General features: G+C 68.9%; 64 protein-coding genes, 1 tRNA gene and 3 pseudogenes (2 of these 68 only partly in view). 27 read left to right on the forward strand and 41 right to left on the reverse strand.

Annotated features, from left to right (window positions below; all coding sequences use genetic code 11):
• Positions 1-79, reverse strand: a pseudogene (locus ACX9MN_RS19270) (Arm DNA-binding domain-containing protein); its annotated part reaches 185 nt to the left of the window's first position; the annotation flags it as partial.
• Positions 80-474: 395 nt separating this feature from the next.
• Between ACX9MN_RS19270 and ACX9MN_RS19275 the strand changes: the two are divergent.
• From ACX9MN_RS19275 to ACX9MN_RS19305, 7 genes are all read left to right on the forward strand, one after another.
• Complete coding sequence (locus ACX9MN_RS19275) at positions 475-1,161, forward strand: transporter substrate-binding domain-containing protein (RefSeq protein ID WP_091928754.1); 687 nt, start codon at positions 475-477, stop codon at positions 1,159-1,161.
• Positions 1,162-1,228: 67 nt separating this feature from the next.
• Positions 1,229-1,411, forward strand: coding sequence for a hypothetical protein (locus ACX9MN_RS19280; protein WP_100253048.1), 183 nt, complete (start codon positions 1,229-1,231; stop codon positions 1,409-1,411).
• 58 nt (positions 1,412-1,469) lie between these two features.
• On the forward strand, positions 1,470-1,703 hold the full coding sequence (locus tag ACX9MN_RS19285) for a hypothetical protein (protein ID WP_103985960.1): 234 nt from the start codon (positions 1,470-1,472) through the stop codon (positions 1,701-1,703).
• Positions 1,693-1,959 (forward strand): hypothetical protein, encoded by a 267-nt coding sequence (locus tag ACX9MN_RS19290; RefSeq protein WP_020094746.1) that lies wholly within the window; start codon positions 1,693-1,695, stop codon positions 1,957-1,959. The genes ACX9MN_RS19285 and ACX9MN_RS19290 overlap by 11 nt, the downstream gene beginning before the upstream one ends.
• Positions 1,960-2,027: 68 nt before the next feature.
• Positions 2,028-2,103 (forward strand) — tRNA-Ile (locus tag ACX9MN_RS19295).
• Positions 2,104-2,459: 356 nt separating this feature from the next.
• Positions 2,460-2,777 (forward strand): SH3 domain-containing protein, encoded by a 318-nt coding sequence (locus ACX9MN_RS19300; RefSeq protein WP_103985959.1) that lies wholly within the window; start codon positions 2,460-2,462, stop codon positions 2,775-2,777.
• 272 nt (positions 2,778-3,049) lie between these two features.
• A complete protein-coding gene (locus tag ACX9MN_RS19305) occupies positions 3,050-5,212 on the forward strand; it encodes an O-linked N-acetylglucosamine transferase family protein (protein ID WP_489725116.1) in 2,163 nt (720 codons plus the stop codon).
• Here ACX9MN_RS19305 and ACX9MN_RS19310 read toward each other — a convergent pair.
• The gene (locus ACX9MN_RS19310; protein ID WP_103985957.1) at positions 5,142-5,594 is read right to left on the reverse strand and encodes a hypothetical protein; all 453 of its coding nucleotides are present in this window, start codon (positions 5,592-5,594) and stop codon (positions 5,142-5,144) included. The genes ACX9MN_RS19305 and ACX9MN_RS19310 overlap by 71 nt on opposite strands.
• 192 nt (positions 5,595-5,786) lie before the next feature.
• On the opposite strand from ACX9MN_RS19310, the gene ACX9MN_RS19315 reads away from it, so the two are divergent.
• Entirely contained in the window at positions 5,787-6,017 is a 231-nt protein-coding gene (locus ACX9MN_RS19315) for a DUF6429 family protein (RefSeq protein ID WP_331327277.1), read from the forward strand.
• 21 nt (positions 6,018-6,038) lie between these two features.
• Here the strand turns inward: ACX9MN_RS19315 and tnpC are convergent, their stop codons facing one another.
• The 4 genes and pseudogenes from tnpC to ACX9MN_RS19335 all read right to left on the reverse strand — a co-directional run.
• Entirely contained in the window at positions 6,039-7,559 is a 1,521-nt protein-coding gene (gene tnpC / locus ACX9MN_RS19320; protein ID WP_331327278.1) for an IS66 family transposase, read from the reverse strand.
• Positions 7,560-7,627: 68 nt separating this feature from the next.
• A complete protein-coding gene (gene tnpB / locus ACX9MN_RS19325; protein ID WP_281807354.1) occupies positions 7,628-7,984 on the reverse strand; it encodes an IS66 family insertion sequence element accessory protein TnpB in 357 nt (118 codons plus the stop codon).
• A complete protein-coding gene (gene tnpA, locus ACX9MN_RS19330; RefSeq protein WP_281807355.1) occupies positions 7,981-8,412 on the reverse strand; it encodes an IS66-like element accessory protein TnpA in 432 nt (143 codons plus the stop codon). The genes tnpB and tnpA overlap by 4 nt, the downstream gene beginning before the upstream one ends.
• A gap of 608 nt (positions 8,413-9,020) precedes the next feature.
• Positions 9,021-9,312: pseudogene (locus tag ACX9MN_RS19335) on the reverse strand (transposase family protein); the annotation flags it as partial.
• A gap of 177 nt (positions 9,313-9,489) precedes the next feature.
• Here ACX9MN_RS19335 and ACX9MN_RS19340 point away from each other — a divergent pair.
• Positions 9,490-9,621 carry a hypothetical protein gene (locus ACX9MN_RS19340; RefSeq protein ID WP_280806663.1) on the forward strand — a complete coding sequence of 44 codons (132 nt, stop codon included), beginning with the start codon at positions 9,490-9,492 and terminating at the stop codon, positions 9,619-9,621.
• A gap of 153 nt (positions 9,622-9,774) precedes the next feature.
• Here the strand turns inward: ACX9MN_RS19340 and ACX9MN_RS19345 are convergent, their stop codons facing one another.
• The 3 genes and pseudogenes from ACX9MN_RS19345 to ACX9MN_RS19355 all read right to left on the reverse strand — a co-directional run.
• Positions 9,775-10,992 (reverse strand): hypothetical protein, encoded by a 1,218-nt coding sequence (locus ACX9MN_RS19345; protein ID WP_489725117.1) that lies wholly within the window; start codon positions 10,990-10,992, stop codon positions 9,775-9,777.
• A 65-nt stretch (positions 10,993-11,057) separates the two neighbouring features.
• Positions 11,058-11,732, reverse strand: a complete 675-nt coding sequence (cysC, locus tag ACX9MN_RS19350) for an adenylyl-sulfate kinase (protein ID WP_489725118.1) — start codon at positions 11,730-11,732, stop codon at positions 11,058-11,060.
• Between the two features lie 126 nt (positions 11,733-11,858).
• Positions 11,859-12,122 (reverse strand): annotated as a pseudogene (locus ACX9MN_RS19355) (IS66 family transposase); the annotation flags it as partial.
• 116 nt (positions 12,123-12,238) lie between these two features.
• On the opposite strand from ACX9MN_RS19355, the gene ACX9MN_RS19360 reads away from it, so the two are divergent.
• The 3 genes from ACX9MN_RS19360 to ACX9MN_RS19370 are packed head-to-tail and all read left to right on the forward strand — an operon-like array spanning position 12,239 to position 12,985.
• The gene (locus tag ACX9MN_RS19360; RefSeq protein WP_026605189.1) at positions 12,239-12,481 is read left to right on the forward strand and encodes a hypothetical protein; all 243 of its coding nucleotides are present in this window, start codon (positions 12,239-12,241) and stop codon (positions 12,479-12,481) included.
• A gap of 59 nt (positions 12,482-12,540) precedes the next feature.
• Positions 12,541-12,726 carry a hypothetical protein gene (locus ACX9MN_RS19365; RefSeq protein WP_081636512.1) on the forward strand — a complete coding sequence of 62 codons (186 nt, stop codon included), beginning with the start codon at positions 12,541-12,543 and terminating at the stop codon, positions 12,724-12,726.
• A 16-nt stretch (positions 12,727-12,742) separates the two neighbouring features.
• Complete coding sequence (locus ACX9MN_RS19370; RefSeq protein WP_103986274.1) at positions 12,743-12,985, forward strand: hypothetical protein; 243 nt, start codon at positions 12,743-12,745, stop codon at positions 12,983-12,985.
• Positions 12,986-13,297: 312 nt separating this feature from the next.
• Here ACX9MN_RS19370 and ACX9MN_RS19375 read toward each other — a convergent pair whose 3' ends face one another.
• The 3 genes from ACX9MN_RS19375 to ACX9MN_RS19385 form a co-directional block, all read right to left on the reverse strand.
• Positions 13,298-13,828, reverse strand: coding sequence for a hypothetical protein (locus ACX9MN_RS19375; RefSeq protein ID WP_489725119.1), 531 nt, complete (start codon positions 13,826-13,828; stop codon positions 13,298-13,300).
• A gap of 78 nt (positions 13,829-13,906) precedes the next feature.
• The gene (locus ACX9MN_RS19380) at positions 13,907-14,119 is read right to left on the reverse strand and encodes a hypothetical protein (RefSeq protein ID WP_103986272.1); all 213 of its coding nucleotides are present in this window, start codon (positions 14,117-14,119) and stop codon (positions 13,907-13,909) included.
• A gap of 414 nt (positions 14,120-14,533) precedes the next feature.
• On the reverse strand, positions 14,534-15,046 hold the full coding sequence (locus ACX9MN_RS19385) for a hypothetical protein (RefSeq protein ID WP_244603296.1): 513 nt from the start codon (positions 15,044-15,046) through the stop codon (positions 14,534-14,536).
• Between the two features lie 146 nt (positions 15,047-15,192).
• On the opposite strand from ACX9MN_RS19385, the gene ACX9MN_RS19390 reads away from it, so the two are divergent.
• Positions 15,193-15,705 (forward strand): hypothetical protein, encoded by a 513-nt coding sequence (locus ACX9MN_RS19390; RefSeq protein ID WP_103986270.1) that lies wholly within the window; start codon positions 15,193-15,195, stop codon positions 15,703-15,705.
• Between the two features lie 397 nt (positions 15,706-16,102).
• Here the strand turns inward: ACX9MN_RS19390 and ACX9MN_RS19395 are convergent, their stop codons facing one another.
• Positions 16,103-16,240, reverse strand: coding sequence for a hypothetical protein (locus tag ACX9MN_RS19395; protein ID WP_489725120.1), 138 nt, complete (start codon positions 16,238-16,240; stop codon positions 16,103-16,105).
• An 855-nt stretch (positions 16,241-17,095) separates the two neighbouring features.
• Between ACX9MN_RS19395 and ACX9MN_RS19400 the strand changes: the two genes are divergently transcribed.
• Positions 17,096-17,365 (forward strand): GCG_CRPN prefix-to-repeats domain-containing protein, encoded by a 270-nt coding sequence (locus ACX9MN_RS19400; protein ID WP_020094732.1) that lies wholly within the window; start codon positions 17,096-17,098, stop codon positions 17,363-17,365.
• Positions 17,366-17,609: 244 nt separating this feature from the next.
• On the opposite strand, the gene ACX9MN_RS19405 is transcribed toward ACX9MN_RS19400, so the two are convergent.
• The 6 genes from ACX9MN_RS19405 to ACX9MN_RS19430 form a co-directional block, all read right to left on the reverse strand.
• On the reverse strand, positions 17,610-18,476 hold the full coding sequence (locus tag ACX9MN_RS19405) for an outer membrane protein (protein WP_489725121.1): 867 nt from the start codon (positions 18,474-18,476) through the stop codon (positions 17,610-17,612).
• A 447-nt stretch (positions 18,477-18,923) separates the two neighbouring features.
• Positions 18,924-19,118: a hypothetical protein gene (locus tag ACX9MN_RS19410; RefSeq protein WP_020094731.1), complete on the reverse strand. Its 195-nt coding sequence runs from the start codon at positions 19,116-19,118 to the stop codon at positions 18,924-18,926.
• A gap of 414 nt (positions 19,119-19,532) precedes the next feature.
• Positions 19,533-19,742, reverse strand: coding sequence for a hypothetical protein (locus ACX9MN_RS19415; protein ID WP_026605187.1), 210 nt, complete (start codon positions 19,740-19,742; stop codon positions 19,533-19,535).
• Positions 19,743-19,848: 106 nt separating this feature from the next.
• Positions 19,849-20,169, reverse strand: a complete 321-nt coding sequence (locus ACX9MN_RS19420; RefSeq protein ID WP_020094729.1) for a polyhydroxyalkanoic acid system family protein — start codon at positions 20,167-20,169, stop codon at positions 19,849-19,851.
• 99 nt (positions 20,170-20,268) lie between these two features.
• A complete protein-coding gene (locus tag ACX9MN_RS19425; RefSeq protein WP_489725122.1) occupies positions 20,269-20,580 on the reverse strand; it encodes a hypothetical protein in 312 nt (103 codons plus the stop codon).
• 85 nt (positions 20,581-20,665) lie between these two features.
• The gene (locus tag ACX9MN_RS19430) at positions 20,666-20,896 is read right to left on the reverse strand and encodes a hypothetical protein (RefSeq protein ID WP_020094727.1); all 231 of its coding nucleotides are present in this window, start codon (positions 20,894-20,896) and stop codon (positions 20,666-20,668) included.
• 508 nt (positions 20,897-21,404) lie between these two features.
• On the opposite strand from ACX9MN_RS19430, the gene ACX9MN_RS19435 reads away from it, so the two are divergent.
• Complete coding sequence (locus tag ACX9MN_RS19435; RefSeq protein WP_489725123.1) at positions 21,405-21,719, forward strand: hypothetical protein; 315 nt, start codon at positions 21,405-21,407, stop codon at positions 21,717-21,719.
• A 400-nt stretch (positions 21,720-22,119) separates the two neighbouring features.
• The gene (locus ACX9MN_RS19440) at positions 22,120-22,350 is read left to right on the forward strand and encodes a hypothetical protein (protein WP_042673600.1); all 231 of its coding nucleotides are present in this window, start codon (positions 22,120-22,122) and stop codon (positions 22,348-22,350) included.
• Here the strand turns inward: ACX9MN_RS19440 and ACX9MN_RS19445 are convergent.
• Positions 22,347-22,589 carry a hypothetical protein gene (locus ACX9MN_RS19445; protein ID WP_020094724.1) on the reverse strand — a complete coding sequence of 81 codons (243 nt, stop codon included), beginning with the start codon at positions 22,587-22,589 and terminating at the stop codon, positions 22,347-22,349. The genes ACX9MN_RS19440 and ACX9MN_RS19445 overlap by 4 nt on opposite strands.
• Before the next feature lie 32 nt (positions 22,590-22,621).
• Positions 22,622-22,876 (reverse strand): hypothetical protein, encoded by a 255-nt coding sequence (locus tag ACX9MN_RS19450; protein ID WP_020094723.1) that lies wholly within the window; start codon positions 22,874-22,876, stop codon positions 22,622-22,624.
• Between the two features lie 421 nt (positions 22,877-23,297).
• On the opposite strand from ACX9MN_RS19450, the gene ACX9MN_RS19455 reads away from it, so the two are divergent.
• Positions 23,298-24,113: an SDR family NAD(P)-dependent oxidoreductase gene (locus ACX9MN_RS19455; RefSeq protein ID WP_020094722.1), complete on the forward strand. Its 816-nt coding sequence runs from the start codon at positions 23,298-23,300 to the stop codon at positions 24,111-24,113.
• 57 nt (positions 24,114-24,170) lie between these two features.
• Here ACX9MN_RS19455 and ACX9MN_RS19460 read toward each other — a convergent pair whose 3' ends face one another.
• The 3 genes from ACX9MN_RS19460 to ACX9MN_RS19470 all read right to left on the reverse strand — a co-directional run bounded on the left by ACX9MN_RS19460 (position 24,171) and on the right by ACX9MN_RS19470 (position 28,291).
• A complete protein-coding gene (locus ACX9MN_RS19460; protein WP_020094721.1) occupies positions 24,171-25,421 on the reverse strand; it encodes a sensor histidine kinase in 1,251 nt (416 codons plus the stop codon).
• A gap of 165 nt (positions 25,422-25,586) precedes the next feature.
• The gene (locus ACX9MN_RS19465) at positions 25,587-27,833 is read right to left on the reverse strand and encodes a xanthine dehydrogenase family protein molybdopterin-binding subunit (RefSeq protein WP_489725124.1); all 2,247 of its coding nucleotides are present in this window, start codon (positions 27,831-27,833) and stop codon (positions 25,587-25,589) included.
• An 11-nt stretch (positions 27,834-27,844) separates the two neighbouring features.
• Positions 27,845-28,291, reverse strand: a complete 447-nt coding sequence (locus ACX9MN_RS19470) for a (2Fe-2S)-binding protein (RefSeq protein WP_091981360.1) — start codon at positions 28,289-28,291, stop codon at positions 27,845-27,847.
• Positions 28,292-28,891: 600 nt separating this feature from the next.
• On the opposite strand from ACX9MN_RS19470, the gene ACX9MN_RS19475 reads away from it, so the two are divergent.
• Positions 28,892-30,274, forward strand: a complete 1,383-nt coding sequence (locus tag ACX9MN_RS19475) for a mercuric reductase (RefSeq protein ID WP_331299497.1) — start codon at positions 28,892-28,894, stop codon at positions 30,272-30,274.
• Positions 30,275-30,277: 3 nt separating this feature from the next.
• Here the strand turns inward: ACX9MN_RS19475 and ACX9MN_RS19480 are convergent, their stop codons facing one another.
• Positions 30,278-32,797, reverse strand: a complete 2,520-nt coding sequence (locus tag ACX9MN_RS19480) for an MFS transporter (RefSeq protein WP_489725125.1) — start codon at positions 32,795-32,797, stop codon at positions 30,278-30,280.
• A gap of 318 nt (positions 32,798-33,115) precedes the next feature.
• On the opposite strand from ACX9MN_RS19480, the gene ACX9MN_RS19485 reads away from it, so the two are divergent.
• From ACX9MN_RS19485 to ACX9MN_RS19505, 5 genes are all read left to right on the forward strand, one after another.
• Entirely contained in the window at positions 33,116-33,778 is a 663-nt protein-coding gene (locus ACX9MN_RS19485) for a response regulator transcription factor (protein ID WP_056526642.1), read from the forward strand.
• A gap of 331 nt (positions 33,779-34,109) precedes the next feature.
• Positions 34,110-34,481: a response regulator transcription factor gene (locus ACX9MN_RS19490; protein WP_205833493.1), complete on the forward strand. Its 372-nt coding sequence runs from the start codon at positions 34,110-34,112 to the stop codon at positions 34,479-34,481.
• Between the two features lie 224 nt (positions 34,482-34,705).
• The gene (locus ACX9MN_RS19495; protein ID WP_103986262.1) at positions 34,706-35,443 is read left to right on the forward strand and encodes a sensor histidine kinase; all 738 of its coding nucleotides are present in this window, start codon (positions 34,706-34,708) and stop codon (positions 35,441-35,443) included.
• 246 nt (positions 35,444-35,689) lie between these two features.
• Positions 35,690-35,983: a hypothetical protein gene (locus ACX9MN_RS19500; protein WP_020094713.1), complete on the forward strand. Its 294-nt coding sequence runs from the start codon at positions 35,690-35,692 to the stop codon at positions 35,981-35,983.
• A 62-nt stretch (positions 35,984-36,045) separates the two neighbouring features.
• Positions 36,046-36,330 (forward strand): hypothetical protein, encoded by a 285-nt coding sequence (locus ACX9MN_RS19505; protein ID WP_489725126.1) that lies wholly within the window; start codon positions 36,046-36,048, stop codon positions 36,328-36,330.
• A gap of 24 nt (positions 36,331-36,354) precedes the next feature.
• Here ACX9MN_RS19505 and ACX9MN_RS19510 read toward each other — a convergent pair whose 3' ends face one another.
• From ACX9MN_RS19510 to ACX9MN_RS19520, 3 genes are all read right to left on the reverse strand, one after another.
• Positions 36,355-36,567: a hypothetical protein gene (locus ACX9MN_RS19510; RefSeq protein WP_091981372.1), complete on the reverse strand. Its 213-nt coding sequence runs from the start codon at positions 36,565-36,567 to the stop codon at positions 36,355-36,357.
• A gap of 65 nt (positions 36,568-36,632) precedes the next feature.
• The gene (locus ACX9MN_RS19515) at positions 36,633-37,481 is read right to left on the reverse strand and encodes a methyltransferase domain-containing protein (protein ID WP_056526624.1); all 849 of its coding nucleotides are present in this window, start codon (positions 37,479-37,481) and stop codon (positions 36,633-36,635) included.
• A gap of 185 nt (positions 37,482-37,666) precedes the next feature.
• The gene (locus ACX9MN_RS19520) at positions 37,667-38,008 is read right to left on the reverse strand and encodes a hypothetical protein (protein WP_489725127.1); all 342 of its coding nucleotides are present in this window, start codon (positions 38,006-38,008) and stop codon (positions 37,667-37,669) included.
• 64 nt (positions 38,009-38,072) lie between these two features.
• Here ACX9MN_RS19520 and ACX9MN_RS19525 point away from each other — a divergent pair, with 64 nt between their 5' ends.
• Positions 38,073-38,405 carry a hypothetical protein gene (locus ACX9MN_RS19525; protein WP_205833488.1) on the forward strand — a complete coding sequence of 111 codons (333 nt, stop codon included), beginning with the start codon at positions 38,073-38,075 and terminating at the stop codon, positions 38,403-38,405.
• Here the strand turns inward: ACX9MN_RS19525 and ACX9MN_RS19530 are convergent.
• The 9 genes from ACX9MN_RS19530 to ACX9MN_RS19570 all read right to left on the reverse strand — a co-directional run bounded on the left by ACX9MN_RS19530 (position 38,390) and on the right by ACX9MN_RS19570 (position 46,152).
• A complete protein-coding gene (locus tag ACX9MN_RS19530) occupies positions 38,390-38,836 on the reverse strand; it encodes a hypothetical protein (protein WP_331326124.1) in 447 nt (148 codons plus the stop codon). The genes ACX9MN_RS19525 and ACX9MN_RS19530 overlap by 16 nt on opposite strands.
• Positions 38,837-38,962: 126 nt before the next feature.
• Entirely contained in the window at positions 38,963-39,295 is a 333-nt protein-coding gene (locus ACX9MN_RS19535) for a hydroxyisourate hydrolase (protein ID WP_489725128.1), read from the reverse strand.
• A complete protein-coding gene (locus tag ACX9MN_RS19540) occupies positions 39,292-40,725 on the reverse strand; it encodes an amidase (protein ID WP_489725129.1) in 1,434 nt (477 codons plus the stop codon). The genes ACX9MN_RS19535 and ACX9MN_RS19540 overlap by 4 nt, the downstream gene beginning before the upstream one ends.
• On the reverse strand, positions 40,722-41,474 hold the full coding sequence (locus ACX9MN_RS19545) for an aspartate/glutamate racemase family protein (RefSeq protein ID WP_489725130.1): 753 nt from the start codon (positions 41,472-41,474) through the stop codon (positions 40,722-40,724). Before ACX9MN_RS19545 ends, ACX9MN_RS19540 begins: the two co-directional genes overlap by 4 nt.
• 18 nt (positions 41,475-41,492) lie before the next feature.
• Positions 41,493-42,311, reverse strand: coding sequence for an ABC transporter permease (locus tag ACX9MN_RS19550; RefSeq protein WP_489725131.1), 819 nt, complete (start codon positions 42,309-42,311; stop codon positions 41,493-41,495).
• A gap of 17 nt (positions 42,312-42,328) precedes the next feature.
• Positions 42,329-43,228: an ABC transporter permease gene (locus ACX9MN_RS19555; RefSeq protein ID WP_489725132.1), complete on the reverse strand. Its 900-nt coding sequence runs from the start codon at positions 43,226-43,228 to the stop codon at positions 42,329-42,331.
• Positions 43,225-44,268, reverse strand: a complete 1,044-nt coding sequence (locus ACX9MN_RS19560; protein ID WP_489725133.1) for an ABC transporter substrate-binding protein — start codon at positions 44,266-44,268, stop codon at positions 43,225-43,227. Before ACX9MN_RS19560 ends, ACX9MN_RS19555 begins: the two co-directional genes overlap by 4 nt.
• A 37-nt stretch (positions 44,269-44,305) precedes the next feature.
• Positions 44,306-45,406 carry an ABC transporter ATP-binding protein gene (locus ACX9MN_RS19565; protein ID WP_489725134.1) on the reverse strand — a complete coding sequence of 367 codons (1,101 nt, stop codon included), beginning with the start codon at positions 45,404-45,406 and terminating at the stop codon, positions 44,306-44,308.
• A complete protein-coding gene (locus tag ACX9MN_RS19570) occupies positions 45,403-46,152 on the reverse strand; it encodes a maleate cis-trans isomerase family protein (protein WP_489725135.1) in 750 nt (249 codons plus the stop codon). The genes ACX9MN_RS19565 and ACX9MN_RS19570 overlap by 4 nt, the downstream gene beginning before the upstream one ends.
• A gap of 176 nt (positions 46,153-46,328) precedes the next feature.
• On the opposite strand from ACX9MN_RS19570, the gene ACX9MN_RS19575 reads away from it, so the two are divergent.
• Positions 46,329-47,057, forward strand: coding sequence for a GntR family transcriptional regulator (locus tag ACX9MN_RS19575; protein ID WP_489725136.1), 729 nt, complete (start codon positions 46,329-46,331; stop codon positions 47,055-47,057).
• A 114-nt stretch (positions 47,058-47,171) separates the two neighbouring features.
• On the opposite strand, the gene ACX9MN_RS19580 is transcribed toward ACX9MN_RS19575, so the two are convergent.
• Both ACX9MN_RS19580 and ACX9MN_RS19585 read right to left on the reverse strand, forming a co-directional pair.
• Positions 47,172-47,420: a PilZ domain-containing protein gene (locus tag ACX9MN_RS19580; protein ID WP_020094697.1), complete on the reverse strand. Its 249-nt coding sequence runs from the start codon at positions 47,418-47,420 to the stop codon at positions 47,172-47,174.
• A 205-nt stretch (positions 47,421-47,625) separates the two neighbouring features.
• Positions 47,626-49,158 carry a sensor domain-containing diguanylate cyclase gene (locus ACX9MN_RS19585; RefSeq protein WP_132369162.1) on the reverse strand — a complete coding sequence of 511 codons (1,533 nt, stop codon included), beginning with the start codon at positions 49,156-49,158 and terminating at the stop codon, positions 47,626-47,628.
• 487 nt (positions 49,159-49,645) lie between these two features.
• Here ACX9MN_RS19585 and ACX9MN_RS19590 point away from each other — a divergent pair, with 487 nt between their 5' ends.
• Positions 49,646-49,873 (forward strand): hypothetical protein, encoded by a 228-nt coding sequence (locus tag ACX9MN_RS19590; RefSeq protein ID WP_042675635.1) that lies wholly within the window; start codon positions 49,646-49,648, stop codon positions 49,871-49,873.
• 20 nt (positions 49,874-49,893) lie between these two features.
• Here the strand turns inward: ACX9MN_RS19590 and ACX9MN_RS19595 are convergent, their stop codons facing one another.
• Positions 49,894-50,166 (reverse strand): hypothetical protein, encoded by a 273-nt coding sequence (locus tag ACX9MN_RS19595; RefSeq protein WP_489725137.1) that lies wholly within the window; start codon positions 50,164-50,166, stop codon positions 49,894-49,896.
• 206 nt (positions 50,167-50,372) lie between these two features.
• On the opposite strand from ACX9MN_RS19595, the gene ACX9MN_RS19600 reads away from it, so the two are divergent.
• Positions 50,373-50,663 carry a hypothetical protein gene (locus ACX9MN_RS19600; RefSeq protein ID WP_020094692.1) on the forward strand — a complete coding sequence of 97 codons (291 nt, stop codon included), beginning with the start codon at positions 50,373-50,375 and terminating at the stop codon, positions 50,661-50,663.
• Positions 50,664-51,115: 452 nt separating this feature from the next.
• On the opposite strand, the gene ACX9MN_RS19605 is transcribed toward ACX9MN_RS19600, so the two are convergent.
• On the reverse strand, positions 51,116-51,693 hold the 3' end of the coding sequence (locus tag ACX9MN_RS19605) for a type II toxin-antitoxin system HipA family toxin (RefSeq protein WP_489725138.1). It continues 604 nt past the right edge of the window; the window shows 578 of its 1,182 coding nt (coding positions 605-1,182); its start codon lies off the right edge, out of view; the stop codon is at positions 51,116-51,118.

Below are 51,693 nucleotides of genomic sequence, written 5' to 3' on the forward strand. Positions count from 1 at the left end.
GGAGCTCATCGCACCAGAAGAAGTAGTCCCGGCCTTGCGACTCGGCCGCCTCGACCACGCGCTTGCTGAGCTTGGGCATGCCCTCCCCTCCGGTTCTGCCGAAGCACTGCGGAAGCACGCGGAAGCAAACCGAGCCCATCCGGCGGAGACGAGAGAAATGCCCGGCGCGCCAATTTCACAAGGGGCAGCAGCGGTTTGGCAATAACGAGTAAACTCTAGCAATCACGGGAAAACATGTTAGGCTAATCCTCCGAAGGCAAAGGTCACACGTTCGAATCGTGTCGGGTGCGCCAATATTATCAATGGCTTAGCAGGCGTCAGCGCTGATCTTGGAATGGTCGGTGTCACCAAGGTGTCACCGCTGCGATCCCAAAGCGCGCCACTTCTCTGCTCGCTTCTGCTCCTCTCGCCGGTATGACGATAGCTAGCCCCGTGCAGGATGCCTCCGTGAAAGCGGAACTCGCTCCGACCGGTATGCTCCGAGTCGGTCTCGTTGAGGCGCCGTCCGCTGGCCTAATCTTCGTCAGCCGTGCCGCCGACGGAGCGCTCGACGGCGTGACAGCCGATCTGAGCGCGGATCTCGCCCGGCAGGTCGGCCTGCCGCTGGCCGTCACGCTGTTCCCGAACTCGGGCGCCGCGGCCGCCGCCCTCGAGGCCGCGGCGATCGATGTCAGCTTCATGCCGGTCGACGTGGCCCGGCGGCAGGTGATCGATTTCGGGCCGGGCTACTACGACCTGGAGAGCACCTATCTGGTCAGCGTCGGGTCGGGCATCACCGACGTGGCGCAGGTGGATCGGCCGGGTCTCCGGGTCGTGGCGATCGACGGCACGACGACGTTCCGCGCCTCCGCCCGCACGCTGACCCGGACGCAACCCCTCCCCGTCCCGTCCGTGGCCGAGGCGGTCGCGCGCATGCGCGCTGGGCAGGCGGACGCCATTGCCCTCTCGCGCGACACGCTGCGGCCGGTGGTCCTGCAGGTTCCAGGTTCCCGGATCGTCGCGGGCGGCTTCCAGCAGACGCAGGTCGCCGTCGCCGTGCCTAAGGGGCGCCCCGCCGCCCTCGCCTGCGTTACGGCGTGGCTGGACGAGGCGAAGCGCACCGGTATCGTCCGGCGGATCTTCGACGCCCGCGGCTTCCGCGACGACGCGGTCGCGCATTAACTGGTGCTCCGGTCGCGTCGCGTGTGGTAGCGCGACGTTCCAGAGGGAGCGAATTGAGGATTGCCGTATGGCAGACAACCACAGCAAAGAGCGTATTCAGGCTGAGGCAGCTTTTGCGAAGATGCAGGACCGGTTTGGCAGCAAGGCCTTTGATGAGCCGGCAGTCAGTGCGGCGGACCAGAACACCGCACGCCTGAAGGCCGCGCGCCTTGAACGGGACGCCGCCAAAGCTGAGGCAAAAAAGCCGTGATGCACGACGCCATAGGCGAATCCCTTACCGAGCATCTGAAGGCGAAGGGCTACCTGAAGTGAGCGACACTGACGCCCAGCCCGATGAGATCCAAGAAATCCTTCGGCTCGCGACGGCGCTGGCAGAGCAATTCCTGCAGTCAGAGGCGGAGGAGTCCGCCCGTCCGGAGAGGCTTAAGGCCCTCATCAGCGCCGCCCAATTTCTCCACGACCATGATGTGGCTTGGCCGACCGTCTTGCGTGAGGCCGTGGGCAAGGCCGTAGAGCGAATGGAAGCGGTCAGTGGACGATGAGGACCGAGAATTCGAGCACTCTCCGCTGTCGGGCTCTTTCAGTCGCGATGGTGCGATCGTCGACGTCGAGATCTACCGCTACGCCGACACGCAGGACCCCTGGCAGTTAGTGGTGATCGATCTGTCGTCTGGCGGCTGCACCGCTTGGCAGGAGACCTTCACGACGGACCGTGAGGCTTACGAGGCCTTCACCGCGACGGTCGAAGCGGACGGCATGGCATCTTTCGCGGGCGTCGTGCCGACCGTGCGGCACTGACCCCATCCCTGCTTCGTGGCAGCGGCCCGAGTTGCACATGCTAAGCCGCAACGGCTATCCGGGCCTAGGGGGCTGTAGCTCAATGGTTAGAGCCGACCGCTCATAACGGTCTGGTTGCAGGTTCGAGTCCTGCCGGGCCCACCACGTCAGAGCAGTTGGCGTGACCTTCATTAAGGAGATCGGCGAGGGGCCCGGATTGCGGCTCCGGAAGGCGACATCCACCGCAACCGAGAGCCTTTCGGCTACTGACGTAGGCGAAACGCGCCCTAGGTTTTTCGCCTGTAGGTTGAGAGGAGCGTCGATGTCCGAGAATCCTAGCCACGTTCAAGGCTATCGGGAGACGAAGGCGGCGAAGGCTGCAGAGAGGCACAATCAAGCCAACGAGGTCTGGGCGGAGGTTGAGGCAGAGCGACAAGCGTTCGACGAGCAAACGGCAAAGCTGCGAGCGATGCGGCTCGCCCCAGAGAACGCCGAATCTTGATGTCGAAGGGCCACCTGAGATGAGGCGCCTACTCCTCGCCGGCCTCTTCGCAGCCGTCACCGGAGCGAGCGGTGCATATGCGCAGGCGACGCTGCGCGTTATCGACACCGCGCCGAACGACGTGCTGAACGTCCGCGAGTTTCCAACCTCGGACGCGCGGATCGTAGGCATGATTCCACCCGACGGGCGCGGCATCGTCCCGACTGGCGAGCGCAATGGCAACTGGGTGTTCGTCCGTTACCGGAGGGGCGAGGGCTGGGTTTCGCGGCGGTTCGTGTATCTCGGGGCGCCGCCGGTCCGGCGAGGCGGGAGCCTGGATCCGGACGTCAGCGAATAGCAACGCGGGGCTTCCGAGTACCTGAGCTCATTCCAGCCGCTCTCGGCCGGCTGTTCACGCCCGTAGCGCAGCACGCGACCCGTCAGCAACGGGCAGAGAAGGTCCAACAGGAGCTCGACGCCGAGTAGGCGAGTTTGAGGAGCTGACGGCCTCGCGGTCAGCGAGCTACACCGGAACGTCACCCGGTGGCGCTCCGCGATAGAAGCCTTAATTTAGTTTACACGTCATTAAGCATGTTGACCGATGGTGCCGTGACGTCGGAAGGACTTGCGATGAGCCGGGGCGAGCCCCTGCGGGAGCCGAAGGCTTTGGTGGGACCCATTCTCAATATGGCCACCGCCCATCATGCCGCCGGGCGCCTGCACGAAGCCGATCAGCATTACAGACGATGCCTTGATCTCGATCCGGGACACGCAGCGGCGCATTACAATCTTGGCCTCATCGCCACGCTCTTGAGCGATCATGCCCGTGCGGTCCTTCATCACACCGCGGCGCTTCGCTCGGCACCTGAGCAGGCCTCTCGCTGGGTGGCACTAATCGGGGCGCTCCTCGCCTGCGACCGGGTGACAGACGCCCGTAGCATCCTCGATCACTTTCTGGTGCACGGCTTCTCACCCCAGATCGTGTCCGAGCACTGCCAGCCGCTGGTTAAGGTGCTCGGCGCGAACGCTCGCCTCGCCTTCGCCGCTGGGCGGCTCGAGGACGCCGAGTGCCTCCTCGAACTCTTAATCTCTATCGACAAAGATAATGGTGACGCGGTGCATCTTGCCGGGCTCACCGCCTTGCGCACCGGGCGTGCACAGCACGCCATCGATTTGATCACCATCGCGATCTACCGCGACAGCGGCAACGCTACGTACTTCGCCGATCTCGGTCTCGCCTTCCAGGCAATCGGCAACCTGGTCGCTGCTGGCTCGGCCTTCGAGAAGGCGCTCGAACTCGACCCTGCCTTGGATGACACCCGCGCCAATCTCGCCATCGTGTATCAGGACACTGGGCGCCAGCAGGACGCCGCTGACTGTTGGCGCGATCTGATCGCTCGGGTTCCCGGCTCGGCCGAGTTTCACAACAATCTCGGCGCGGTGCTACACCGCCTTGGGCGCACCGAAGAGGCGATCGCCAATTTGGAGAAGGCGCTAGAAATCAATCCCGCCGCCGCTTTCGCGCTTTGCAACCTTGCACATGCGCAGCTCTTTGCCGAGCATAGTTCGGTGGAAAGCTTCTCGGAGAAGGCTAAGACCTACGGCCGCTGCCATGCTGACGCACTGCTGCGCATCCGGCCCTTCGCCAATGATCGCAATCTGGATCGGCGCCTGCGCATTGGCTTCGTCTCGGCGGATTTTCGCGATCACCCGGTGGTGCGGTTCCTCGAACCCTTCCTCCACTATGCCGATCGGGAACGCTTTGACCTCCTCGCTTATAGCAACACCAGTCGCGAAGACGCGGTGACGGAGACGCTGAAGGCCCGTTTCGACTCTTGGCGCCGAATCGATGTTCTCGACGACGAGGCCGCGGCGAACCTCATCGAGGCCGATCGCACCGACATCCTCATAGACCTAGCCGGCCATAGCGGCGGCAACCGCTTAATGGTTTTCGCGCGCAAGCCTGCGCCAGTTCAGGTGACTTGGATCGGACTGCCAGTCACCACGGGGCTGGCCGCCATAGACTACCGCCTTACCGACGCTGTCTATGATCCGATCGGCGAGACCGAGCACCTGCATTCCGAGGTTCTCTGGCGGATGCCTGGCACTGGCACCTGCTACCGGCCGTTCCTACCGGCGCCGGATGTCGCCGAGACAGCGCCCGTCACCAGAAACCGGCACGTCACCTTCGGCTGCTTCAACCGCTTCGAGAAGATGACCGACGCCGCAATCAAGGCCTGGGCCGCGATCCTAGCAGCGGTGCCCAACGCCCGGCTGAAGCTGATCGTAACCGATATCGACGATCCAAGGACGCGCGGGCCAGTGGAAGCACGTCTCGCGACCTGCGGCCTGCCACTCGACCGCGTCGACTTCGCGCCCCGCAATGCTGCCAATCGCTATGCGATGCACGGCAGTGTCGACATCGCGCTGGATGCGTTCCCCTTCAACGGCAACGTCACGACATTCGACACTCTTTACATGGGCGTCCCTGTAGTGACGCTTGCCGGACCCCAGACAATCTCGCGGGTGGGCGCCGCCATTCTCGGGATCCTAGGGCTGCCGGATCTCATCGCCCGCGATGTCGACAGCTATGTCGCCATCGCCTGCCGTCTCGCCAGCGATCCGGACGAATTTCTCAAATTGCGTAGCGGCCTGCGCGAGCGCTTGGTCGCCAGCCCCCACATGGATCACGCCGGCCATGCCAGGGAGGTTGGTCTGGCCCTTAGCGAGATGTGGCGGCTTTGGTGCGCCGAGACAGCGCCCAGCGCGGTGGCCTCTCCCGCCTCACGATGACCCGCGCGCGGTCCCGAAGGGTGACCTCGTGCGTCGGCCATTCCAGGCAGGCTGCATCGAACGCCGCCTCGGCCATCGACAGCGGGTAGATCGTCGCGAGGTGCAGCTCGACATTGCCGCTGGTCTCTCGCCAGATCTCGACCGTGTAGGGCACACCCGGCGGCACGGGCGGGATCTGCTTGGCGGCCGGCGGCAGCGTGATCGCGGCCAGACACAGGTGCTCGTACTTCCGCGTAAGCGGCACCCGGGCGCGCTGATAGCGGCACGCGGCCGTCAGGTGCCGGAGCAGGTCGAGCGTCGAGATGTCGGCCCCGTAGCGACCGATCAGGCTGACCACGGTATAGCGGCCCGAGCGCTTGCAGGTGGCGCAGTCGACGTACACCCGACTAGGCCCTGCATCCCCCAGGTGCCCCATTCTGGTGGCCCCCCCCCCCCACTCGCGAACGAAAACGGAACAAGCTCAGGCGCCCGCGCGCTTCGACCAGCCGCCGAGCCGCGCGAGATCGTAGTGGAGCAGTGTAACCGATCGGCTGGCACCACGCCCGGTCTGAGCGCGGCGTGCTAATCTGCTCGGATGGCGGTCGACGAGGAGCGCATCGACGAGGCGGTGCTCGCCCTTTTGTGGCTGACGCTCCACGACGGGCGTCGGGCCTGGAAGGGCTTCGACTGGGCTGTGCTTGGCCGTCTCCACGCCAAGGGGCTCATCGCCGATCCGGTCGGACGCGCCAAGTCGGTGGTGCTCACGGACGAGGGACTGCGCCAATCCGAAGCGCTGTTTCGGACCCTGTTCACGCGGCCCGACTGACGCGCCAGGGCTGCAGCGTTCTCAGGCCACGGCTTGGAGCGTGGGTGTGCTCGGGTAGGCCCAGGGCAGAAGCTCGTCGAGGCGCGGCTGCGGATGGCCGTCGACGATGCGGGTGATGACGTCGGCCAGGTAAGCCTGCGGCTCGACGCCGATGAGCTTACAGGTCTCGACCAACGAGGCGATCACCGCCCAGTGCTCGCCCCCGCCGTCCGAACCAGCAAATAGGGCATTCTTCCGATTCAAGGTCAGAGGCCGGATCGCCCGCTCGACGGTGTTGGAGTCGATCTCCACGCGCCCGTCGTCGAGGAACAGGCTCAGCCCCGCCCAGCGGCTCAGGGCGTAGCGGATCGCCTCCGCCAGATTGCTCTTGCGGCTCAAGAGGCCGAGCTTCTCCCGCAACCACGCCTCCAGCGCCTCGACCACGGGCCGGCTTCGTTCCTGACGGGCCGCTCGTCGCTCCTCAGCCGAGCGCCCGCGGATCTCGGCCTCGATCCGGTAGAGCGCGGCGATGCGCGACAGCGTCTCCGTCGCGATCGGCGAGGCGGCGGCGAGATCATAGAATTGCCGACGCACATGGCTCCAGCAGTAGGCCAGCCGCACCGCGCCGCTCTTGGCCAGCGTCTCGTAGGCCGCGTAGCCATCGACTTGGAGCACGCCTGCAAACCCGCAGAGATGCGCGATCGGTCGTCCAGCCTTGCGATCCGGGGCGTAGACGTAGGCGACGCCGGGCGGATCGGTCCCGCCCCAGGGCCGGTCGTCGCGCGCATACGCCCAAAGCTGGCCGGTCTTGGTGCGGCCGCGGCCCGGATCGAGCACCGGTGCCGTGGTCTCGTCGGCAAACAGCTTGCCCGAGCGCTTGAGCGTCTCCAGCAGCCGCTCGTGCACGGGCCGGAGCAGGAAGGCGGCGCGCCCGACCCAGTCGGCCAGCGTCGAGCGGTCGAGGCTGACGCCCTGGCGGGCGAAGATCTGCGCCTGTCGATAGAGCGGCAGGTGGTCGGCGTATTTGGAGACGAGCACCTGCGCGACGAGAGCGTCGGTCGGCAGGCCGCCCTCGATCAGCCGCGCCGGTGCCGGGGCCTGCACGACTGCGTCCCCGCAGGCGCGGCAGGCGTAGCGCGGGCGGCGGATCACCAGCACCCGGAACTGCACCGGCACCACGTCGAGGCGCTCGGAGACGTCCTCACCGATCCGGTGCAAGGCACCCGAGCAGCACGGACAGGCGGTGCTGTCGATATCGACGAGGTACTCGACCCGCGGCAGGTGGGCGGGCAGCGCCCCACGGTTCGTGCGCCGCTTGACCCTCCGGGCCTCCTTGGCGGGCTCCGTTTCCTCGGCGGCAAAGCCCGCGGCCTCGACCTGCTCGGCCTCCTCCAGCCCGAGCAGGAGCTGATCCTCCGGCAGGCTCTCGGCGCGGCGGCCGAAGCGGTGGCGCTGCATCGCCAGGATGATCTGGCGCAGCCGCTCGTTCTCGGCGCGCTCCTCGGCGAGCAGCGCCTTGAGCGTCTCGGGATCGTCGGACGAGGGCGAAGCAGGCGCGGCCACGAAGCGGATGAGAGCAGATCCGCCAGTGACTTACCACTGCGATGAAGCCCGTCCGCCGGTCTTTTTGCTCAGCCGGCAACCGCCGGCACGCCCACGGGACGCGCCGCATGGACGCGCTTCCAGTCCAAGCCTTCGACGAGCGCCGCGAGCTGCGCCGCGCTCAGCCGAACCACGCCGTCCTCGATCTTCGGCCAACAGAACTGGCCAGCCTCCAGACGCTTGGTCGCGAGGACCAGCCCGCTTCCATCCCAGACCAGGAGCTTCACCCGGTCGGCGCGTTTTGACCGGAACACGTAGACCGTGCCGGAGAACGGATCCGCGCCCATCGCGTCGCGCACCAGAGCGGCCAGTCCGTCCATGCCCTTGCGGAAGTCCACCGGCCGTGTGGCCAGCATCACGCGCACCGCGGCGGAGGGCCCGATCATGGGCAAGCCTTCAGCGCCCGGATCACCGCGGCGATCTGAGCCGCGCTCGCGCCCTGAGCGATGCGGACCGTGGCGCCTGCGATCTCGACTTCGATGCTGTGGCAGCCGCATCGCTCCCCCAGCTCTGGGCTCAGCTCGGCAGACGTCGGCTCCTGCGGGCCCACACTCAGAACGGCCGGCACGAACTGCAGTGCGCGCTCGCCGTCGTGCCCCCCAGCCTGACGCATCAGGCGGCGCCACGTGAACAGCTGCGAGGCGCTCAGTCCATGTCGGCGTGCCACCGCGCTGATCGAGGTGCCTGGCTCATCGCTCTCGGCCACGATGGTGGCCTTCTCCTCATTCGACCACGTCCGGCGCCGACCGGCCCCGGTAAACAGTTCCAGGCGCCGGATCGGCTCCGACATAGCCATACGCCCGGACATCGACATGTGACGGAGCTCCCATTCCGCTCCGTATGTCGCCTTCACACCGCTTGCCGGAAGGTGCCGCCCAGACAGCGCTTACGGAGCAGTGTGGACGACGTTCGGAAAGCCGCGACCCGTCAGGCGATTCGGCTGACCCAAGCCGCGAACTCCCAGACCGGCGGCCCCCCAGACTTGTGCGTCTCTGACTACAAAGAATCAGAGGAAGGATGAATCAGGCCGAACGCTTCAGCTCAGTTTGATCATCGTTCGTAACACTAGTAGCAGGTTGCTGTTGCGGTTTGAGGCTCTGCATAGGGGTGACAGAAGATGTGCGGCTGCTCGATGATGATGAGCGCCGCAGAGCGAACAACAAGGCAGCGCTTACAACACATGCTACGGCTGCCCCGACCGGTGCCAAAAAGATCGAAATCGCTCCCAGCGACGGCCATATAGCCACAATCGAAAGTCCTGCGCCTACGAAGGCCGATAGAACGAGGAAGATGAGGTTCACGAGCGCACCTTTCCGCGATAGGCGGCCCGACGTGTCGCCCTCGGGTTCGAAGAACGGGGAGGTTGTATGACGATCTCAATGGCCGATATGCGGCAACTTCTGAGCGAAAACCGGTAACGGTCAGCCGGCGCGCCAAGCGTGCTCGCGGCGGCATCAGCTGGGGGAGTGACTCAGCGAAGGTACGACGGCGGCAGGCAATCTCAAAGCAGTAGAAGCGTCGGACGCGTAGGCGCAGCGTCATGGGCTGCCCGATGCTCGGCAGATCGGCCGGACGGCGTTCATAGCGGCTGTGAACGACAGAGCTGGTCGTATCACAGGTTGGACACTGCCCGTGCGCACGCCGCACTTGGGCGAAGACGACCGTCGGTCCGGATGACGCGCCCGATGGTACAGCCCGCCAGGGATGAGGACAGGATCAAACGCTTGGTGAACCGGCCCGTGCCATCCTCGTCACCGCGACCGTTCCACGCAAAGTGCGGGAGAACCGCAAAGCCGAAGGAAGATCATACAGTACCGAGCCAACCATGCACTTCGAAATCCGCGTGGCCGGCCGCCACCTCTAGACTTGGGTGCTGCTCGACGCCTCCCACATGACGGTGAACGAATCGGACTGGACCTTCCCGTCCGAGGCGCAGGCTTTAGCTGCCGCGCTGGCCTTCTCGAAGCAGATGACCCGGGCCTGGAAGACGCTGACCGCGCCGATGTCGGACGGCCTGCTATGATGTGCTGCCGCGGATCCGCGATAGCGCCGCTCAGCCTAATCCCGGCTGCGCGCCATTCCTCGGCGGCGATTAGAAGGTCGCGGTAGGCAACGGCCCGAGGTCTGACAGGCTTGATTTGATCTGGACAACAATTGAAGACATGGAAAACAATAATTAACAATCATTTAAAAGTTTTTGAGCTTGATATAGATAGACTTCATGACGGTGTGCAGTCGCTCCGTCGCTGGGCGTCGACTTAGCTACATCAGTCAAAATTTTCTTGAATTTAGATCGATTGAGTCCGCGCCAGGTAATGCTGGAGACCAGTGTCGATATGACGATTTCTAACGCATGTGACCGCTCTGTCTCGTTAGCCAATTGACGTTCAAGCAGCTGTTCCCTCTGGCGCGCCGCAGCCAAAATAATTTCGATTTGGTTCCAGGCGTCCATATCCCTCTCGCACGATCTAAGATCACGTAGGATCGGTGATGTTGCCGAACTTTGGCTTTTTCGGCGAGCTGTGACTTCAGCAAAAGCGAACATGGCAGAAACAAGGTCGGGATTGGCGGTCCAAAAATCTGAATTGATGTACGAGTACGCTCGCTCCCGTAAAGCAAACAATTTTCCGCCAGTGAAACCCTCGATTCGATCTCCCCACCGAGCTATTAAGGTGCTCTCTATGCTAAGAAATTCCTCTATATCATAACCTATAGTCATATTTTCCATGAACCTATCTGCTCTTTCCGCCACTAACGTGCGTAAGAATTTAGATTCTTGTGCCTGGATTGCATCTATGCCAACGAAACCAAATGCATTCCACAGGCGGATCATCTCACATTCGATGTATTCGAAAGATTTGTTGTTGTCTGTTAGCTCGCCAGGGGGACTCGTCAAGCCGAGTAAATCGGAGGCGAACTGTTGTGTCACATCAGGAATTTGATCGTACAAGAAAATCTTAATCGCGTTTCTTCCAAAAACAGATGCCCAGTTACTCAACAATAAATCTGGAACCAGTAGATGTAGGCTGCCAGGAAGCGCAATTGCATCTTGAATAAACCTAGTAAAATCTTCGACCCCGCCATGTTTAATTAATTCTTGCCACCATGAAGGAAGAAGAGACAAGATATTCCTTTGGTAATAAACAATAGTAAATTCGGCAGATGGAAGAGCCGCGCGAATCTTTTGCAACGAGGCGACTGGAAGAAAGCTAAGCTCTTCACTCGAGAGAACACAGGTTTTCTCAAGGCCCGAAAGAATCTCCAGCAGGCCGCCAAGTTTGGAATGATCAGGGTCAGACGCTGTCCGAGCAAACTCGTGCTGCCCCGTCTGATTGGCATGAGCGAAGGGGTAAACAAAACTTGCGCCACTCTGCAAAGAGCGTGCGTAGAGCATGTTTTGGATCGATGTGGTTCCCGTTTTATGCGGGCCGATATGTATTATAAAATTTTGAGTCATAGTTAGATATTGCGCATTAGCTCCGGATTTTTAGGCAAAATCTGATCATAAAGTGGCTGTTCTGATGCTGCGCTCAGCTGTAAGAGCATGTCGATTAATGGCCGTGCTGTATCGGCAATGGACTGACCCACGGTTGCGAGCGTTAAGTCAGGCTTCGTCGGCTCTTCATAGGGCGCTGTGATGCCGGTAAAATTCGGGATTGTGCCGGCGCGCGCCCGAAAATATAATCCTTTTGGATCTCGTTCCTCACAAATTGGTAGAGGCGTATCTATAAAAACTTCAATAAATGCGACGTCTCCTGCGATAGCCCTTGCGGCCTTCCGTTCCGCTGAGAAGGGGGATATAAGCGAGACGATTGTTACAAGACCAGCATCAGCTACCAGTTTTGCTGTTTCGGCCACACGGCGGACGTTCTCAGCTCTGTCGCGGTCGGTAAATCCCAAGTCACTATTCAATCCATGACGTAGATTATCGCCGTCCAGCACCATTGTTGCGCGTCCTGAAGCGGTCAGGGCTTGATCCACGACGTTTGCGATCGTTGATTTCCCTGCGCCTGAAAGGCCAGTAAGCCAAGCAATGACTGGTCGCTGACCAAGAGCCTTCCATCGTTGCTCCCGTGGCTGCAGGGGCTGCCAAGTCAGGTTCCGATCCGACGTTGGGCCTCGTGATCGGTTCATGCTTCGCTCCTAAGTTGTCCTCCAGGTATGGATACACAAAAACGTGATCGGTTGTGTTGCTACAACGTCACGTTGATGCGCTTCGTAGCGGCGAAGGGTAATTACCCAGGCCTGTGATGGCAGGGGTCAGGCGCCGACGGTTTTGAGGATGAAGCCGAATGGATTGGCACCGCTCAGGCGCGCGGTGTCGACAACGGTGCGGATGGCGGCCTCGCCCTCAGCTGGCCACATGTCGCGATAGCCGTTGGTCGGTTTCCGCTGGACGACAGCCGGACGCAGGAGCCCCTCGGAGCTGTTGTTAGTCGGCTCGACCTTTCCAGGATAGGCGAGGAAGACGAGGGGCTGATCGCGGGAGCGGCTGAGCTTGGCCTGCAACTCGCGGGTCAGGTCACGGACGCAACACGGGTGCAATGCGCTTCATATACGGCCTTCCGTCATTCGCATGAGGAAAGCGATAATCCTTAGCGCTAGAACGCGCTCGGATGTCTGGGTGGAGGCCTTCTCCGATGAGGCTTAATCTCGATTTTCCCGGTAGCTGGATCGTTAATCCCGGGTATGTGGCGCAGCGTATCGGCGTGAGCGCAACGACGCTGAAGCGTTCCGTCATCGAGGGAAACGCCAGGGTCTTGATCGTCCCCGGAAGCTGGGCGGACGCGAGGGGCGCGCGCGTCACTGTTCATCACTACGACGGTGGGTGGCAGGGCACGTTCGATCAGAGCGGACAGCTCGTGGCTGAGCATGTCTGGTAACTGCGGCCGCACCAACCGGAGGCACGGTGAGTTGTATCTCCTACTGGCAGGAGACGCCCATGAGCGCGCACACCTATCCGGACGTGAACACCAGTTCTGCAAGCGGAGCGGCTGCCAACAAGTTGACTCACCGACTTGGCGTAGACGTCAACAGCGGCGATCAGCTTCCCAGCCCATACCTGCTCGGCATCGCGCTTTCGGGTGCAGCCGTGGCGTGCCTGCTGATCCGGCTAGTGATCGGGTGAGCGGCACGACCTGCCCATGAGGCACACCCTCGGCCAGCAAGGCGACTGGGTCGGTGATTCGTGTGAGTTGGCCCCACGCCTCGGTGTGGATGCCGATTACCTGAAGCGCATGGAGCGGCAGGGACACGTCGATGCCCGGATCAAGATCGACGATGACAGCGGCACGGGCCAGACACGTGTGACCGTCCGCCTGCTGAACCGAGGCTGGAGAGGCACCTTCCATGGAGGCGGCGCCCTCATTTACGAAGAGATGTGGTGAGGCCTTGCAGTTGCAGCCGGCCCTTCGGCACTGCATAGCTCGGCCATGACAGCTGACGTACCGCACCCCTACTCGGTGACCATCGAGCCCCTGAAGAAACCGGAGGGTCATTTCGGTTGGGCATTGCGCCGAAGTGGTAAACTAATCGAGCGCTCGGACAGGGCGTTCACCACCGAGGTTAGGGCTTTCGAGAACGCTTTGAGGGCGATTGAGATAGACACGAAGCCGAGCAGTGGCGGTCGCCGCTAGGTGAGCGGACGCGCCGGATATTTCGGACAAGCGTCTCGTTTGTCCGACGTCCGGTCGCGGTACTCATCCTGGCAACTCGATCAGCCAGAGGTGGTTGACGCCGTTGAGAGCGACCGGGACAATCAGGCTGCGGCCGAGGCGTGCTTCGACGGCTCGCTTAAACACCTTGATGGCGGCCTCCGTCCGCTTGGCCTCATCGTCGCCTTCGGCCAGGTAGATGACGAAGAATGCCGTCCTGGCGGCTTGCAGCGGGACGGCACGAACCTCGGAGCCCTCATTGCCGAACGGTGACGCGCGGATGCCATCGTCGGTGACGCTCGTCCGAAGTGCTTGTCGGAACACCTCTGCCGATGTCGCCCAGCGCTCCTTGCTAGCCGCGACGGCTACCGCGGAGGTGCCGTCCGTCTGCCACTTCACGACACAGGTAGTGATCGGCTCGCGGTCGTAGTTCTCGCCGAGTGTGATGACCTCCAGATCAAAAGAGATCTCGTACCCGCAACGGGTGCCCCGCACCTTCCGGATTGCCACGCGCGTGTTGTTGATGGCGCCGCCCTTATAGCGATCGGCGAGTACGGCGAGAGCCTCATCAGCCAATCAATCGGTCGTCGCCCGTTTGTTGTGGAGGAGAGAATTTTTAAGCCGCAGATTAGAAGCGGCGCAGGCCTTCCCGACTCAGACGGTGATGTCCACCACACGCTCCTGCGATGCGAGAAGTTTCGGGTCATTCTTTTGCCTTTGGATGCCTGCGTCGTTCGGCGGGGGCGCCGGCATTGAGACGGTATGCAGCCCCGCTTTGTGCTCGATCGCAGCTTCCGCCCTTGCCGACTGGATCATCTCCGTCGCCTTCACCAGTCCGATGGCATTTATAGTGGTGGTGATTGTCATGGCTCTGATCTCCTTATTGGGGATCAAAGCACGTATTCGGTATTTGAATTACTTTTCTAATGTGTTCAATTTGCCGTTCTGTCAGCGGTTTATTCTAAGCAGCCCTCATCCTTCTGTCTTGTCGGGCTAGTCCTGCTTGGCGCCTCCGTTGATGCCTGTGCTATGCTCACCGCTGACGGAGCCGCTGCCGTGCCCCTGCGGGTTGAGCCGAGGGCGATCCGACGTGAGATCTTCGGGCTTCGTCCTTTTGGTTTGGTCGGATATGAGGTTCCTTCTTACTGACGAACCTAAGACACGAGAAGAGTTCGCTCGTACCAGTGTGCGGGCTATGCGCCATCGGGCACGGCCAACTGCGCTGGAGCGTTCCAGATGTCTGGATGCAAGTTTTCCGAGGACGCGCGGGTTCGCCTCTCCTCAGCGGTCCGGCCGACTACGTCCGATCGCTTCCGCCAATGCAGGGAAGCCGCCGATGAGTTCGGCACCGCTGATCCAGTAGCAATGCCCGAGCATGATGTTCAGCCAAGATGTAAAGCGAGCCCGTCTCGTCCAATGAATCCGCGCAGCAGCTTCGGGATCAATCTCCAGCCGGTAGTAGCTGCTCATCCAGAATTGCAGAGGCTTGATGGCGCGGATCGTCTTCCACGGGATCCAATCCGTCGAGAGGCGTCGGTCATAAATCCCTTGAGGACCAATGGAGACGACCACGTCGGGCTGGAACAGCTTCAGGCCCCACACAAGTGCGCCAAGGCCGAAGATCACTACGCCAACGCGCATCTCATAATCCCGGAAGCTTTCAGGAATTATGGTATCAGTGCCGACATTAGGCTGAGTCAGAGCCAGCCAAAGGGCCACTGCGACGAACACACACGATCCCATAAAGCGCGTAAAAATGCGCGAATTGGATCGGTAGAGATCGATTGTGCTCATTGGAATACTCCCTCACTTGAGTATTCGGCCTACGTCTCGCTACGGGCTTCCGAGGTGCGGCGGAGCACTGATGCGACCGCTGCAAGCGGTGCCAGTCACTCCGTCCACTAACTCAGTTGCGCAGGCTTGCATTGTGGAGGTTGACGATGACCTCAGATCCCGGCCGCACCGCCTACTACGCGCGCTTCGCATACGCCCGGCCACGCGAGTTCGACTCGTGGGACAGCCTGACACCGGAGGTGCGTGCCATCTGGGCACAGGTGGAGGTCGCGGTCCTCACCGGCGCTAGCTCTGGCATTCACCCCGGCCAAGCTCGGGAGGTCGCCGACGATCCGGATCGGCCCTCCACCATCTCAACGGCGGCCATAGTCCCGTCCGTGGTGGCTGGTGAGACCTTCGTGGTTATCCAAGACGAGCACGTGCAACTGCTTCAGCGCATTGACCGCGGCCCGTTCTTCGTGCCGCTCCTCGAGCTCGCATACGTGAAGCTCATCCCATGGAACGGTGACACGCTCATCCCGCGTCTGGTGAGCTGCGGCTGGGCTGAGATGGCGCCGCGCGAGTCGCGCGCAGTCCGAATCACCGACGCTGGCCGGCAGGCATTGGCCGATCTCGACGAAGCTAGGCTGAAGGGGCAGGGAGGGGGCAGTGTCGCGTGAGCAGTTGGCCAGCGCCGCCGACTTGGTGCGCGTATTCGGCTTCACCGAACGGCACTGAATCCGCCAGGCTGCGGCCGGGCGAAACGCTGATGCTCGACAGCCGTTCGGCGCGCAGTCATCGTAGGTGTTCGACCAACGTGCCGTGCGTCAGTGGTGGGATGCTTCGACGAGGACGGTGCCGGAATGACCGACACCTACCTCCGCGGTAAGACGTGGTGGGTCCAAGTCCACGCTAGGACACGGGAAACGAGCGCGACCACGCCGAGATAGTTGCCCCAGGAATTCGCCTTGGCTGCGCCTGGATGGGGCGCCGAATGAGGCTTGGAGGTTCACCTTTCTGCCCACCTGAGATCCGGGGGACCTCCACCGAGGCTGCGTGAAAGGGCCCCGACTTGGCTCAGGCCAGCGTCGGAACCGGGCCGGTGAAGCCCGTGGCCGGCTTGTCGGCGTCGAAGTGATTGGCCAGCGCCACCACGAAGGCGAAGTTGGCGATGACGGCGAAGGGGAGAAGGGCGAGGGCAGTGAGGAGGGTCATCGGCGGCGTCCTTTTGTGCGGTGCGTGAGAAGCTATATCGCACTGCACGCGATTTCTTGGTATGCCACATGCCTCACGCCAGATATGCGGCGCATGCATGAAGGTGTCGGGAATAAGATCGACCCTTGCAACGATCGGGCTGTAGATCCTCGGCCCGCAGGCGAGCGGAGTGCGGGTCGTCGACGTGCGCGCCGCCGCCTGTTCGAGATGCCGAGTTCTCATCCTCTGCATCGAACCCCAACGCGCGGCAGTTGAGCCGCCGCACAATCGCAGCTGAGACATTCGGGCATTTCAACTGCGCTCTCCGAGAGCCGAATGTGCCGGATGGCCGACGAATGGCCACGTTGCGGCCGCAACGCCTCGGACACGTCGCGCTGTTCGGCGGATTGACTCTGGAGAGACGGGGCGCGGGCCGATCCAGTCCGGCACGCGGACTGCTCGCCGCAAGCCGAAAGGGAGGCCGTGTGGACGGATCCGGGGAAGTGGAAAAGCGCGACCTCAAAGCCCCTGGTAATCGCGCTCGTCGTCGTGGAACGCGTCTCCGCGGGTCCATCGCGGGCAACTGGATCTGGCAGGCCGGCAGCCGGCCGCATACTGCCCCGCAGCAGAGCGACGGATCGGCGACGGCTCTCCCGACGTGAGCGGGTGATCCGGGCCGCAGGTCCGGCGGACACTGTCGTCTTGGTCGAGGCGGAATCTTGGGCGGGTAGAGCGCCAGTATCGAGGCAGCGCTTAAAGAAAAGCTCCAGCGATGCGGGCAATCGAGACGGTCCGTAACACCCGGCCTTCAGCCGGGATCAGGTATTCGAGCGGTGCCGACGGAGATCGGCTCAGCCAAGACCTGGAGATCGGTTGATGCTCAAGTCCCTCGCCGCCGCGGCACTGCTCGCCGTCGGCATCGCCGCGCCGGCCTCGGCGCTGCCCGTCGCGGGTTCTCCGCTCCCCGCCGCGCAGGACGGGCTGATCCAGCACGTCTACGGCGGCTGCGGGCCCTATGGCCATCGCGGCCCTTATGGCGGCTGCCGCGCCGGCGGCCAGTGGGGCGGCTATGTCGGTCGGGCCTGTCCGCGCGGCTTCCACCTCGGTCGCGGCGGGCGGCGCTGCTGGCCGAACCGGTACTGGTAGCGGCGCTCCCGCTGTTCGGGGCGATCGGCTGACCGCCGTGGCGCACCGTGACGGAACGCAGGAACACCCTGGGAGCGTGCGCTCCCAGGGTGTTGCCGACCTCGCGGCCAGTTTGATCGGGCTGGGGATGCGAAGGCCAACCGGAAGGCTGCTCTTCGGCGGCGGAGGGCGATGAGGCGGACCTGCCCCCCTCGCCCGCCGCCGCGTCTCCCGGCACGGAGGCCGGGAGCGGCGCGACCCGATCTCAGTAGGAGCCGAACTTGTAGTTCAGGCCGGCGCGGACGACGGCGAACTCGGTCTTGGCGGCGGCGCCGTTGAGGTAGGCGGTGCCGTTCGGGGGCAGGAGGTTGCCGTAGAACACGCCGCCGGCGGAGTTCTTCTGGCGGTCGAGGCTGACGTAGAGGCCTTCGACCTTCAGCGTGACGGCCGAGGAGCGGAAGAAGTTCAGGAACGAGTCGGTGGGCAGGGCGTACTCGACGCCGCCGCCGGCGGCCCAGCCGGTGCGGAAGCTGTCGCGGAAGCGGTTGCCGGAGAAGTTCTGGTCGTCCTGGCCCGAGCCGTAGGCGAAGCCGCCGGTGCCGTACACGAGGGTGCGGTCGAAGGCGTAGCCGAGGCGGCCGCGCACGGTGCCGAAGTAGTCGAGGCCGTTGCCGCTGGTGGCGACGAAGGCCGGCGGGTTGGAGAAGGCGACGCCGGGGAAGCCGAGGAAGCTGTAGTTCTGGGTGCCGTTGGCGCGGCGGGCGAAGTCGACGTACTGGGCGTCGGCCTCAAAGCCGATCACGACGCCGGAGCCCGGGGTGAACTGATAGTTGTAACCGATCTGGGCGCCGCCCGAGAAGCCGTCGTTGTTGTTGCGGTTGTTGACGCTGACGACGCCGGCGGTGCCGGGGGAGTTGATCAGCGAGCCGCCGGGCAGGGCGTAGCTGGTGGTGTTGCGGCTGTTGGCGTCGAAGCCGTAGCCGGCGTTCACACCGATGTAGAAGCCGGTCCAGGTGAACACCGGCACCGGCGTGAACACCGGCGGCGGCGCGGCGCGGCGCGGAAGGTCGGCGGCGGACGCCGCGGCGGTCAGCGCAGTGAAGGCGGTCAGGGAGGCGAGGAGCTTGGTCATCAGGGTGATCCGGGTTTCGATCTGGTGATAAGACTACCAAGCTCTGAGCAGAATAGCTGTAGTTTTACGGACACACAGGCTCGCGACGTCGGAAAAAACATAGTAAACGGCCGATTAACTCCGGGCGGATCTGTTAAATACTGTTGAAGTTCTGGCGGTATGCTCGGGGCCTGCGCCCGAGGCGCATGCATCGGTCCGCGGCGAGGCCGCGCGGGCGGCCAGGGGGCGACGCGCCGACAGTCCTGCGGGCGGCGCTGCCGGCCGCCTGAGCGGGGAGGGTTCGTCATCACTGTGGGTGCGCCGCGGACGACCCTGGCGCCGCCCGCGCCGGATCCGTCCGGCGGTAACATGGGATCGAGAGCCGGCGCTTCGGCGCCGGCGGGGTGACACTGAGCCGGCGGACGGCGCGCGGGGACCTGTCCGGTGGTCCCCGCGTCCGCGGCCGCGCTAACCCGTCCGGTCGCGCCGGGTGATGTGCTTGACCAGTTCGGCCAGCTTCTCCTCGGCCTTCTTCAGCGCCACGCGCGAACTGTGTCCGGGCGGCGTTCCGTCGGCAGCCTCGCGAAGCTTCGCGATGGTGTCCTGGGTATCCTCTACCTCGGTATCGAGCGCGGCACGCTCACCGGATCTATCGATGGCCATATCGATCCTCCAGGTGTTCTGCCCCTGGCGGCCGCCAGGGCGCCACGCCCTGAGGTAAGGCGGCATCCCGACCGTGGCGAGCTTCGCGGGCCTCGCCGGAGGCCGTTTCCGACACGGATCCGGGTTCGGCGACCCCGTCGCCGCCTGTGCGCCACGGCACGCCGCAGCGTGATCCCGGCGCCCGCGGACGGCGTTCTACCGTCACACACACCGGAGACCGCCGCCATGCTGATCCTCAATCCCCTCACCGGCCAGACGGTCGACGTGCGCGTGCCCCGCCCGCAACCCGGGAAGGCGTGAGGAACGGCGTGAGCCCGCCCCCGTGCGGGCTCACGCCGATGCGCCCCGGGGCCCGAGTGCGCCCTCCCCGGTCGCGCCCGCCCGCAGGTTCGGCGCGCCGGGTGCTGCGAGCGCTCACAGGGAACGCGGGGGCCGGCGCGCCAAGCGCTCGGCCTCCGCCTGCCACGCGTCGCGCTCGGCCTGAAGCGCCTCGATGCGGGCGTGGAGATGACCGGCGTCGATGGCGGTCTCCATCAGCATGTCCTGCGCGGTGGCGAGCTGCTGGCGCAGCTCGGCGTTCTCGGTCGCGAGCGCGAGGAGCAGGGCCGCCACGTCATCGCTCATCCGGGCCCCTGCGCCGCCACCGAGCCGGCGCGTTTAGCCCCGGCACGACCGGGCCACAACCGCCCCGCGGGCACACCGGACCGATCGCCGCCCCGGGCCGCGCGCGTCAGGCGGCCTCGTCGGACAGGAGGCGCCCGACGTAGTGGCGCCCGACCGACTCGATGACGGGCGCGAACAGGCTGGCCATCCAGGGCACCAGCGCCTCGACCTCCAGCGCGTCATCCGCCACCTGGATGGCGACGTGCGCCGACTGCCCGTAGCCGCTACCCGAGAAGGAGCGGCGATTACCCAGCCAGTCCTCGGCCTCGACGCGGATCTTCTCCGCCTCCAGGCGGCGGAAAGCCCAGTCCATGTGCAGGTCGATGCGCCGGCGAACCTCGGCCGTCCCGAGGTCGTGCGGGACGGTGATTGTCAGGCGCTTCGGCATCGGCATCTCCTCGCGAGCGGGCCCCGTGAGGTGCGGCCGGAAGGTTAACGCCCGGTGATCGGCGCCACCCGATCGACGCGCCGGGCGAACCGCCGGCGGTCAGTACCGGACCGTGCGGACGCCGCCGGCCCCGCCGCTCACGACGCTCCGGATGACCTCCTTGGTCGACGGGCTGATCCCACCGTCACCGCGCAGCCGGCGCCCGTCCGCCCGGTCGAGGCGCGCGACGTCGTCGGAGCATCGGTCCAGGGCGCGGCGGACCTTGGACGACAGCGGCCCGCCGCGTTCCGCTGGGGCGCCGGCCATCTCGAACCGCAGGCAGGACGCCAGATAGCCTTTCAGGTCTTCGAAGGCGGCGGCCTGGGCCCCCGACGTCAGGACGATGAAGATCAGGGCGGATCGGGCGAGCATCACGCGCTCCAGGGAAAGCGGTCCGCGCGGACAACGCGCGAGCGGGGCGTTGGTCCCGGAGGCCGCGCCCTCGCGGCCGCCGCACTCAGCCGCTGCGGCGGGGCGCCTGGGCCGCGTCGCGCCGCTGGTCCTGGGTTCCCCGACACTGCACGTATTCCGGCGTTCCCGGCTCGGCGCCGTAGCCCCGGCAGATCGCGTCGTCCTTCGCGGCGACGTCGGCCTCGCTCATGAAGAGCTCGCCGCGGCCGGGCCGGTTCGCCGCGTTGCAGGCCGTCAGGGCCGTGGCCGCGATGGCCAGAACGATGATGTGCTTCATGGGACTCCTCGCCGCCGATCAGCACCACAGCGGCAGGACGCTGTCGATGACGCTGCCGCGGCGTCCACAAGCCGGCGGTCGACATGGTTATCCAAGGATGGCCGGACCTTCGGCGCCACGCCGCGGTCCCGGCCGTCCACCGCACGGGGCGGGGCCTGCTCGGCATGCAAGCCTGACGCCGCCGTGACCGGCGGTCCCTGCGGGGCCGACATGTCGTGTCGCCGGTGCAGCGGCGGCGCAACGCCGGCTAAGTATCTGCCTCTGCATCCTCCCAAGGCAGACCCACCTTCGGCCCCGCCGGCAGCGCCGCGCGGGGCCTTTTCGTGCGCCGATCCGGAGGGTTGGCGCGCCGCTCCCGGGCGAGACCCTGCGCGCCGGGCGCGGCCGGGCACGACGATCGGCGGCGCACGACGACGACGGGTGTCGGAAACCGTGTCCGCGCTCCCGCGTTCGGGCACGGAGGCCCGTGCGTGAGGCACAGTCGGGCCGAGATGCCAAGGAGCACATGATGCGTCATGCCCTCTTCGCCATCTTCGCGCTGGTCGCGGCATCGCCCGGTTCGGCGCAGACCAGCACCGGTCCCGCACCGATCCGGCAACCCGGACCAGCCCAGCCGGTGACGCCGGGCACCCCGGCCGGAACCGTCGTCGTTCCCGGCGGCAGCCAGAACAGCGGTCCGGGCAGCACCGCCGTCGTCGCGCCCACCGGGACGGGGGCGACGACCATCACGACGGATTCGGCCGCCGGCGGGAATGCCGGCCAGCCAGAGCGCGGCGTACCCCAGATCGGCAAGGGGAGCGGGGACGGCAGCGGCGGCAGCTGATCGCCGGACCCCGTCCTGAGGATCCGCCCCGTGCCGGATCGGGGTGGGACAGGTGGACCGTCCCACCGCCGGCATCGCAACGCGGCGGGCGGCGGCGCGCGGGCGCTGGACCATCACACCGTTGACCCGCAGCCCGGGACCGCCCGTCGCCGGGGAGGGATGATCCCGCGCCGCGTTCAATGCAGATGCCGAGCAAGTCTGTTGCGGGCCATCGAATTTTGATCGCTGTATCTAACTCAGGTTCTGCTGCCAATCTTAGATAATGATCGGCTGCCAAATAATTGGTATCAATGTACCGGTAAAATTTATTTCCGATTCATCGATGCGGTGTTCGCACTCTCACGTTATAAAGATACTGTAGATTTAAAGCGACGCCGCCGCGCGTCCGTCGGAGATTGATTTGGCGGATCCGGAATTTGAGGGTGGAAAGTTCGGGCCGAACGGCAAGAGATCGATGCTCCGGCAGATCGCGCACGCCCTCGGCGTGCCCGAAGACGCTTTCCTCGACGAATCCGAGGCGCTCGCCACGATCGACATGACGGGGGATTTGCTGCGCGTCTGGCACGCGCTCACCCTGTCGGACCGCCGCTTGCTGCTGCAGATGGCGCGCGGGATGATCTCCCGCGGCTAGAACGGCCACGGCTCCTCCTGCGGCCCCGGCGCCGTCCGCTCGCCCGGCGCCACGAGGTCCACGATCTCGTCGAGCGGCTGCGTCACCCGGATCGTTCGCCCCGCGGCGGTGATGAACGTCTCGTTGCGCATCAGGTCCGTGTCGCTCAGCGCCTGGACGCTCGTCACGCGCAGCAGGTGCCGGCAGCCGTCGCCGTCCTGCACCTGGAGGAAGTTCCCGACCCGCCGAACCGCCGACATGGCGCTCTCCCGCCCCGCTGGTGATCTGTGGCCTAGGCGCCCTGCAGGCTCTCGGCGAAGTCGTCGGGGATCTCGCCCCACTGGCCGAGGATCGTGACGCCCTCCAGTTCGCCGGTCTCGTCGTCGGCCACCACCTTCAGCGCCGCCGCGCCCGGCATCCGCCTGGCCATGTTCTCGGCCTTCTTCACCGCCCCGCTCTCGGTCTGCGCAGGCTCCTGCCGGGCCGGCCGCAGCCGCTTCCGGTGCAGCTCGAAGGGCTGCACCACGAACGCCGTCCTCATCGCCATCGTCGTCCTGCACCCCGGTTCGTCACAGGTTCTCCACAGATCGCACGGGCCGCCCAAGAGCGCGCCACGACAGGGGTTTTCGAGCCGTATCCACACGCGTCCACGGGGCTGGAAGAAAAGTCTCGCCCGCAGATTGTGCCCGGCCCGCCCGTATGATCTGTTCCGCTTTCGTTCTAGCATGGCGAGGCCGTGGGTGCACCTCTCCCGGATCGACGCGCGGCGAATCTCGAGCGCCGACGCCGTCAGCGCGCCGGCGCCGCACCGGCCTCCCCGCGCCTGTCCGACAGGCGTTGGGCAAGGCGGCCGGGTCATGCCACCGGGTCATACCAAGGTATGGCGCCGCCCCGCATCCGTATAAATGTAAGCCTCCGTCGCGATCGCTACACTTTCCGTCATTCAGCAGCACAGACGGAGATTTGTCATGACGGAACGTACCAAGGGAACTGCTCTGATCACCGGCGCTTCGGGCGGGATCGGCGCGATCTATGCCGAACAGCTCGCCGCGCGCGGCCACGATCTCATCCTGACCGCCCGGAACGCGGATCGCCTGGAGGCGGTCGCCGAGACGGTGCGCGGGGCCTCGGGCCGCACCGTCGAGGCGCTCGCGGCGGACGTCAACGACCGTGCCGGTCTCCGGCGCGTCGAGGACCGGCTGCGGAGCGACCCGGCGATCACCCTCTTGGTCAACAACGCCGGCTTCGGCTCCGCGGCCCCGCTGCTACAGGCGGATCCGGACGAGATGGAGCGCATGATCGGCGTGAACGTCACGGCCGTGACGCGCCTCGCCTACGCGGCGGCGCCGGCCTTCGTCGCGCGGGGGCACGGGGCGATCATCAACGTCGCCTCGACCGTCGCCCTCAATCCCGAACTGCTCAACGGCGTCTACGGGGCGAGCAAGGCCTACGTTCTCGCCTTCACGCAGGCGTTGCAGCACGAACTCGCCCCCAGGGGCGTCCGGATCCAGGCGGTCCTGCCCGGCGCGACGGCCACCGAGTTCTGGACCGTGGCCGGCGTCGGCGGCCACCGGAACCTCCCGGCCAGCATCGTCATGACGCCGTCCGACCTGGTCGCGGCCGCGCTCGCGGGGTTCGATGCCGGCGAGGTCGTCACGATCCCGCCCCTGGAGAACGGTGCGGCCTGGTCCGCGCTGGACGCCGCGCGCCTCGAACTCGCCGCCCAGCTCGGCGCGGCGACGCCGGCGAGCCGGTACCGGACCGCGCGCGCCGTCGCCGCCTGAGGCCCTCGCGGGGCGTCCCGGCCGGGGCGCCCCTGCCCGCTTCCCGCGGCCGCCCGGTCAGGACTGGGCGAGCGGAAGGCACACCGAGAAGCGGGCGCCCGGCGCTCTGTCGCGGGGGCTCGCGTCGATCGAGCCGCCATGGGCCGCCACGATGGTCCGGCAGATCCGGAGACCGAGGCCGAGCCCCTCGGCCCGCGTCGTGAAGAAGCCGTCGAACAGCCGGTCGAGGGTGCCGGGATCGAGGCCCGGCCCGTTATCGACGACGTCGACCGTGATCGACCCGTCCCGGCAGACGGTCTCGACCGCGATCTCGGGCCCGGGGGTCCGCGCCTGCCGATGGATCTGGATGGCGTTCATCAGCAGGTTGACGAAGACCTGTTGCAGCTGGATCCGGTCCGCGATGACCTGCGCGGCCGCGTCCGCCGGGGCGACGGTGAGCCTGATCTCGGTGCGGTTCAGATCGTGCGCCACGAACCGCGCGGCCTCGGCCAGGACCTCCGCCACGGAGACGGGCGCGCGGACGCTGTCCCGCTTGGCGGCCATGCGGCGTGTGCGATCGATGATGTCCCCGGCCCGCGTGACCTGATCGACGATGCGCTGGCATTGCCGCCGGAGCAGGTCGCGGTCGAGATCCGCGCGATCGAGCAGGCGCAGCATCGCCCCGGCGGTCATGCCGATCGACGATAGGGGCTGCCCGAGTTCATGCGCGATCGACGCCGAGAGCTCGCCCAGCGTCGAGATCCGGGAGACGTGGGCGAGCTCGTCGCGCAGCACCTCCAGCGACATCTGCCGCGCGACGTGCTCGGTGATGTCCACGAAGGAGGCGAGCCACAGGCCGGAGGTGGCGCCGTCCGCCCGCGGGACCACGCAGAACAGCGTCTCGAAGCGCGATCCGTCGAGCCGGACGCTGTGCGCCTGCTGCTGGAACGAGGTCGCGCCCGCCGCGAAGGCCCGGGCGGAATTGACCTGGGCGGTGCAGAGCGGGTCGAAGAAGCGCTGCGTGCGCTGCCCGATCATGTCCGCGCGGCCGCCCGCGCCGAACATCCGCACCGCCGCCTCGTTGACGTCGAGGATGACCATCCCGTGCCGCAGGCGGTCGGCCACGTCCGGATGGGCGTCGAGGTGGGCGGCGATGTCGGTGATTCCGGCCGCCCGCAGCGCGTCGAGGGTGGCGACCCGCTCGCGGGCATCGACGACGACGAAGCCGATCGTCGAGACCTTCATGCAGACGAGGTACCACGCGTCGTTCCAGTCGGCCTCGCTGGCCACGACGATCCGGTCGGCCGTCGGCGTCAGACCGTTGCTCATGTCGGCGGTTCCCGGGGCCGGCCCCGATTCAGGCCCGCCGCGCCCCCGCTATACGGCATCCGAAAATCCCGCTTCCAGTCGGGAAGCGGGACTTTCGGGGGCAGGCCCCGGGGTCATCGCCCGGGGTCATCGCCCGGGGTCATCGCCCGGGGTCATCGATCGGCGTCAGGTCCCCGAGAGGGTCTCCTTGGCCAGGGGCAGGCTGCGCAGGCGTCGGCCGGTCAGCGCCGCGACCGCGTTGACCACCGCCGGCGGCACGCCGGGCAGGCCGGGCTCGCCGATGCCGCCCATCGGCGCCCCGCTCTCGACGATTGCCACGTGCACCCGCGGCATCCGCTCCCGGTCGAGGATCGGGTAGGCGTCGAAGTTCCGCGCCTGCCGTTCCCCGTTCTCGTAGACGACCTGCTCCAGCAGCGTCGACGAGAGGCCGAGCGCCGCCGCGCTCTCGACCTGGCGCTTCACGATCGCCGGGTTGACCACGCGGCCCGGATCGATGGCGATCCAGAGATCGTGCACCCGCGCCTCGCCGTTCTCGAGCGACACCTCGGCGATCGTCGCCGTCTCCGAGCCGAACGGCGAGGCCATCGACACGCCCCGCGCCCGCCGCGTGCCGTCCTGTGCCCGGAACGGCCCGCGCGTCCAGCCGCCCGCGAGGTCGGCCACCGCCTGCAGCAGGGTGCGGTGGCGGGCGCTGTCCCTCAGGAGCGTCATCCGGAGGGCGAACGGATCCTGGCCGCCGGCCTGCGCGATCTCGTCGAGGAAGCTCTCGTAGAAGTAATCGTTCATCGAGTGCCCGACCGAGCGCCAGAACGCGATCGTCACCGGGTGCGGCACCTTCACGTAGGTGAGCCGCCGGTTCGGGATCGCGTAGGGCTTCCGGTCGAGGCCCTCCACCACCGAGGAATCCACCGGCCCCTTGAACAGCGCGCCGAACCAGCGCCCGATCGGGCCCTCTCCCACCGCGGTGGTCTCCAGCGCCACCGGCATCCCGTCCGGACCGAGCGCCGCCCTGAACCGCGCGAAGCTCAGGGGGCGGACGGCGTCCATGCCGAACTCCTCCTCCCGCGACCACAGCACCCGCACCGGCTTGCCCGTCGCCTTGGCGAGCAGGATCGCCTGCGGGAACGGGCTCGCCGGCCCGTAGTGGAAGTGGCGCCCGAAGAAGCCGCCGAGCATCGGCGAGTGGATCCGGACCTGATCCGGCTGCAGCCCGGCCGTCTTGGCGGCGACCTGCTGGAACAGCTCCGGCATCTGGTTCGGCACCCAGAGGTCGAGGCTGCCGTCGGGGGCGAAGCGCGCCACCGCCGAGGGCGGCTCGAGCTGCGCGTGGGCGAGGTAGGGCGCGTCGTACGCCGCCTCCACCACCTTGGCCGCGCCCGCGAAGGCGGCGCCCGGGTCGCCGGCCTGCTCGGCCGGGACGCCGGGGCCCGCCGCGTCCCGGAGGGCGGCCAGCATCGCCGCCGAGGAGAAGCCCGCCGAGACGGTGGCGACGCCGTCGGGCGCCGGCCGGGTCCAGGTCACCTGCAGGGCCTCGACGGCCCTGCGGGCCCGCCACCACGTGTCGGCCACCACCGCCACCGCGCCCGGCAGGCGCTCGACCGCCTGGACGCCCGGCATCGCCCGGACCTCCGCGGCGTTGGCGATCGCCTCCGGCTCGGTGCCGAGATGCGGCGCGTGCCGGATCGCGGCGTGGACCATGCCGTCGAGCCGGATATCGATGCTGTAGACGGCCCGGCCGGTGGACTTGTCGCGCATGTCGAGGCGCGCCACCGGCTTGCCGATCCAGCGGAAATCTTTGGGATCCTTCAGGGCGACGTCGTCCCGCGGCTGCAGCGCCAGCGCCGCGGCGGCCAGCGCGCCGTAGCCGAGGCTCCGGCCGGAGGCGGCGTGGATCACGCGCCCGTTCTCGGTGGTCAGACTGGCCTGCGGCACGGCGAGCTCGGCGGCCGCCGCCCGCAGGAGCATCTCGCGAGCGGTGGCGCCGAGGCGGCGCATGGCCTCGAAGCTGGAGCGGGTGGAGAAGGATCCGCCGGTCATGCGCAGGCCGTTGACGACCGCGTAGTCGGGACCGGGCGGGGCGCATTCCACCGCGAAGCGCGCCGGGTCGAGGTCGAGCTCCTCGCCGATCGTCTGGGCGAGGCCGGTGTTGATGCCCTGGCCGCCCTCCACGAAGGGGCTGAGCAGGCGCACGGTGTCGTCGGGGCGGATCTCCAGGAAGGCCGTCACGCGGGTCCCGGGTTTCGGCGCGACGGCCGCCGGGCCTTCGGCGCGGGTCTGGGCGGTGGCCGGCGCGAGCCGGAGGCCGACCCCGAGGAACAGCGCGCCCGAGGCGGCCCCCAGGAAGCCGCGGCGGGAGAGGTTGCGCACCGGTTCGCGACGGTCGGCGCGGTGGAGGGGCGTGAGGTCGGTCATCGTGCGCCTCCTCAGGCCGCGGCCTGCCGCACGGCGGCGGCGATGGCGTTGTAGGTTCCGCACCGGCACAGGTTGGTCATGGCGCCGGCGATGTCGGCCTCGGTCGGCTTCGGGGTCTGCTTGAGCAGGCTCGTGGCGGCCATGACCTGACCGGACTGGCAGTAGCCGCACTGGGGCACCTCGATGCCGACCCAGGCGGCCACGACCCGGGCACCGACCGGGTCCTGCTCGATCGCCTCGATCGTCGTGACGGCCTGGTCGCCGACGCTCTCCAGGGGGATCTGGCAGGAGCGGGTCGCCGCGCCGTCGAGGAGCACCGTGCAGGCGCCGCACTGCCCGATGCCGCAGCCGTACTTCGTGCCGGTCAGCCCGAGGCTGTCGCGCAGGACGAACAGCAGCGGCGTGTCCGGTTCCGCGTCCACCGTGTAGCGACGCGCATTGATCGTGAGCTGGACCATCGTTCGACCTCGTGGGATGGGGACGCCGCGACGTGTCTCGGCGTGCGAACCGGCCGGGCGACATGTCTTCGGGGACGGCCGAAGGCGCGGTCCGGATCGTGTGCCGTGTCGCGAGAGGTACCGCCGCCCCCGGCCGCGCGGAATCATACGAAGGTTAGGGGTCGTCACCCGAAACGGTGCCCCTCCGCGGCCCGCCCCCGGGATCAGGGCCGGCGGAGGACAGTCCATCGCCCTGGGTCTCGGCCCTGAAAGCTTCGCGGGGCGCTCGGGCGGCCGGTCACGCGCCCGGGCCGCGGCTGCGGCGAACCCGCGTGTTCCGGGATCCGATCTTTCGAAGCGGAGGGCGCGGGACTGCGGCAGGCCGGCCTGCAGAGGCGCCGACCGGAACGGGTGATCGCCCGTCAGCGACGGACGGAGCTGCGGTGATGGGCCGATCCGGCTCAATGATACCGAGGTTCGAGTCGGATCATCCGAGACTCGATGCGCACGAAACCTGCGCGCCGGACGGTCGGGACCGGTCTATCATACCGACGCATGATATCCGTCCGGTCGTGAGGCCTCTACGTTTTCCGCAGATCTCGGGATCGCGGAGGAAATACCATGGACGACCACTACGATGCCCTCATGATCGGCAGCGGCGAGGGCGGCAAGTTCCTGGCGTGGCACCTCGCCAAGGCCGGCCAGAGGGTCGCGGTGATCGAGCGCCGCTGGATCGGGGGCTCCTGCCCCAACACCAACTGCCTGCCGAGCAAGAACGAGATCTGGAGCGCCGAGATCGCCCACCGCGCCCGGCAGGCAGACCGGTACGGCATCGAGACCGGACCGGTCGCGGTGGATATGGGCCGGGTGGTCGCGCGCAAGCGGGCGATGGTTCGCGACCTCATCGACATGCACCTCGACCGCTACCGCGAGAGCGGCGCGGAGCTCGTCATGGGAACGGCCCGCTTCACGGGCCCCAGAGCGCTCACGGTCGCGCTGAACGCGGGCGGCTCGCGCGCGCTGACGGCGGAGCAGATCTTCCTGAATCTCGGCACCCGCGCGACCATCCCGGACGTCCCGGGCCTGCGCGAGGCCGGGCCGCTGACCCATATCGAGGCGCTCGAACTCGACGCCGTGCCCGCCCACCTCGTCGTCCTCGGCGGCGGCTACGTGGGCCTCGAACTGGCCCAGGCCTACCGCCGGTTCGGCAGCGCGGTGACGGTGATCGAGCACGGGCCCCAGATCGCGGGTCGCGAGGATCCGGACGTGGCGTCCGCCCTCGCGCAGTTCCTCGAGGCCGAGGGGTTGGCGATCCGCACCGGCACGGAGGTGGTGCGCGTGCGCGGCCGCTCGGGCGAGACCGTGGAGATCACGGTGCGCGGCGGTGCCGGTGAGGCGGTCATCGCCGCGAGCCACATCCTCGTCGCGGCGGGGCGCGCGCCGAACACCGACGGCATCGGTCTCGACCGCGCGGGCGTGGCGCTCACCGAGCGGGGCGTCATCGAGGTCGACGATCACCTCCGGACGAGCGCGCCGGGCGTCTGGGCCATCGGCGAGTGCGCGGGCAGCCCGGCCTTCACCCACGCCTCCGCGGACGATTTCCGCGTGATCCGCGACACGCTGGCGGGGATCCCGCGCTCGACCGCGGGCCGGCTGATGCCGTCCTGCCTGTTCACCGACCCGCCGCTTGCGCGGGTCGGGTCGACCGAGACGGAGGCGCGGGCCGACGGTCACGCCGTCCGGGTGGCGCGGCTGCCGATGGCGGCCGTGCTGCGCACGCGGACGACCGGGCAGACCGAGGGCTTCATGAAGGCCGTCATCGGTCCGGACGACCGCATCCTTGGCTTCACGATGCTCGGCGCGGAGGCCGGCGAGGTCATGGCCGCGGTCCAGGTCGCCATGCTCGCCAACCTGCCCTACACGGCGTTGCGCGACGCGATCCTCGCCCATCCGACCACCGCGGAGGGGCTGAACAGCCTGTTCGCGGCCGTCCCCGCCCGCTGAGGCTCAGCCGGCGGCGGGCTCGGCTGCGGCGCCGCCCGCCGCGTCCGGCTCGGCCGCCGGCAGCTCGACCGCGAAGGTCGCGCCCGGCCCGTCGTTGTTCCCGCCGGTCAGCGTGCCGCCATGGGACTCGACGATGGTCCGGCAGATCGCGAGGCCGATGCCCATCCCGTCGCGCTTCGTGGTGAAGAACGGGCTGAACAGCCTGGGCAGCTGCTCCGGATCGATGCCGGTGCCGCTGTCGACGACCGCGATCCGCAGCCGGCCCGGCGCGGGGGCGGTCAGCGCGATCCGCAACTCGCGGCGGGGCTCGGGCAGGTCGCGCACGGCGTGCAGGCCGTTCGTCACGAGGTTGACCACGACCTGCTGCAGCTCGACGCGGTCGGCCAGGACGCGCGCTTCGGTCGCGGCGATCACCGTCCGCACCGTCGCCCCGGCCGCCAGGATCTCCCGGTCGAGGAGGGCCGCGACCTCCGCCAGGAGGGAGCCCAGGTCGAGGATCTCGGGCTGGCTGCGGTCGCGGCGGAGCTGCTCGCGCGTCCGCTGCACGATCCGGCTCGCCCGCATGCCATCGCGGACGGCGCGCTCGGCCGCCCGCGCGGCCGCCTCGAGGTCCGGCGTCTCGCGCCGCAGCCAGCGCAGGCAGGCCTCGGCGCTCATCACCATGGCGCCGATCGGCTGGTTGACCTCGTGGGCGATGGAGGCGGAGATCGCCCCGACGGTCGAGACCCGGCCCGCGCGGGCGAGCTCGGCCTGGGCCGCGAGCAGGGCCTCCTTGGCGCGCTCCCGCTCGGTCACGTCGATCATCGCGCAGGCAACCCGGTCGAGGGCCGCCTCGTCGTCCGGCAGCGCCACGACGAGGATCGCGGTCACCTCCCGCCCGTCGGCGCGGATCAGGCGGCCCTGGGCCTCGAAGCGGCCGCCCGCCCGGTCGATCCGCTGCAGGAGCGGCAGGACGAGGTCGTTGCCCGGCGGGAGGAAGCGGCTCATCGAGCCGAGCACCGCCTCGCGGGAGCCGCAGCCGAGGAGCCGCACCGTCGCGTCGTTGACGTCGACCAGCGCGATCCGCCGGGCGCAGGCGGCGACGAGCGCGGCGTCGGCCTGCCCGCGGAGGTCGGGCCCGAGGGCGCCGGCGGCCCGCGCCTCGGCGAGGTGGGCCTGCGCCTCGGAGAGATCGACCTCGCACAGCGCGACGTGGCTCTGCTCGAACAGCGCGCGGTAGCGGCGCTCGCTCCGGGCGAGCGCGTCCAGCGCCCGCCGCCGGGCGCTCGTGTCGAAGGCGATGAGGCTGATCCCGCCGGTCAGCGCGAGGTAGAAGCCGACCGCGGTCAGGCCGCTCTGCGCGGCCAGCGCCTGGGCGATCATCGGCGAGAAGGCGCCGCCGATGATGCCGCCGACGTTGAACGCCACGGAAGTCCCCGTGTAGCGCACCTGCGGCGGGAACAGGCTCGGCAGCCACGCGCCGAGCGGCCCGTTGACGAAGCCCATCACCCACAGGGCGAAGGCCAGGAAGGCGAAGATGGTCGCGAGGGAGCCGCTGCCGAGCATCGGCGCCAGCAGGATCCCCGACACGATGGTCCCGGCGCAGCCGACGATCAGCACCCGGGCCGGGTCGAGCCGGTCCGACAGCCAGCTCGCGACGACGATGGCGGCGGCCATGAACAGGATCGCGCCGAGCTCGACCGTCAGGAACGAGGCCCGGGAGTAGCCGAGCGTCGTTGTGCCGTAGCCGAGCGCGAAGGCGGTGGCGGTCCAGAACAGGGAGAAGCACGCGACGACGCCGAACATCCCGGCGACGACCTGCCCGGCATGGTCGCGCATCAGCGCGACGAGGGGGACGCGCGGGGGCTGCGCGTCCTTCACGGCGGCGGCGAACTCCTCGGTCTCGCCGAGATTCGTGCGGACCCAGAGCCCGAGCCAGACCAGGGGCACGCTGAGCAGGAAGGGCACCCGCCAGCCCCAGTCCGCGAACTGCTCCGCGCTGAGGGTCAGGGTCAGGACGAGGAACAGGCCGTTGGCCACGAAGAAGCCGAGGGGCGCCCCGAGCGGCGCGAACATCGCGTAGCGCGCGCGCCAGCCCGGCGGGGCGTTCTCCAGAGCCAGCAGGGCGGCGCCGCTCCACTCGCCGCCGAGCGCCAAGCCCTGCCCGAACCGGAGGAGGCAGAGCAGGACGGGCGCGAGCCAGCCGGCCAGCGCGAAGGTGGGCAGCAGTCCGATGGCCGAGGTCGTGAGCCCCATCAGCAGGAGCGAGGCGACCAGCGTCGCCTTGCGCCCGATCCGGTCGCCGAAATGCCCGAAGACCGCGCCGCCGATCGGCCGGGCCACGAAGGCGAGGCCGAAGCTCGCGTAGGCGCTGATCAGCTCCGCCGATTGCAGCGCCGCCGGGAAGAACAGCGGCCCGAAGATCAGGCTCGCCGCCGTGGCGTAGATGTAGAAATCGTAGAACTCGACCGTCGTGCCGATCAGGCTCGCGAGGAGGACCCGCGCCGTCGTCTGCCTGGGACGCGCGTCGCCCACCGCACTCATCTCCGCGCCTCGCTGCACAGCCTGTCGGACGGGCGCGCGGCCGGAGGAGGCGGGCGGCCGCGAATCCTGGGCCGGGAGGCGCTGACCTCGCCGGAGGTTGAGCCAGTCCCGGGGACAGTGCAACCGCTCATAGCCACAAGCTTGGCCGCGAGTCGATAGGCGGGTCGGGAGCGGTCCGGCGAGCGGCCATTCGGGGCGATCCGTGCCGGCGGTCCGCGCCGTCCACAAAAGGGTCGGCTTGATCGGGCGCGGATACAACCTGTAAGCACTGCCCGTGCGGGCAGCCTGTCAGAGGCGCGCGGGGACTCGTCGATCACGATGTCAGGCAACGTCCGGGGTGGCGCGGCGAAGCCCGGCGCCGACACGGCCTCACCGCTGGTGGTCATCGTCGAGGATGACGAGGGCGTCCGCGAAGGTCTGCAGGACCTCCTGCACTCCGTCGGGCTCGACACCCTCGCCTACGGCGCGACGCGCGACCTCCTCGCGGCGACGCTGCCGGACCGCCCGGGCTGCCTGATCCTCGATGTGCGGCTGCCGGGATCCAGCGGCCTCGACCTGCAGGCGAAGCTCGCCGCGATGGGCAACCGCATGCCGATCATCTTCATGACCGGCCACGGCGACATCCCCATGACCGTCCAGGCCATGAAGGCGGGCGCGCTCGATTTCCTGACCAAGCCATTCCGCGATCAGGACATGCTCGACGCCATCGCGGTCGCGATCGAGCGAGACAGGACCCGGCGGGCGTCGAGCGCGGGGGTCGCCGAGCTCGAGGCGCTGGCCGCGACCCTGACGGCGCGGGAGGCCGAGGTGATGGCACAGGTCGTCAAGGGGCTGCTCAACAAGCAGATCGCCCACGCCCTCGGCATCAGCGAGATCACGGTCAAGATCCACCGGGGCAACGTCATGCGGAAGATGGCGGCCGGCTCCGTGGCCGACCTCGTGCGCAAGACCGAGCTGCTCAAGGCCCGGGCGGCCGTCTGAGCCGGACCATCTCCCCGTCTCTCCCGCAGACCCGTCCCGAGCCGATCGGCGCGGAACGATGCCGGACATCGCCGCGTTGGCACCCGCACTGGACAGATTCGTCGCGGCGATCGGATCGGAGATCGGCGAAGAAGTCCTGCCTCAACTTGTGAAATCCATGTCTACCGGGTCGCGTCGCGACGCCCCGGGTCCTGCGTTGCTGTGGCAGGACTCGGTTCATCGGGATGTGAGTCCGTCGCGCGCATCAAACCATCGTATAATTTCGTCGGAGCCGCCGCCGGCCCACAGAGGTGGGATCGATGCGCCTTCGAGAGGCTCTGGAGGGAGATTCGTGCCGGTCGGGAAGAAAGCGGTCGCGGTCGTGGACGACGACGAGGCGGTTCTGGACGCGACGTCCAGCTTCCTCGAGGCGTTGGGCTACGACGCGCGGGCCTTCAACTCGGGCGAGGCCTTCCTGGCCGCGATGGCCGGCAGCGACGTGTCGTGCCTGCTGACGGACGTGAACATGCCAGGGATCAGCGGCATCGAATTGCAGGACCGCGTCCGGGAGCAGCGCCCTGCCATGCCGGTCATCATGATGACTGCTCTGACCGACGACGCACTCCGGCGCCGGGCCCTCGCCGGGGGCGCCCGCGATCTCTTGCGCAAGCCGCTCGTGGCCGACGAGCTGATCCGCTGCCTGGAAGAGACGATCGGGGCCTGACTCCAGGGCCTGACTCCAGTGCCTGACTCCAGGTCCTTTCCATCCGTGACGGGATCGCCGGCCGGCTCCGGACCGGCATCGCGCGCGTGCGCCGCTGGCAAGCCGATCCGAGGCCGGTCCGGTTAGGACATCAAACCTCCGTATGATTCCGGCGCGAACGGCCACGGTCCAAGGTCGCGCCATGGAAGCGGCGCGCCGTCGGCGGGCCGGACGAGGAGGCGGGGATGGGACTGACGATGGCGAGCCCGGGTGCGGCGCCCGACGAGGCCCTGCTGCGCGCGGAGACCGCCCGCAGCGCCATGGCCCGGCTGCTCGCCGTGGCCGGACACGATCTGAAGCAACCCCTGCAGGTGGCCCTCATGGCCATCGACCGCGCGGTCTCGGACGGCGTCGGTCCCCGGGCCGCGGCCCGGCTCGGCCTCGCCAGCGACGCGCTGGTGCGGCTCGGCCGCGAGCTCGACGACCTGGCCCGCTCCTCCCAGGCCGGCAGCGTGGCGCCCCGGCTCGGTCCCGTCGCGGTCGCCCCGCTCTTGGAGGCGGTGGCGGCCGAATGGGCACCCTACGCCGACGCGGTCGGGGTGCGTGTCCGGGTCTGCGCCACGGCGCTGACGGTCACGAGCGAGGTCGCCATGCTGACGACCATCCTGCGCAACCTCGTCGGGAACGCCGTGAAGTATGCGGGCCCGGGCGGCCGCGTCGTCGTCGGATGCCGCCGCCGGCAGGGGCGCGTGGCGATCGAAGTGCACGACGGCGGTCCCGGCATCGCGCCCGAACGGCTGGCGGGCATCTTCGACGCCTTCGACCGCGCCGGACGCCGGGACGGGGCCGGTCTCGGGCTCGGCCTTCATATCGTCCGGCAAACCGCCGCGGCGCTCGATCACCCGGTCGCCGTGCGATCCCGGCGCGACCGGGGCTCGGTCTTCGGCGTGACCGCGCCCCGCCACCGTCCGGCATCCGCGTAGACGCCCTGGGACGATCCCGACGGCACCGCCGCCGCGGAGCAGGTCCGCCGTCCCGGTACCGCAGGCCGCGAAACGCCCGGACCGCGCGCGCAGGCCGCCGAAATCGGCGGCGTCCACGGCTACGCAGGCGAGCCGCGGCCACACGGCTTGCTCGCCAGGGTTGCTTGTGGAACCGTGTCGGCCTGAGACCCCGAAGAGGCGACGGATGCTCCGCACCGTGCTTTCGCAGACGGAGCGCGACCTGACATGACGGCTGGTGATCCGCCCAACAAGATGGCCGAAGTTGCCGGCCTTGCGGCCGCGATCGCCGATCACATCCTCGCGCAGCACGAGGCCGGGACCACGATCCCGCCGGACCAGTTCCGGATGCTGGTAAGCGCCGCCCGGATGCTCCTGGATAACGGCGTGGCTTGGCCGCCGTCGGTGACCTACCTCGTCATGGAAGTCGCCCGACGGGTCGAGGAGGCCGAGCCGCCGCCCAAGGGCGACGAGGTCGTGACGCACCTGGAGCAGGCGCTCGACGCGGCGAAACCCACCTGAGACACCTGAGACCGACCGTCACGCGGCGGGCGCGCCGACTTCCCGCGGGATCGGCGCCCTATATGGGCCCTATGCCCACACTAGGTCTCAAGCTCCCGCTCCGGATCTGCGTCCTCGAGAACGCCGCCTGCGTCGAGGATGCCGGCGGCCGGCGCACCGGCTACGTCTACTGGGACGAGGGCCGTTCGGGAGGTGGTGACAGGCCCTTCACCCGCGCCGAGGCCATCGAGCAGGTCCGGATCATCGCGGGCGCCTGGGCCGGCGCCCTGGTCCACAGCGGCACCCTCGACACCGGCCCGGCGCCCGAGCCGGGTGCCGCCGCCGCCGAGCCGTCTCCGGAAGGCTGACCGCGCCCGGCCGAGCGGGATCCGCTACAGGCCGGTGCCGCTCACGTACGAGACCGGCGCGCCCGGACCCGAACTCGTCGCGGAGGCCGCGACGGTGGCGGCGATCCAGTCGCCGTCGCTGGTCCCGGACACCCGGCACTCCCGCGCCATGGCCCGCACTCGGCGGCGCCAGAGCCAGAGGCGGAGGGTGTGGATGAGGTCGTACATGGTCGGCCCCGCGCTGTCGCTCCCGTCCATGTGGGGCGCGCGGGCGGACCGCTCAAGCCTGCGGCGCCCGACCGGTCGAGCTCGGAAGCCCCGCCTCAAGCGGAGCGGTGCTTCATCACGAAGTGGAAGCCGAGCTCGGGATTCTTGCTGAAATCGGCGTCGTAGAACGCGTTCTCGTTGCCGGAGCCTCGGCAGAAATCCTTGAACTGAAACATGGTCATCGGGACAAATTCCAGCCCGTGCTGCCGGACAAGCTCGCGCCACCACGTCTCCGGCTTGACCGTCGGATGGTAGCTCACGCCGTTGGCGACATCGTCGTAGGTCGCGGCGGAGCCCACGAAAAGACCGCCGTCCGCCAAGTGGGATTTCACGTTCGCGAACAGCTGAGGAAGCAGCGATTCCTCGATGTGCTCGAGGACCTCCCACATCGTGATGACGTCAAATTTCGCTTTCGTCCCTGACCTCTGATCCATCAGAGCGAACGGCTTGGTGATATCGCAGGTCTTCAGATAGTCCGGGATGATGGACCATTCGGCGCGCTGCGCGCGAAGAGAGTAATCGCTCCCCTCGATCCCGAAGGCCGCGTTGCCCCGGATGAGGAAATCGAAGACGAGGCCGCCCCCCGCGCAGCCGAGGTCCAGGGCCCTGACCTTTCGGCCGAAATGGCTCTCGATCGCGTGGCAGAACCGCTGATTGCGCGTATTATCATCCTTTGTGCCGCGCGGAACCGTGTGATCGTTGCTCTCGTAGGCGATCGGATGATCCGTCACGAGGCAGAAATCGTTCTTCGGCGCGAGCTGAACCACGGCGAGGCGCCGGACATCTTGCATCTGCGCCAACTGCTGCGCGTGAGCCGTCATGATCTTGCTGTCGAGGGCGGCATAGAGCTGGCGGCCGACGTCGAGGATCTGCTGCGTGATAAATTGCTTGTCCTGGTCGTCCATCACAAATTCCCGACGAGCGATCTCGAGCTGACGCGGTATGGCCAGCCCCGAATTTATCCGAGATCCTGTATCAAATCTTTACGCGGCGGCCCGAATTCGGATTGTGGCGCCTCGGCGCGCTGCCCCAACGGCGCACTGCGTTCCGGATCTGCCGCCAGCCCGATTCGGCGAGCCGGCAGGACGCCTCACGCCCCTCCCCCGGGCAGACCCGCCCAGGCCTCGCGGACGAGCGCGAGGCGCCGCTCGGCCCGGGCCGCGTCGGCGTCCGCGACTTGGTCGAGCACGGCCTCCAGCGCCTCGGATCCACCGAGCGCGGCGGCCGCCTCGCCCTGGCGGCGCATGGCGGAGCGGTGCGCCCGCATCGCCGGCCCGGCCTTCTGCCCGGCCTCGATCGCCTCCAGGGTGGCGATCAGGGCGGCCGCGAACGGGGCGACGTCGCGCCAAGTCGCCGCCGCGGGCGCCGGCTCGGGCGGGTGGGCACGCTCCGGCGGCGGTGCGGAGAAGTTGGTGGTGAGTGGGCGCTTCATGACGAACCTCCACGGGCGCGGTATCAGGGGGCCATCGGCCGGAGCGGAGCTGTACGAGGAGCGCATGGCCGAAAGGCGGAAGGGCACCGGGTCCGGCGAGGATAGCCTGTCGCGCCACATCCTCCCCAATGCCGGCACGATGGTCGGCGTCTGCACCACGCTGATCGGCCTCGTGAAGATCGCCGAGGGCTGGATCGGGCCGAGCCACGTCGACGAGGCCGCCGCCCTGACGGCGATCCTGTTCCTGGTCAGCGCGATCGCGTCCTACCTGTCGATCCGCCTGGACGACGGCGGCGATCTCTCGGTCACCCTGGAGCGCTGCGCCGACATCTGCTTCGTCATCGGGCTGGTCGGCCTGACGCTGATCTCGGTCCTGTTCGCCTACGAGACGATCTGACGGCGCGCGGCGCGGAGCCGGTCGGGCAGGGCCTCGCGGTCGGTCAGCGCCGCCGCCAGGACCGCGAACAGGCCGAGATGCAGGCCGAGCGCCGCCAGCCCGGGATCGCGCAGGGACCACAGGCCGGCCGCCCCGAGCGCCATGAGCGGCGGTCCGGCCACGTAGACGGCGCTCCGCCACCCGGCGGGCCGGCCGAGACGCCAGAAGCAGCCGGCCAGCGCCGCCAGGGCGAAGCCGCCCTTGAGCAGCGCCATGAAGCGGATCACCCGCACGAGGTCGGGATCGACGGGCGCCGCGGGGACCCGCGCGGCCGCGACGAAGACCAGCGGAAGCGCGAGGATCGTCAGCGCGGCGAGCAGCAGGCGCGCCCGTGGGGCGCCGCGCGTCGCGGCCCCGGCCGCCGCCGGGATCGTCATCGCCTGAACCCGCATCGGCTTCCTCCTGCGCGCGCCGCGATCGGGGGCGAGTCTAGGCTCTCCGGAGGCTCCGGTCACCTCGCGGGGGAGGGCGGCCGGGCCGCGCCGTCGCGGGCCGGGTCCGAGGGCGGCGCGTGCGGCTCAACAGCCGCGGAACAGCGCTACCCCGAAGGCGGTGAATTTCAGCGGCAGGTGGCAGTGGCGGTCGGGGTCGTAGATCCGGAAGCGGATCGCGGCCTCCTCCAGGAACCCCTCCCCCGCGGCCCCGACGAAGTCCCCGATGACGAACACGACCTCGTAGAGGCCGGCGGCGAGCCGCGTCCGCACGACCGGATGGTCGAGGGTCCCGTCCCCCCCGAGGCGGCCCTCGGCGATCACCCGCCGCTTTCCTCCGGCGCGCAGGACGCGCACGCGCATCCCCTCGGCCGGCCGGCCCGTGGCGGCGTCGACGGCGTGGAGCGACAGGCCGGTCACGGGGTCCCGTCCTCCCAGACTATCCGCCAGGGATGGGCCGCCTCGTAGGCGGCCGCCATCGCGACCAGGGTCTCGTCGCCGCCCCAGGGCGCCACGAGCTGGAACCCGATCGGCAGCCCGGCGCCCGAGGGTCGGCAGGGGATCGAGATCCCCGGGCAGCCGGCGGCGTTGACGAAGCCCGTGAAGGTGGCCGAGCCGCGGGGGCCCACCGGTACCCCGGCGATGCGCGGCGGATGGGTGTCCTCCGCCGGCCAGGGCAGCGCCGCGGCCGCGGGGGTCATGAGGAGGTCGTGGTCGGCGAACAGGGCGGCGAGGTCCCGGCGCAGCGCCAGGGCCATCCGCTGCACCTCGAACAGGTCGGCTGCCGACAGGGCCGCCCCGGCCTCCGCCAGGGCGCGGATGTCCGGGCCTAGGTCGCCGAGCCGGCCGGGATGCGCGCGCATCAGCCACGCGATGCCCGCCTGGCCGAGGACCGGCCACGCCTCCGTGATGGCCGTTGCCGCGTCGAAGCGGCCGGTCTCGACCCGGTGGCCGAGGCCGGCGAGGCGCACGGCCGCCTCGGCGACGCTGTCGGCGATCTCCGGATCCACCGGGGCCGTCCCGAAGGCCGGGACGTGCAGGATCCGCAGCGGGCGCTCCGGCATGACGGCGCTCCCGAACGGGCCGAAGCCGTGCGGCGCGACAAAACCGGGGTCGGCAGCCCCGAGGACTCGCATGGCCGCCGCGAGGTCCTCGACGGTGCGCGCCATCGGCCCGACCACCTCGAGGTCGAGCATGATCGGCGGCAGCCCGCCTGTCCGCGGCACCCGGCCGGCGGTCGGCTTCAGGCCGACGAGGCCGGTATGGGAGGCGGGGCGGCGGATCGAGCCGCCCGCGTCGGTCCCGAGGGCCAGGGGCCCGATCCCGGAGGCCACGGCCGCCACGGCGCCGCCGCTGGAGCCCCCCGGCGTCAGCGCCGGATCCCACGGGTTACGGGTGACCCCGTGGACCGGGTTGCCGGTGTAGCCCTGGACGGTCAGCTCCGGGACGTTGGTCTTGCCCAGGATCACCGCCCCGGCCGCGCGCAGGCGCGCCACCGGTGTCTCGTCGCGGTCGACGGCCTGCCCGGCCCCCTCCCCCGCGTAGAGCCGGCTGCCCCAGCCGGTCGCGAACCCGGCGACGTTCAGGCTGTCCTTGACGGTCAGCGGCACGCCGTCGAGGGGCCCGAGCGGTCGCCCCGCCCGCCAGCGCGCGGCGCTCGCCGCGGCGGCGCGCTCCGCGCCCTCGGGATCGACTTCGACGAGGGCGTTGAGCACCGGGTTCACGGCCTCGGCCCGCTCCAGGCAGGCGCGGGCGGCCGCGACCGGGCTCACCGTCCCGGCGGCGTAGCGGCGGCCCAGGGCCGCGGCCGAGAGGGTCCAGAGCGGGCCGTCCGCGTCGATCCGGGTCATGACTCCTCCTCGCGATGGGCGATCCAGCGGGCGAGCGGCCCGGCGAGGCCGGTGGCCGGCTTGGCGGGCGGGCGGGCGAAACGGCCGGCCCGCGGCGGCCGCGTCCCGAGCCGCACCAGGGCCTGCGCTTGGCCCAGGGCGGCCGCGAGCGGGTCGACGAGCGGCACCGGCACCGCGTCCCGCAGGGTCGTGGCGAGGCCGGCGAGCGGCGCGCCGGCCAGGATCACGACGTCGGCCCCCTCCCCCACCGCCCGCTCGGCCAGGGCCAGGATCTCGGGCCGCAGCTCGTCCTGCACCTCGGTCACGGCCTGGAACGGCCGGCGCACCGCGTGGAGGCCGGCGCAGCGGGCCGACAGGCCGGCCAGGGCCACCGCGTCCTCGTACCAGGGCAGCAGGGCGGGCGCGAAGGTGACGACCGCGAACCGCGCCCCGAGCTGGCAGGCGGTCAGCATCGCGGCCTCGGCCATGCCGACCACCGGCAGGTCGAACAGCTCCCGCGCGGCGACCAGACCGGGATCGCCGTAGGCGGCGATCACCGCGGCGTCGTGGCCGGAATGGTGGGCGGCGAGCGTCTCCAGCACGGCCGCCCCGGCGAGCTGCGCCTCGGCCCGGCTCGCGATGTAGGGCAGGCCCGTCGTGGCGGTGAGCGCGGTGATGTGCGCGTCGGGGGCGAGCGCCGCCTCGGCGGCCCGCGCCATGCGCGCGGTCATCGCCGCCGAGGTGTTGGGGTTGAGGAGCAGGATGCGCATGCGAGGGCTCCGGGCGCTTCAGCCCGCCATCCGGCGGGACAGGCCGGCGGCCCGCTCCATCACGGCAGCGAGCACCACGGTCACGAGGATCAGCAGGCTGGAGGCCGCCGCCACTGTGACGTCGAGGCGGCCCTCCAGGTCCTGCCACATGCGGATCGGCAGCATGTCGGTGGCGGCGTCGCGCAGGAACAGCGAGACCGGGACGTTGTCGAAGCTCGCCATGAAGGCGATGAAGCCCCCGGCCAGGATCCCGGGCCGGATCAGCGGCAGGGTCACCCGGCGGAACGTGTAGAGGCGCGAGGCGCCGAGGGAGGTCGAGCTCTCGAGGAGCACCGGATCCATCTGCGACAGGGCCGCCACGGTGGTGCGGACCACGTAGGGCACGCAGACCACGGTGTGGCCGAGGACGAGGGTCAGCGGCGAGACCGGGATGCCGGCGAGGCTGAACAGCATCAGCGCCGCGAGCCCGAAGGCCAGGGCCGGCAGGACCAGCGGCGACAGGAACAGGCTGTCGAGGAGCCGCGCGGAGAGCCGCGGCGACCGGGCGATGGCGAGCGCCGCCGCGGTGCCCAGAACCACCGACAGCAGGGTCGTCCAGCCCGCCACCACGAGGCTGTTCCAGGCGGCGGCCCGGAGCTGCTCGGCCTCCGCGAGCGCCGCGTACCAGCGCAGCGAGTAGCCCGGCGGCGGGAAGCGCAGGGAGAAGCCGCTGGTGAACGACACCACCACGACGATCACGGTGGGCGCCGCCAGCAGGACGAGGCAGAGCCCGGCCAGCAGAAGCACCGCGCCGTGGAAGCTGAACCAGTCGAGATCGCGCCGCAGGCTCGTCCGCATGGTGACTCCCGGTGGCTTCAGGCGCGCGCGCGGCCGCCCGACAGGCGGCCCGCGAGGTTGAGGAGCGTGACGCAGGCGAGCACCGCCACGAGGAAGACGATCGCGATCGCCGCCGCGAACGGCCAGTTGTTGAGCGAGGAGGCCTGCTGGTACAGGTACATGGGCATGAACAGCATCTGCCCGCCGCCGATCAGCGACTGGGTGATGAAGGCGGTGATCGCCGCCGCGAAGGTCAGCAGGCAGCCCGCCACGATGCCGGGCAGGCAGAGCGGCAGCGTCACCCGGAGGAAGGTGCGCCACGCCCCCGCCCCGAGCGCCGCCGAGGCGTCGGCGAGGTTCGGGTCGATCCGCGACAGGGCGGTGACCAGGGGCAGGACCATCAGCGGCAGTTGCACCTGCGCCAGCGCCAGGACGAGGCCGCCCTCGGTGTAGAGCAGCTTCAGGGGCGCGTCGGTGAGGCCGAGGCCGAGGAGCGCGGCGTTGACGATGCCCTGGCGCCCGAGGATCACGATCCACGCGAAGGTCCGCACCACCACGCTCGTGAGCAGCGGCAGCAGCACGATCAGGGTCAGCAGGCCGCGCAGCCGGCCGGGCGCCCAGGTCAGGAGCAGCGCCAGCGGCAGGCCGAGCAGGAGGGTCAGCGCCGTGACCTCGACGCCGAGCCACAGGGTCGCGCCGAGCACCCGCAGGGAGAACGGGTCGAGCAGGAACCGGGCGTACTGGTCGAGGCCGAACCGGGTCATGGCCGGATCGGCGTAGAAGCTCACGAGCAGCAGCAGCGCCAGCGGCGCCAGGAAGAAGACGAGGAAGAACGCCCCGAGCGGCAGCGCGAGGCGAATGTCGTAGGCCGCCGTCCAGGCGCGGCCCGGGCGGAGGGGCGCCGCGACCGGGCCCGCCGTGGCCGGGCCGGTGCTCACACCCGGATCTCGCGGTTGAAGCGCTCGATCCAGGCCGGCCGGCCGCGGTTGATCGCGGCCCAGTCCTGGAACACCGACTTGCGCTTCAGCTCGTCCGCGTCCTTCGCCAGGACCTTGGCGACCTCGCCCTCGATGACGACCTTCCGGTTGGTCGGCACGATCAGGTAGGGGCTCTGCATCAGCTTGGCCTGCACCTCCGGCGACAGCGCGGCCTCGATCAGCTTGAAGGCCAGCTCCTTCGACGGCGTGTTCTTGACGATGTGGATCGTCGTCTTGAAGGCGATGATGCCTTCCTTCGGCGCCGCGAACTCCACCGGCACGCCCCGGGCCTTCAGGATCTGGATCGCGTTGAAATTGCCCGGCCCGATGTCGACCTGCTCCTGCTGGTAGAGGGCCGCCAGGGCGCCCGGGTTGGCCGCGACGGCGGCGAGGTTCGGCTTGAGCGCCTCCAGCGCCTTGAAGCCCGGCTCGACGTCGGTCTCCGAGCCGCCGTGCATCCGGGCGATCTCCACGAGGAAGCCGGTGCCCAGCGTCGAGTTGAGGTTGGTGATGCCGACCCGGCCCTTGAATTCGGGCTTCCACAGGTCCGCCCAGGAGGTCGGCGGGGTCTTCACCTTCTCGGGGTTGTAGGTCAGCCCGACGATCTGGAAGAACGGCGCCGGACCCATCGGCTCCTGCGCGTCGGCGATCAGGTTGCCGTAATGGGCGGACTGGGCCACCGGGTAGGGCTCGACGAGGTCCTGGGCGATGGCCGTGAGGGCTGGCCCCGGATCGTGCAGCATCACGTCGATCGGCGGGTTGGCGCGGGCCGCCTGGACCTTGGCGATCTGGTCGACCGAGAGCATCGGATCGAGGATCACGTCGCCGCCCGAGCTCTTGCGGAAGGCCGGCACCAGCACGGCCCGGTGCGCCTCCTCCCAGCTGCCCGTGAAGGTCGCGAAGACGAGCTTGCGCGCCTGCGCGCGGGACAGGCCCGGGAAGGCCTGCGCGGCCCCGAGGGTCAGGGCGCCGGCGAGGAGGCTGCGGCGGTGCAGGGGCATGGTCGGTTCTCCTGGCTCGGTGTCGGGCGGCTCGGGCTCAGTGTCGGGGATCGGGAAAGACGCCGACCCGCTCGGGTGCTGTCGGGCGCAGGCGCACGCGGGTGCCAGGCGGCCGGGGCCGGGCGCCCGCCGCGCGCGGCTCGGCGGTCTTGAGACGGGCGCCGCCGTCGAGGCGGATCTCGTGGACCAGGGTGGCGCCCAGCGGCAGGCCGACCTCGACCGCGCCGTCGAGGCCGTCGGCGGCCCCTGCCCCGGCCCCCGGTCCCTCCTCCGCGAAGGCGACGTGCTCGGGCCGCAGGCAGGCGGCGACCCGGGTCCCGTCCGGCAGGGACGTGGCGGCGGGGAGCAGGCCGCCCGCCTCCAGGGCCACCACGCGGGCGCCGCCCGGCTCCGTCGCGAGCCGCCCGTGCAGGACGTTGGCCGTGCCCACGAAGGTGTTGACGAACAGCGTCTCGGGGCGGTCGTAGACGTCGGTCGGGGGGGCGAACTGCTCCAGGCGGCCGGCATTGAGCACGGCGACCCGGTCGGCCATCGACAGCGCCTCCTCCTGGTCGTGCGTGACGATCAGCGTGGTGGTGCCGGCGCTGCGCTGGATGCGCTTGATCTCGATCTGCATGTCGAGGCGCAGGTTCTTGTCGAGGGCCGCGAAGGGCTCGTCGAGGAGCAGGATCGAGGGGCGCACGGCCAGCGCCCGGGCCAGCGCCACCCGCTGCTGCTGGCCGCCCGACATCTCCCGCGGGAAGCGCCCGCCGAGGTGCTCGAGGCGCACCAGCGCCAGTATCTCGGCGACCCGCGCCCTCTGCTCGGCCCGGCCGACGCCCCGGGCCGCGAGGCCGTAGGCGACGTTGTCGGCGACGCTCATGTGCGGGAACAGGGCGTAGTTCTGGAACACGATGCCGACGGTGCGCCGGTTCGGCGGCAGGTGGTCTACCGCCTGACCGCCGATGATGACGCGCCCCTCCGTGGGCTTCAGGAAGCCCGCCACCGCGCGCAGCAGGGTGGTCTTGCCGCAGCCCGACGGTCCGAGCAGGGCGACGAGCTCCCCGCCCCTGATGTCGAGGGTCACGGTGTCGACCGCGAGCGCCGACCCGTAGCGCTGGGTGATCCCGTCGAGGATCAGGGTGGTCCCGGCGCTCACGGGCGGCCCTCCCCGCCCGCCGCGAAGGCGCGGCCGTGCGCGGCGAGATGCGCCGTCGGGCAGCCCGCCAGCTCCAGGCCCTTCCACAGGGTGACGGCCACCGAATCGATCACCGGCACGCCGAGTTCGGCCTCCAGGGCCGGGGCGAGCGCGGCGCCCGCGAGGTTCGTGCACACGATCGCCACTGCGTCGACGCCCTCGGCCGCCACCGCCCGGACCATGCCGGCGATGGCCTCCGGGCCGGTCTCGGCGAAGGCGAAGTTCTCCGACAGGCCGAGGTGGCGCTCGGCGGCGCAGTCGAAGCCGGCCGCGCCCCAGTTGGCCTGGATCCGGCGCTGCACGTCGCCGGTATAGGGCGTGACGAGGCCGATCCGCCGGAAATCCCGGGCGCGGAACAGGTCGCGGAAGGCGAGCGCGGCGGTGGAGGCCGGGCACCCGGTCCGGTCGGTGATCGCGGCGCTCAGGCGCTCGTCCGCGTCGAAGCCGATCCACGCGCCGGAGGTCCCGTTCCACAGGATCGCGGCGACGCGGGCATCGGCGAGCAGTTCGGCCGCCGCCAGGATCGGCTCGGGGTCGAACTGGTCCAGGGCCGCCGCCGACAGGCCGATCTCCGTCACGCGGAAGCGGGCGAAGTGGGCGCTCACGCCCGCGACGCCGGCCAGGAGATGCGCCGTGGCCGGCTCGAGGACGCTGTTCGACGAGGGCGTCAGCATGCCCAGACGCGTCGTGCCGTTCGCTCGTTCCATCGCATCCATCCTCGATCCATGAAGCATCCGACAGGCCTGGGCGGGCGACAAGGTATTTTCTGCATGCTGCATGCAATTTGCGCAAATGCATGATATGGCAGCGCAAGCGGCCGAAAAATGGGTCATCGATCGGGCGGCCGGACGCGCTAGGCTGGCGCGGGAGAACGGGAGGATCGATGGACGTCGTCGCACGCCGCCGGGGCCGGCCCCGCAAGGCCCCGGTCGTCCCGGCCGCGCAGCTGCCGCGGACCGGGCTGCACGAGCAGGCGGCGGCCCGGCTCAGGGACATGATCGTGCGCGGCGTGCTGCCGGCCGGCGCGTCCCTCGTGGAGACGGACCTGTCCGTCGCCCTCGGGGTCAGCCGGACACCGTTGCGGGAAGCGCTCAAGCTCCTGGCCGCGGAGGGGCTGGTCGAGCTGCACCAGAACCGCAGCGCCCGCGTCCCGGACTGGACGCCGGAGGAGATCCTCGAACTGTTCGAGGCGCTCGCCGGGATCGAGCGGCTGACCGCGGAACTCGCAGCGCCGCGGATCTCCGAAGCCCTGATGGACGCGCTGCGCGGCAAGCAGGCGCAGCTCGACCGGATGCACCGGGACCAAGTGCTCGACGCCTATTTCGCCCTGAACCAGGAGATCCACCGGACGATCGTCGAGGCCGCCCGGAACCGCCCGCTGGCGGAGGCCCATGCGGCGCTCCAGGCCCGGGCCCAGTGGGCGCGCCTGCGCGCGCTCTCCAGTGGCAGTCGCTGGGAGGAATCCGCCCGCGAGCACCGGGACCTGTTCGCGGCGCTCGCCGCGCGGGACGCCGCCGCGGCCGGGGCCGTCGCACATCGCCACGTGCTGCGGACCGGCGTGGTGATCGCCGAGACGCTCCAGGCCCGGCGCGCGGGCCCCGCGGCGCGGTAACGAAGTGTTAACCCTGTCGTCGCATCGGTGGGGCACCAGCCGGACGCTGGCCTTCCACGCCCATCCGATCCGCCCCTCAACACGGGTGGGCGTGGAAGCCTCGGCCGCCGCCCGTCAGGCGTCGCCGAACGCGACCCCGAGCTCGGTCTCCTGGCGCCACGTGACGCGCGCCGGCCGGCGCTGACCGCCGACCCCGTAGGCCAGCACGAACGCGTCGGGCACGCCGATCACGCTGACGACCTTCAGGCGGGCGCCCCCGTCCGACATGTTGCGGATCGTGCAGTCGATCACGCCGCCGCCGGCGAGTTCGATATGGCCCTCAAGCAGGGTCCGTCTGCGGGGCGCGGCGCGTCTGTCGTCCATCCTCGTTACCCTATGGTTGCGGGCCGGATCCCTCCGGATCCGCGCGCGCTCCGCCGGCCCGGGACACGGATGATCGATCCCGCCCGCCCCGTCCCGACGCGACGCCGTCGGGCCCGATCCGGGCCGTCCGCCATCGCGCCCAGGAGACCACGGCGTTCGTGTCGATTCCGTCAAGGCGCTCCGCGAAAGCGCGGCAGCGTGCCGGTCAGGACGTCCGCACGAGCTGCAGGGCGCCCCGCGGGGTCGGCGGCGCGACGCTGCGGGTCTGGTTGCGACCGCCGTTCTTGGCCTCGTACAGGGCGCCGTCCGCCAAGCGGTAGGGATCCGGCAGCGGCGCGCTCCGGTCGGCGCCCGGCCGGACGGCCGCGAGCCCGATGCTCACCGTCACGGCGCCGGCCCCGATCCCCGCCGACGGGACGGTCAGCTTGGCCACCTCGGCGTGGACCGTGTTGGCGACGCGCAGGGCGCCGGCCTCGTCCGTCTCGGGCAGGAGCAGGGTGAACTCCTCGCCGCCGATGCGGCTGACGAGATCCTGGGGGCGGTGCACGCTCGCCGCGAGGCAGCGGGCCAAGCCCCGCAGGATCTGGTCGCCCACCGGGTGCCCGTAGCGGTCGTTGAAGCGCTTGAAATGGTCCGCGTCGACGATGAGCAGCGACAGGGGCTGACCGTCGCGCCGGGCCGCGTCCAGATTCCGCCGGAGGGCGTCCTCGAAGCAGCGGCGGTTCGGCAGGCCGGTCAGGGCGTCGGTGCGCGACAGCGCCGCCATCTCGGCCCGCAGCGCCTCGCGGCGGCGCAGCTCCCGCCCGAACAGGAGCGACAGCGCGATCGTGAGGCCGCACAGCGCCAGCACGATGCCGCCGATGATCGTCGCCTTCGCGGCCCACTCCGCCTCCACGTCCTTGGTGGACAGGGCGACGTTCAGGATCAGCGGCAGATTTCCGATCCGCGTGAACGTGTAGTTCCGCTCGACGCCGTCGCGCACGGAGGTGCTGACGAAGTTGCCGCGGCCCTCGCGCAGGAACCGTTTGAAGATCGCGGTCTGCCCGATATTCGCCCCGAGATCCGCCTCCACGTAGGGGTAGCGCATCAGGCGGGTACCGTCGGTCAGGTACAGATTGATGGCCCCGCCCGGTCCAAGATCGATCTCGCTGAACAGGTGCGTGAAGTAGGACAGCTTCACGGTGCCCAGGACTACGCCGCCGAAGCTGCCGTCGGGCCGGTCGATGCGGCGGCTGAACGGGAGCATCCGCTCCCCGTTGAGCCGCGACACGATCGGGCGCCCGACATGGAGGCCGAGCCCGGTGCTTGCCCGGTGGACCTGGAAGTACTCGCGGTCCGCGTAGTTGCCCGGGCGCGGCGGCACGGCTGCGATGTCGCCGACGGCGTCGCCCCGCTCGTCCAGGATCAGCATCACGCCCATGTCGCGGGCGGTCGCGGCGCGGTCGAACAGGATGAGCTGGCGCAGGTGCGGGTCGGCCTCGGCCAAGCCCGGCACCTTCAGGTTGTCGACCGCCGCGTGGATCGAGAGATCGTACATCTCGATGTTGCGCGCGATGTCGCGCTCGAGGACCTGCAGGAGGTTCCAGGAGGTCTGCTCGGCGCTGGTCCAGGCGTCGCGGCGCAGGTCGGCCAGCATGAGACCGGACGTCACGACCATGCCCAGCGGGGCCAGGATCCCGAGGACGATCCAGGTGCGGGCCGAGCCGAGCCACGGGGCGACGCGTCGCCAGACGTTCATCGGCCCCCCGCGGACGGCGCTTCGTTGCCGCGCTCTGGCACGCCGAGCCTTAACCGCCGCTTTCACTGCGGCGGGCCGGTCTTACATCCCGGCGGCTCTGTCCACGATCCGAGAGACCGCGTTGATCGCGCCGCGCGGCCTTCCGGGTCCGCGCCGGCCGGCGGGACGTGCTGCGTGACGCGGGCAGTTGCCGGCCGCCTCCGCGATCGTGACGGCCGCGCCGTGGTGATCGGCGGCCTCGTCTCCGCAACCCCGCTCACCCTGGTGGTGCTGCCGACGGTCGATCCCGCCGTTGCCGGCCTGCACCCGCCCGTCGACCGGTTCCGGCCGACCTCCGGGATACGGGCCCGAAGCGCGGCGGCGCGCGGCGAGCGACCCGTGGACGCGACAAAGTATCCGCAATCGGTATGTGGATACGCAATTCTGTGCTGATGCCGGGACGATGCTCAGGCGACTATGCTGAACTGACACGGAGCGGGAGTCCGGCATGTTGGACGGCGACGCCTTTGCCCACGAGATCGCGGCGCTCCTGATCGCCGACATCAAGACCTCCGGCGCGCGCACGCGCGGCGAGATCGAGGAGGCCTGCCGGATCTCCCTCGAGAGCCTGCTCGGCGGCACCGCGGTGCCGCCGCAGATCGCCGTGCTGATGCCGATCGGCCTGGAGCGGTGGCCGCGGGTGGTCGTGAAGGGGCGGCCCCTGCCCGACGTGTAGGCCGGCGCCGCCCGCCTTCATCAGCGGCCGATGACGCCGGTGCCCCCGGTCGGGCCGATGGCGTTCGGCCCGGTATTCGGAGCGGGCGTCGCGGCCTGGTTCCTCTGGATGTCCATCCGCAGCGTATTGCTCTGGGTCGTCTGCTCCTGTCGCAGAGCGCGCAGCTGGCCGCTGGTCTCCATGGATTGGTTGGCGGCGTTGGGATTGTTCTGCTGCACCTGGGCCAGGGCGGGTGTCGCGGCCGCGGCCAGACCGAGGCTCGCGGCGGTGAGCGAGGCGATGAGGGGGCGCATTGAAAAGCTCTCGCGCTGAGGGATCCTGCGGAGTTGACACGCCGACCGCCCGCCAAGTTCCATCCCTGTCGCGTCAGGGGGCCGTCCTCGCCGTTCGGCGGGGTGGTTAGCCAATTCCTGCCGACCGACGGCGTTCTTCACGCCTTGTTAACGCATCGGGGCAAGGCTGTCGGTGGCGTCGGATGCGGGACGTTGAGAGAGGCGTGATGCGGGCCTTGTCGGCGGAGGATGAACAGGCTGTCGATCGGCTCACGCTGCAGCTTCTTCACGACGCCTATTGCGACCTCGCGGCGGTCCTGCGCGGTGCCCAGCCCCAGGCGGCCGCGGCGATTCTCGGGGTCATGGAGCAGCGCGTGACCGACGTCCTGACCCGGATCTGCCGGCAGGGTTCGGAAGGGGCGGCCTCGGTGGAGATAGCCGTCGCCGTCGGCGAGCGGATCGGGGAGATCATGGATCAGGCCCACGGACGGGACGTCGCCGGCACGCGAGCCGCTTGATTTGAAGTGATCACGGACGCCGGCGCAACCAGCGTGTTCGACGCCTTGCGCATAGTCTACCATTCAAGGCTCAGCTGAAATTACGGGCCGCGCAAAACTAGTTTCGACTTACATGAGTCTATATTTTATCCTCCGAGTATACGACCCCACAGTAGCCAGCTTGCCCATTTTTACATGAGTCGGCTCAGCTGCAATGCTTCGCTGCTGCAAATATTTCCATAATTATACCGTCTCGGGTCGAAAAGCCAGCTTATGGCTTTCTGGGCCGATCACGGCGTGTTCGAAGCCCTTATGTTCCATGGGGGCATGAGTTTTTATGGAAATTTAATACAGTTCCATATCCTTCGCGGTGCATCTAACTTGTAGTTCAACTGAATTTCTCGAAGTATGGAAAGTTCCGTCTCGTTGCTCCATCTTGTCAGGGGCGTGGCGCCATTTGATGGCGCGGACTCTCATTGTGGCGCGGTGGTCCTGGGTAGCGAGCCGAAGCATGCCAAGAGTATTTCCCGATCCCGTCTCGACACGCCTCGGGCGTCGAGAAATGCTGGGATGCGTGAGGTGGCTTCATGAACCTCATCGAGAATGGAACTGGCGTCGGCAGCGGAGAGGCCAAATTTTATGTAGGCCGCGAATGCGGTGCTCGCGTCGCATTCCCGGCTGATACCGGGAGCAGGGGCGCAGACATGCTTGGTGCCCGATGGATGCGGAACAACATCAAACACCGGTGAAAGATTCCAGCCGCTCCCATCGTTGATGAAAGCGTGATTGCGCAAATGATCGTCGGTGTTCCGGAGATAGGCATTGACCAAGAGCCTGCGAAACATCTCGCGTTCCGGCGCGTGCACACCGATACGGCGCGCGGCTGATGCGATGTCCAAATAGGTCTTGCTTGTCGCATAACCATAAGCTGGCTCGCCCAGCAAAGTTCCGGCGCTAAGGTAAGACAAACACGCTCCAGCCGAGGATCGGTCAAAACGTGACACCAAGAGAACCGGCCTGTCGTTTACGACACGAAGCTCCCGCTCCGGGA

Source organism: Methylobacterium sp. 1A (assembly GCF_058072805.1).

Excerpts from the sequence above, each read along its gene's own strand:
- ACX9MN_RS19590 (WP_042675635.1), top strand. The coding sequence starts at position 49,646 with ATGTTGGACGGCGACGCCTTTGCCCACGAGATCGCGGCGCTCCTGATC.
- ACX9MN_RS19495 (WP_103986262.1), top strand. The coding sequence starts at position 34,706 with ATGGGACTGACGATGGCGAGCCCGGGTGCGGCGCCCGACGAGGCCCTG.
- ACX9MN_RS19510 (WP_091981372.1), bottom strand. The coding sequence starts at position 36,567 with ATGGACGGGAGCGACAGCGCGGGGCCGACCATGTACGACCTCATCCAC.
- ACX9MN_RS19365 (WP_081636512.1), top strand. The coding sequence starts at position 12,541 with ATGAGCGCGCACACCTATCCGGACGTGAACACCAGTTCTGCAAGCGGA.
- ACX9MN_RS19550 (WP_489725131.1), bottom strand. The coding sequence starts at position 42,311 with ATGCGGACGAGCCTGCGGCGCGATCTCGACTGGTTCAGCTTCCACGGC.
- ACX9MN_RS19500 (WP_020094713.1), top strand. The coding sequence starts at position 35,690 with ATGACGGCTGGTGATCCGCCCAACAAGATGGCCGAAGTTGCCGGCCTT.
- ACX9MN_RS19450 (WP_020094723.1), bottom strand. The coding sequence starts at position 22,876 with ATGGCGATGAGGACGGCGTTCGTGGTGCAGCCCTTCGAGCTGCACCGG.
- ACX9MN_RS19435 (WP_489725123.1), top strand. The coding sequence starts at position 21,405 with ATGCGTCATGCCCTCTTCGCCATCTTCGCGCTGGTCGCGGCATCGCCC.
- ACX9MN_RS19480 (WP_489725125.1), bottom strand. The coding sequence starts at position 32,797 with ATGAGTGCGGTGGGCGACGCGCGTCCCAGGCAGACGACGGCGCGGGTC.
- ACX9MN_RS19430 (WP_020094727.1), bottom strand. The coding sequence starts at position 20,896 with ATGAAGCACATCATCGTTCTGGCCATCGCGGCCACGGCCCTGACGGCC.
- ACX9MN_RS19420 (WP_020094729.1), bottom strand. The coding sequence starts at position 20,169 with ATGCCGAAGCGCCTGACAATCACCGTCCCGCACGACCTCGGGACGGCC.
- ACX9MN_RS19445 (WP_020094724.1), bottom strand. The coding sequence starts at position 22,589 with ATGTCGGCGGTTCGGCGGGTCGGGAACTTCCTCCAGGTGCAGGACGGC.
- ACX9MN_RS19400 (WP_020094732.1), top strand. The coding sequence starts at position 17,096 with ATGCTCAAGTCCCTCGCCGCCGCGGCACTGCTCGCCGTCGGCATCGCC.
- ACX9MN_RS19340 (WP_280806663.1), top strand. The coding sequence starts at position 9,490 with ATGACGGTGAACGAATCGGACTGGACCTTCCCGTCCGAGGCGCAGGCT.
- ACX9MN_RS19345 (WP_489725117.1), bottom strand. The coding sequence starts at position 10,992 with ATGCTCTACGCACGCTCTTTGCAGAGTGGCGCAAGTTTTGTTTACCCC.
- ACX9MN_RS19300 (WP_103985959.1), top strand. The coding sequence starts at position 2,460 with ATGAGGCGCCTACTCCTCGCCGGCCTCTTCGCAGCCGTCACCGGAGCG.
- ACX9MN_RS19465 (WP_489725124.1), bottom strand. The coding sequence starts at position 27,833 with ATGACCGACCTCACGCCCCTCCACCGCGCCGACCGTCGCGAACCGGTG.
- ACX9MN_RS19315 (WP_331327277.1), top strand. The coding sequence starts at position 5,787 with ATGGCGGTCGACGAGGAGCGCATCGACGAGGCGGTGCTCGCCCTTTTG.
- ACX9MN_RS19370 (WP_103986274.1), top strand. The coding sequence starts at position 12,743 with ATGAGGCACACCCTCGGCCAGCAAGGCGACTGGGTCGGTGATTCGTGT.
- ACX9MN_RS19360 (WP_026605189.1), top strand. The coding sequence starts at position 12,239 with ATGAGGCTTAATCTCGATTTTCCCGGTAGCTGGATCGTTAATCCCGGG.
- ACX9MN_RS19405 (WP_489725121.1), bottom strand. The coding sequence starts at position 18,476 with ATGACCAAGCTCCTCGCCTCCCTGACCGCCTTCACTGCGCTGACCGCC.
- ACX9MN_RS19460 (WP_020094721.1), bottom strand. The coding sequence starts at position 25,421 with ATGAGCAACGGTCTGACGCCGACGGCCGACCGGATCGTCGTGGCCAGC.
- ACX9MN_RS19520 (WP_489725127.1), bottom strand. The coding sequence starts at position 38,008 with ATGAAGCGCCCACTCACCACCAACTTCTCCGCACCGCCGCCGGAGCGT.
- cysC (WP_489725118.1), bottom strand. The coding sequence starts at position 11,732 with ATGAACCGATCACGAGGCCCAACGTCGGATCGGAACCTGACTTGGCAG.
- ACX9MN_RS19385 (WP_244603296.1), bottom strand. The coding sequence starts at position 15,046 with ATGAGCACAATCGATCTCTACCGATCCAATTCGCGCATTTTTACGCGC.
- ACX9MN_RS19280 (WP_100253048.1), top strand. The coding sequence starts at position 1,229 with ATGGCAGACAACCACAGCAAAGAGCGTATTCAGGCTGAGGCAGCTTTT.
- ACX9MN_RS19410 (WP_020094731.1), bottom strand. The coding sequence starts at position 19,118 with ATGGCCATCGATAGATCCGGTGAGCGTGCCGCGCTCGATACCGAGGTA.
- ACX9MN_RS19505 (WP_489725126.1), top strand. The coding sequence starts at position 36,046 with ATGGGCCCTATGCCCACACTAGGTCTCAAGCTCCCGCTCCGGATCTGC.
- ACX9MN_RS19595 (WP_489725137.1), bottom strand. The coding sequence starts at position 50,166 with ATGCGCCCCCTCATCGCCTCGCTCACCGCCGCGAGCCTCGGTCTGGCC.
- ACX9MN_RS19530 (WP_331326124.1), bottom strand. The coding sequence starts at position 38,836 with ATGCGGGTTCAGGCGATGACGATCCCGGCGGCGGCCGGGGCCGCGACG.
- ACX9MN_RS19540 (WP_489725129.1), bottom strand. The coding sequence starts at position 40,725 with ATGACCCGGATCGACGCGGACGGCCCGCTCTGGACCCTCTCGGCCGCG.
- ACX9MN_RS19275 (WP_091928754.1), top strand. The coding sequence starts at position 475 with ATGCTCCGAGTCGGTCTCGTTGAGGCGCCGTCCGCTGGCCTAATCTTC.
- tnpB (WP_281807354.1), bottom strand. The coding sequence starts at position 7,984 with ATGATCGGGCCCTCCGCCGCGGTGCGCGTGATGCTGGCCACACGGCCG.
- ACX9MN_RS19570 (WP_489725135.1), bottom strand. The coding sequence starts at position 46,152 with ATGGAACGAGCGAACGGCACGACGCGTCTGGGCATGCTGACGCCCTCG.
- ACX9MN_RS19415 (WP_026605187.1), bottom strand. The coding sequence starts at position 19,742 with ATGAGCGATGACGTGGCGGCCCTGCTCCTCGCGCTCGCGACCGAGAAC.
- ACX9MN_RS19455 (WP_020094722.1), top strand. The coding sequence starts at position 23,298 with ATGACGGAACGTACCAAGGGAACTGCTCTGATCACCGGCGCTTCGGGC.
- ACX9MN_RS19585 (WP_132369162.1), bottom strand. The coding sequence starts at position 49,158 with ATGAACGTCTGGCGACGCGTCGCCCCGTGGCTCGGCTCGGCCCGCACC.
- ACX9MN_RS19515 (WP_056526624.1), bottom strand. The coding sequence starts at position 37,481 with ATGGACGACCAGGACAAGCAATTTATCACGCAGCAGATCCTCGACGTC.
- ACX9MN_RS19580 (WP_020094697.1), bottom strand. The coding sequence starts at position 47,420 with ATGGACGACAGACGCGCCGCGCCCCGCAGACGGACCCTGCTTGAGGGC.
- ACX9MN_RS19545 (WP_489725130.1), bottom strand. The coding sequence starts at position 41,474 with ATGCGCATCCTGCTCCTCAACCCCAACACCTCGGCGGCGATGACCGCG.
- ACX9MN_RS19475 (WP_331299497.1), top strand. The coding sequence starts at position 28,892 with ATGGACGACCACTACGATGCCCTCATGATCGGCAGCGGCGAGGGCGGC.
- ACX9MN_RS19600 (WP_020094692.1), top strand. The coding sequence starts at position 50,373 with ATGCGGGCCTTGTCGGCGGAGGATGAACAGGCTGTCGATCGGCTCACG.
- ACX9MN_RS19390 (WP_103986270.1), top strand. The coding sequence starts at position 15,193 with ATGACCTCAGATCCCGGCCGCACCGCCTACTACGCGCGCTTCGCATAC.
- ACX9MN_RS19485 (WP_056526642.1), top strand. The coding sequence starts at position 33,116 with ATGTCAGGCAACGTCCGGGGTGGCGCGGCGAAGCCCGGCGCCGACACG.
- ACX9MN_RS19470 (WP_091981360.1), bottom strand. The coding sequence starts at position 28,291 with ATGGTCCAGCTCACGATCAATGCGCGTCGCTACACGGTGGACGCGGAA.
- ACX9MN_RS19380 (WP_103986272.1), bottom strand. The coding sequence starts at position 14,119 with ATGACAATCACCACCACTATAAATGCCATCGGACTGGTGAAGGCGACG.
- ACX9MN_RS19575 (WP_489725136.1), top strand. The coding sequence starts at position 46,329 with ATGGACGTCGTCGCACGCCGCCGGGGCCGGCCCCGCAAGGCCCCGGTC.
- ACX9MN_RS19560 (WP_489725133.1), bottom strand. The coding sequence starts at position 44,268 with ATGCCCCTGCACCGCCGCAGCCTCCTCGCCGGCGCCCTGACCCTCGGG.
- ACX9MN_RS19395 (WP_489725120.1), bottom strand. The coding sequence starts at position 16,240 with ATGACCCTCCTCACTGCCCTCGCCCTTCTCCCCTTCGCCGTCATCGCC.
- ACX9MN_RS19525 (WP_205833488.1), top strand. The coding sequence starts at position 38,073 with ATGGCCGAAAGGCGGAAGGGCACCGGGTCCGGCGAGGATAGCCTGTCG.
- ACX9MN_RS19425 (WP_489725122.1), bottom strand. The coding sequence starts at position 20,580 with ATGCTCGCCCGATCCGCCCTGATCTTCATCGTCCTGACGTCGGGGGCC.
- ACX9MN_RS19305 (WP_489725116.1), top strand. The coding sequence starts at position 3,050 with ATGAGCCGGGGCGAGCCCCTGCGGGAGCCGAAGGCTTTGGTGGGACCC.
- tnpA (WP_281807355.1), bottom strand. The coding sequence starts at position 8,412 with ATGTCGATGTCCGGGCGTATGGCTATGTCGGAGCCGATCCGGCGCCTG.